This is a genomic window from Tamlana sp. I1, assembly GCF_015355625.1.
Classification (GTDB): Bacteria; Bacteroidota; Bacteroidia; order Flavobacteriales; family Flavobacteriaceae; genus Pseudotamlana.
In genome coordinates, this window is the sequence record NZ_JACLAF010000011.1 from 1 (window position 1) to 57,671 (window position 57,671).

General features: G+C 35.3%; 48 protein-coding genes (1 of these 48 running past the window's edge). 29 read left to right on the top strand and 19 right to left on the bottom strand.

Annotated features, from left to right (window positions below):
- Positions 1-258: 258 nt before the first annotated feature.
- The 4 genes from H6X70_RS11130 to H6X70_RS11145 all read right to left on the bottom strand — a co-directional run bounded on the left by H6X70_RS11130 (position 259) and on the right by H6X70_RS11145 (position 3,296).
- Complete coding sequence (locus tag H6X70_RS11130) at positions 259-1,365, bottom strand: alkene reductase (RefSeq protein WP_194767772.1); 1,107 nt, start codon at positions 1,363-1,365, stop codon at positions 259-261.
- 1 nt (position 1,366) lies between these two features.
- On the bottom strand, positions 1,367-1,558 hold the full coding sequence (locus tag H6X70_RS11135; RefSeq protein WP_194767773.1) for a hypothetical protein: 192 nt from the start codon (positions 1,556-1,558) through the stop codon (positions 1,367-1,369).
- Between the two features lie 94 nt (positions 1,559-1,652).
- Positions 1,653-2,630, bottom strand: a complete 978-nt coding sequence (locus H6X70_RS11140) for a polysaccharide deacetylase family protein (RefSeq protein WP_194767774.1) — start codon at positions 2,628-2,630, stop codon at positions 1,653-1,655.
- A gap of 6 nt (positions 2,631-2,636) precedes the next feature.
- The gene (locus tag H6X70_RS11145; RefSeq protein WP_194767775.1) at positions 2,637-3,296 is read right to left on the bottom strand and encodes an NAD(P)H-dependent oxidoreductase; all 660 of its coding nucleotides are present in this window, start codon (positions 3,294-3,296) and stop codon (positions 2,637-2,639) included.
- 95 nt (positions 3,297-3,391) lie between these two features.
- Between H6X70_RS11145 and H6X70_RS11150 the strand changes: the two genes are divergently transcribed.
- Positions 3,392-4,237 carry an AraC family transcriptional regulator gene (locus H6X70_RS11150; RefSeq protein ID WP_194767776.1) on the top strand — a complete coding sequence of 282 codons (846 nt, stop codon included), beginning with the start codon at positions 3,392-3,394 and terminating at the stop codon, positions 4,235-4,237.
- A gap of 3 nt (positions 4,238-4,240) precedes the next feature.
- On the opposite strand, the gene H6X70_RS11155 is transcribed toward H6X70_RS11150, so the two are convergent.
- On the bottom strand, positions 4,241-5,266 hold the full coding sequence (locus H6X70_RS11155; protein ID WP_194767777.1) for a LacI family DNA-binding transcriptional regulator: 1,026 nt from the start codon (positions 5,264-5,266) through the stop codon (positions 4,241-4,243).
- Between the two features lie 224 nt (positions 5,267-5,490).
- Entirely contained in the window at positions 5,491-6,624 is a 1,134-nt protein-coding gene (locus H6X70_RS11160; RefSeq protein WP_228530341.1) for a Fic family protein, read from the bottom strand.
- A 106-nt stretch (positions 6,625-6,730) separates the two neighbouring features.
- On the opposite strand from H6X70_RS11160, the gene H6X70_RS11165 reads away from it, so the two are divergent.
- From H6X70_RS11165 to H6X70_RS11215, 11 genes are all read left to right on the top strand, one after another.
- Positions 6,731-6,844, top strand: coding sequence for a transposase (locus H6X70_RS11165; protein WP_194767920.1), 114 nt, complete (start codon positions 6,731-6,733; stop codon positions 6,842-6,844).
- 278 nt (positions 6,845-7,122) lie between these two features.
- Complete coding sequence (locus H6X70_RS11170; protein ID WP_194767778.1) at positions 7,123-9,417, top strand: FdhF/YdeP family oxidoreductase; 2,295 nt, start codon at positions 7,123-7,125, stop codon at positions 9,415-9,417.
- Between the two features lie 246 nt (positions 9,418-9,663).
- On the top strand, positions 9,664-12,183 hold the full coding sequence (gene nirB, locus H6X70_RS11175) for a nitrite reductase large subunit NirB (protein ID WP_194767779.1): 2,520 nt from the start codon (positions 9,664-9,666) through the stop codon (positions 12,181-12,183).
- 355 nt (positions 12,184-12,538) lie between these two features.
- Positions 12,539-12,922, top strand: coding sequence for a nitrite reductase small subunit NirD (gene nirD / locus H6X70_RS11180; protein WP_194767780.1), 384 nt, complete (start codon positions 12,539-12,541; stop codon positions 12,920-12,922).
- A 21-nt stretch (positions 12,923-12,943) separates the two neighbouring features.
- The gene (locus H6X70_RS11185; RefSeq protein WP_194767781.1) at positions 12,944-13,528 is read left to right on the top strand and encodes a DUF4202 domain-containing protein; all 585 of its coding nucleotides are present in this window, start codon (positions 12,944-12,946) and stop codon (positions 13,526-13,528) included.
- A 10-nt stretch (positions 13,529-13,538) separates the two neighbouring features.
- Positions 13,539-15,359 (top strand): ATP-binding protein, encoded by a 1,821-nt coding sequence (locus H6X70_RS11190; RefSeq protein ID WP_194767782.1) that lies wholly within the window; start codon positions 13,539-13,541, stop codon positions 15,357-15,359.
- 37 nt (positions 15,360-15,396) lie between these two features.
- A complete protein-coding gene (locus tag H6X70_RS11195; protein ID WP_194767783.1) occupies positions 15,397-15,777 on the top strand; it encodes a RidA family protein in 381 nt (126 codons plus the stop codon).
- A 51-nt stretch (positions 15,778-15,828) separates the two neighbouring features.
- The gene (locus H6X70_RS11200; RefSeq protein ID WP_194767784.1) at positions 15,829-16,494 is read left to right on the top strand and encodes a response regulator transcription factor; all 666 of its coding nucleotides are present in this window, start codon (positions 15,829-15,831) and stop codon (positions 16,492-16,494) included.
- A gap of 448 nt (positions 16,495-16,942) precedes the next feature.
- The gene (locus H6X70_RS11205) at positions 16,943-18,427 is read left to right on the top strand and encodes an MFS transporter (protein WP_194767785.1); all 1,485 of its coding nucleotides are present in this window, start codon (positions 16,943-16,945) and stop codon (positions 18,425-18,427) included.
- A gap of 599 nt (positions 18,428-19,026) precedes the next feature.
- Entirely contained in the window at positions 19,027-22,548 is a 3,522-nt protein-coding gene (locus H6X70_RS11210) for a nitrate reductase (protein ID WP_194767786.1), read from the top strand.
- On the top strand, positions 22,548-23,981 hold the full coding sequence (locus tag H6X70_RS11215) for a rubredoxin (RefSeq protein WP_194767787.1): 1,434 nt from the start codon (positions 22,548-22,550) through the stop codon (positions 23,979-23,981). The genes H6X70_RS11210 and H6X70_RS11215 overlap by 1 nt, the downstream gene beginning before the upstream one ends.
- Before the next feature lie 132 nt (positions 23,982-24,113).
- Here H6X70_RS11215 and H6X70_RS11220 read toward each other — a convergent pair whose 3' ends face one another.
- From H6X70_RS11220 to glp, 12 genes are all read right to left on the bottom strand, one after another.
- On the bottom strand, positions 24,114-24,698 hold the full coding sequence (locus tag H6X70_RS11220; protein ID WP_194767788.1) for a DUF4878 domain-containing protein: 585 nt from the start codon (positions 24,696-24,698) through the stop codon (positions 24,114-24,116).
- Between the two features lie 83 nt (positions 24,699-24,781).
- Positions 24,782-25,789 (bottom strand): GTP 3',8-cyclase MoaA, encoded by a 1,008-nt coding sequence (gene moaA, locus H6X70_RS11225; RefSeq protein WP_194767789.1) that lies wholly within the window; start codon positions 25,787-25,789, stop codon positions 24,782-24,784.
- Positions 25,790-25,876: 87 nt separating this feature from the next.
- A complete protein-coding gene (moaCB, locus tag H6X70_RS11230; RefSeq protein ID WP_067150728.1) occupies positions 25,877-26,788 on the bottom strand; it encodes a bifunctional molybdenum cofactor biosynthesis protein MoaC/MoaB in 912 nt (303 codons plus the stop codon).
- A 356-nt stretch (positions 26,789-27,144) separates the two neighbouring features.
- Complete coding sequence (locus H6X70_RS11235) at positions 27,145-27,498, bottom strand: four helix bundle protein (RefSeq protein ID WP_194767790.1); 354 nt, start codon at positions 27,496-27,498, stop codon at positions 27,145-27,147.
- A 106-nt stretch (positions 27,499-27,604) separates the two neighbouring features.
- Positions 27,605-28,048, bottom strand: a complete 444-nt coding sequence (locus H6X70_RS11240; RefSeq protein WP_194767791.1) for a molybdenum cofactor biosynthesis protein MoaE — start codon at positions 28,046-28,048, stop codon at positions 27,605-27,607.
- Positions 28,049-28,109: 61 nt separating this feature from the next.
- Positions 28,110-29,204 carry a HesA/MoeB/ThiF family protein gene (gene moeB / locus H6X70_RS11245; RefSeq protein ID WP_194767792.1) on the bottom strand — a complete coding sequence of 365 codons (1,095 nt, stop codon included), beginning with the start codon at positions 29,202-29,204 and terminating at the stop codon, positions 28,110-28,112.
- A gap of 114 nt (positions 29,205-29,318) precedes the next feature.
- Positions 29,319-29,552, bottom strand: a complete 234-nt coding sequence (locus tag H6X70_RS11250; protein WP_194767793.1) for a MoaD/ThiS family protein — start codon at positions 29,550-29,552, stop codon at positions 29,319-29,321.
- Positions 29,536-30,123 (bottom strand): molybdenum cofactor guanylyltransferase, encoded by a 588-nt coding sequence (locus H6X70_RS11255; RefSeq protein ID WP_194767794.1) that lies wholly within the window; start codon positions 30,121-30,123, stop codon positions 29,536-29,538. The genes H6X70_RS11250 and H6X70_RS11255 overlap by 17 nt, the downstream gene beginning before the upstream one ends.
- 1 nt (position 30,124) lies before the next feature.
- Positions 30,125-30,865, bottom strand: coding sequence for a sulfite exporter TauE/SafE family protein (locus H6X70_RS11260; protein WP_194767795.1), 741 nt, complete (start codon positions 30,863-30,865; stop codon positions 30,125-30,127).
- A 93-nt stretch (positions 30,866-30,958) separates the two neighbouring features.
- Complete coding sequence (locus tag H6X70_RS11265) at positions 30,959-31,312, bottom strand: four helix bundle protein (protein WP_194767796.1); 354 nt, start codon at positions 31,310-31,312, stop codon at positions 30,959-30,961.
- A gap of 248 nt (positions 31,313-31,560) precedes the next feature.
- Positions 31,561-31,899, bottom strand: coding sequence for a winged helix-turn-helix domain-containing protein (locus H6X70_RS11270; RefSeq protein ID WP_194767797.1), 339 nt, complete (start codon positions 31,897-31,899; stop codon positions 31,561-31,563).
- Positions 31,900-31,914: 15 nt separating this feature from the next.
- Positions 31,915-33,093: a gephyrin-like molybdotransferase Glp gene (glp, locus tag H6X70_RS11275; RefSeq protein ID WP_194767798.1), complete on the bottom strand. Its 1,179-nt coding sequence runs from the start codon at positions 33,091-33,093 to the stop codon at positions 31,915-31,917.
- A 137-nt stretch (positions 33,094-33,230) separates the two neighbouring features.
- On the opposite strand from glp, the gene H6X70_RS11280 reads away from it, so the two are divergent.
- The 17 genes from H6X70_RS11280 to H6X70_RS11360 all read left to right on the top strand — a co-directional run bounded on the left by H6X70_RS11280 (position 33,231) and on the right by H6X70_RS11360 (position 57,267).
- On the top strand, positions 33,231-33,470 hold the full coding sequence (locus tag H6X70_RS11280; protein ID WP_194767799.1) for a hypothetical protein: 240 nt from the start codon (positions 33,231-33,233) through the stop codon (positions 33,468-33,470).
- Between the two features lies 1 nt (position 33,471).
- Entirely contained in the window at positions 33,472-35,814 is a 2,343-nt protein-coding gene (locus tag H6X70_RS11285; RefSeq protein WP_194767800.1) for a molybdopterin-dependent oxidoreductase, read from the top strand.
- Between the two features lie 2 nt (positions 35,815-35,816).
- Entirely contained in the window at positions 35,817-36,509 is a 693-nt protein-coding gene (locus H6X70_RS11290; protein WP_194767801.1) for a nitrate reductase cytochrome c-type subunit, read from the top strand.
- Position 36,510: 1 nt separating this feature from the next.
- A complete protein-coding gene (locus tag H6X70_RS11295) occupies positions 36,511-37,131 on the top strand; it encodes a cytochrome c3 family protein (protein ID WP_194767802.1) in 621 nt (206 codons plus the stop codon).
- Between the two features lie 36 nt (positions 37,132-37,167).
- Positions 37,168-38,316 carry a 4Fe-4S dicluster domain-containing protein gene (locus tag H6X70_RS11300; RefSeq protein ID WP_194767803.1) on the top strand — a complete coding sequence of 383 codons (1,149 nt, stop codon included), beginning with the start codon at positions 37,168-37,170 and terminating at the stop codon, positions 38,314-38,316.
- A gap of 553 nt (positions 38,317-38,869) precedes the next feature.
- A complete protein-coding gene (gene dsrP, locus H6X70_RS11305) occupies positions 38,870-40,093 on the top strand; it encodes a sulfate reduction electron transfer complex DsrMKJOP subunit DsrP (RefSeq protein ID WP_194767804.1) in 1,224 nt (407 codons plus the stop codon).
- 143 nt (positions 40,094-40,236) lie between these two features.
- Positions 40,237-40,986: a Crp/Fnr family transcriptional regulator gene (locus H6X70_RS11310; RefSeq protein WP_194767805.1), complete on the top strand. Its 750-nt coding sequence runs from the start codon at positions 40,237-40,239 to the stop codon at positions 40,984-40,986.
- Positions 40,987-41,076: 90 nt separating this feature from the next.
- Positions 41,077-41,469, top strand: coding sequence for a hypothetical protein (locus H6X70_RS11315; protein WP_194767806.1), 393 nt, complete (start codon positions 41,077-41,079; stop codon positions 41,467-41,469).
- A 623-nt stretch (positions 41,470-42,092) separates the two neighbouring features.
- The gene (locus tag H6X70_RS11320) at positions 42,093-43,487 is read left to right on the top strand and encodes a CmpA/NrtA family ABC transporter substrate-binding protein (RefSeq protein WP_194767807.1); all 1,395 of its coding nucleotides are present in this window, start codon (positions 42,093-42,095) and stop codon (positions 43,485-43,487) included.
- A 158-nt stretch (positions 43,488-43,645) separates the two neighbouring features.
- Positions 43,646-44,752 (top strand): ABC transporter permease, encoded by a 1,107-nt coding sequence (locus tag H6X70_RS11325; protein WP_194767808.1) that lies wholly within the window; start codon positions 43,646-43,648, stop codon positions 44,750-44,752.
- A gap of 216 nt (positions 44,753-44,968) precedes the next feature.
- Positions 44,969-45,817, top strand: a complete 849-nt coding sequence (locus tag H6X70_RS11330; RefSeq protein WP_194767809.1) for an ABC transporter ATP-binding protein — start codon at positions 44,969-44,971, stop codon at positions 45,815-45,817.
- Between the two features lie 9 nt (positions 45,818-45,826).
- Positions 45,827-46,660 carry an ABC transporter ATP-binding protein gene (locus H6X70_RS11335; RefSeq protein WP_194767810.1) on the top strand — a complete coding sequence of 278 codons (834 nt, stop codon included), beginning with the start codon at positions 45,827-45,829 and terminating at the stop codon, positions 46,658-46,660.
- 143 nt (positions 46,661-46,803) lie between these two features.
- Positions 46,804-48,081: an alginate export family protein gene (locus tag H6X70_RS11340; RefSeq protein ID WP_194767811.1), complete on the top strand. Its 1,278-nt coding sequence runs from the start codon at positions 46,804-46,806 to the stop codon at positions 48,079-48,081.
- 320 nt (positions 48,082-48,401) lie between these two features.
- Positions 48,402-52,424, top strand: coding sequence for a gliding motility-associated C-terminal domain-containing protein (locus H6X70_RS11345; protein ID WP_194767812.1), 4,023 nt, complete (start codon positions 48,402-48,404; stop codon positions 52,422-52,424).
- Between the two features lie 35 nt (positions 52,425-52,459).
- Positions 52,460-53,398 (top strand): type IX secretion system membrane protein PorP/SprF, encoded by a 939-nt coding sequence (locus H6X70_RS11350; RefSeq protein WP_194767813.1) that lies wholly within the window; start codon positions 52,460-52,462, stop codon positions 53,396-53,398.
- Between the two features lie 10 nt (positions 53,399-53,408).
- Positions 53,409-55,544 (top strand): OmpA family protein, encoded by a 2,136-nt coding sequence (locus H6X70_RS11355; RefSeq protein ID WP_194767814.1) that lies wholly within the window; start codon positions 53,409-53,411, stop codon positions 55,542-55,544.
- 187 nt (positions 55,545-55,731) lie between these two features.
- Complete coding sequence (locus H6X70_RS11360; protein ID WP_194767815.1) at positions 55,732-57,267, top strand: YifB family Mg chelatase-like AAA ATPase; 1,536 nt, start codon at positions 55,732-55,734, stop codon at positions 57,265-57,267.
- A gap of 111 nt (positions 57,268-57,378) precedes the next feature.
- On the opposite strand, the gene H6X70_RS11365 is transcribed toward H6X70_RS11360, so the two are convergent.
- Positions 57,379-57,671, bottom strand: partial view of a DUF5004 domain-containing protein gene (locus tag H6X70_RS11365; protein ID WP_194767816.1) — the 3' portion only. Its footprint extends 226 nt past the window's final position; only the last 293 of its 519 coding nucleotides appear in the window; the start codon falls outside the window, past its right edge — the gene reads right to left on this strand; its stop codon occupies positions 57,379-57,381.

The window sequence follows — 57,671 nt, forward strand, 5'->3', positions numbered from 1 at the left end:
TCATAAACGTAAGAATAAGAAAACCCCGTTTTTGGCTCTGATCAGCCTTTTTCGGGGTTTTTATGTACTTAAATTTACGTAAAAATACTTGTATTTACAAGGGATAACGCGTTTTCTGAATGTGCCTTTTATGTTTCAGTTAGAAACATAAAGAGGTTGTCTAGAAACATAAAGAGGTTGTCTAAAAGTTCAATATGACAAATCAAATTCAACTTACTTTTTAGACAGCCTCTTCGTTTTTTAGAAAATCACTAAATTTTATAAAAAAGGATAATCGGTGTAGCCTCTTGCAGTTCCTCCTCCAAAAAGGGTGTGGGTATCGCTTATATCATTCATTTCAGCATGTAGTTTTACACGTTTTGGATAATCAGGATTGGTTAAAAACTTTCTTCCAAAACCAACTAAATCTACTAAGTTTTCAGCTAACAAGGCATTGGCTTGCTCTGGTGTTTTGTTTCCTGTTGCAATAATCGTGTTCGAGAAATCTTTACGTAAAGACACTCTAAAATCATTTGGGATTTCAGGGGCATCATCCCAATCGGCTTCACATAAATGAATATAGGTTACACCAATTTTTTCTAAGGCTTTAGAAGCAACTTTAATGGTATCCAATATTTCAGGATCATTCATGTCTTTAAAACTGATAAAAGGCGATAGGCGAACCCCTGTCTTTTCAGGGCCTACAGCATCGGCTACAGCCTGTGTTATTTCGGTCAAAATACGTACACGGTTTTCTTTACTTCCGCCATATTCGTCGGTTCTTTCATTGGAATTACTCCTTAAAAACTGATCGATTAAATAACCATTTGCGCCGTGAATTTCTACACCATCAAAACCAGCTTCAATCGCATTTTTTGCGCCTGTTTTAAATGCTTCAATCACTTGATTTATGTCTTCTTTGGTCATGGCTCTAGGTGCTTCAACCGGAACAAAAGTAGCATCGCCATTGGGTGCGCCATCAAAAATATACACATTGGTTTCTTTGGCTATTTTAGCTGAAGGCGCAATGGGTTGTAAACCATTAACTTTCGAACTAGAAACCCGACCCACATGCCATAATTGTAAAAATATTTTACTGCCTTTTTTATGGACTTCATCAGTCACTAATTTCCAACCTTCAATTTGAGCTTTGGTGTAAACTCCAGGAGTATTGGCGTAACCTTTTCCTTGTAAAGAAACTTGAGTGGCTTCCGTTATAATAATGCCAGCTTCAGCCCTTTGTCCGTAATATTCAGCCATTAATGCGTTAGGAATATCGCCAGGTTGCGAAGCTCTAGAACGCGTCATGGGTGCCATTAAAAAGCGATTTTTTAAATCTAAATCTTTCGATTGGTATGCTGAAAATAAATTGATTGTATGAGACATGTTATTTTTTAAAAATTTTATAGAGTAGAAATAGGGTTACGAAAAAAAGTACGGGCCATAAAATGAATAAATCAACTCTAATAATAGCGCCAACTTCTTTTGGAGCCCAGACGAAATATAAATAGGCTTCATAAGCTAAATAAATTACCCAAATAATAGTTAAAGCGATTTTGTATCTTTTTTTATGATTCATGGTTTTAAGCGTTTTAATTTTCTAATTTAGAAATTGTTATTTATGTTCTAAATTAATCATTTAGCTTATAAAATGAACGTTTGTAACTCTTTTATTACTGATTAAAGTTTAATTCAGAATTATCAATAGGCGTATTTGGGTCGTCTTTTATCATGTTTGCAATCGCATCTTTTCGCATAAAAACAACACCAGGATGGGATTTTGCATATTTAATAAAAGCATCAACCACATGAACTACAGCTGGTGCACCTCCAATTCGGTCGTGTAAACTCACGCTCATCATGCGTCTTCTTGTACTGCCTTCTTCGTATAATTGGTCGAATTCAGCCTTTAGTTGTGCTAAAAATTGATCGGGACTCCATTGTTTGCCTTCAATATTTACAATGTCGTTATTTCTTAAGGTGTAGGGCATCACCACAAAGTTTTTACCACGTACTTTAGTGATGAATGGTTCGTCACGACTTAAATCATCAATGTGATATAGAAAGCCTAATTCTTGTAAAACTTTAAGGGTGTTTGGTCCTCTTCTTAGCCAATTGGCGTTGTATCCAATGCCGCGTTGTCCTGTAATGGCTTCAACGGTATCGATGCCTTTTTTTATAAATTCCAATTCGTCTTCATAGCTCATATCCCATTGGTCGCTCCACGAGATTCCGTGGGCTGCTATTTCATGACCACCATTGGTAATAGCTTTGGCAACTTCAGGATATTTTATAGCCGCTTCGCCAACCACATGTGAAGTCACTTTTATATCGTGTTTTTTCCAAAGATTTAACATGCGGTAAATGCCTTCTTTAGCACCGTACCTAAACCAGCTTTCGGCTGGCATGTCGGGGTTGCCTTTTGGTAAAGGGTTTCCAGAAAACGGACTTTCGGCACCCTCGGGTTGGCCGCCGGTTTCAAATTGCATGGAGAATGATATGACTAATTGGGCATCGTTTGGCCAATAGGTTTTGGTATTTGTTGTTGTATTTTTCATTGCTGTTTCTTTAGATGTGTTGTTATTGCAAGAAGTCAACCCAAATAGAAAAATAAGGGTCGTAGCTAATGTAATTTGTGTTAGTTTTTTCATGATTTATTATTTAAAAGTGACTACCTTTTCTAGTGTTCTTCTGGTTTTAGGGCGCGGTTCATTTACACGGTAGCCAAATGCAACCATATATGATAATCCGTATAAATTAGTATCTATACCTAAATCGTCTTTCAGTATTTTTTCGCTTTTCGATTGATTAAAGCCTTCAATTGGGCAGGAGTCTATACCAATCATAGCAGCGCTTGTCATCATATTCGCTAGTGGAATGTAGCATTGTTTTGAAGCCCAATCGAAAAGTTTTCGGTCGTCAGATAAATCAAAATCACTTTTTTGAAATGTTTCATACATACTGCCTTTTTGTTCAATAACATTCTCGGGTAACTCCTGGATGTCTCTCATAAAATCTTCAATGTATTGGCTATCGTATTTCATTAAAGGCTCCCTCATGGTTAATCCTAAAACAAAGTGACTAGCGGTGTCTAGTTTGGCGGTGGCTCCCCAAGCGCTATCTTTTAACTTGCTTCGCAGCTCTGGATTTTGAACCACAACAAAATGCCAAGGTTCGAATCCAAAAGAACTTGGTGATAATATGCCAGTTTCAAGTATAAAATTCATGTCGCTATCGCTCACTTTTTTATTGGTATCGAATAGTTTACAAGCATGTCTGTATTTGTAAGCGTCTAATATTTCTGTTTTATTAATCATGGTTCTAAGTTTTAAATGATAAGACAAAGGTACAGATCCATGGAAGTGTTTTAGTTGTATAAATACATTGTATATTTGTATAAATAAATGTTTTTATGGCTCAACGGTTTTATATTACAAAAGATTTAGATGTACTTGAATTTGAAGCGGTTAACGAATGGGGTTACCCTAGGCATAAGCATAATTTTTTCGAACTTACTTTTGTTTTATATGGTAAGGGGCAACATGTTTTAAACGAGAGTATTATAAATTATAAAACAGGCGATATCTTTTTTTTAACTCCTAAAGACGAGCATGAATTTATAATCGCAGAGCCAACCCGTTTTGGGATTATAAAATTCACAGAACAATTATTTTTAGAGAAATCGACCTTCTCTGTCCAGGTTTACGGTCAGAAAAATATAGATGCAGTTATTTTTCATGCCAATATTATCGCAGAATCTATTGTACATTTTGAACATGACAAAGCCCAATTAACAGGCTTATATCATTTGATTAAAAATGAAATAAATAACAAGTTGGTTTTTAATAGGCATGTTTTAACAGAATTATTTGCAGCGCTTTTATTGGTGCTTTCAAGAAATTTAAAGGCAAGTATAAAAAATAAAACAAGCGAAGGGATTTCAGATCAAGAAAAAATTGAAAATATCTTGGCTTACATCAGGCAGAACGTACTTGATAAAGAGCTAATAAAAATTAAAAGAATTGCCGAGGAGTTTTATATGTCGCCCAATTATGTGAGTGTTTTTATAAAAAAGCATGCTGGAATTTCGATTCAGCAATATGTTATTCAAACCAAAATAAAAATGGCCGAAAGGCTTTTAAAACAATCCAATTTAGGAATTAATGAAATAGCCGATAAATTAGGTTTTGTAGATGCGAGCCACTTTAATAAAATTTTTAAAAAATACACGGGTAAAAACCCTAGTGCCTATGAATAAGTGTTAATATAGTTTTTTTGTGCTTTCGCGTTCAATTAAACTGGTTTTAATTACTTTGGTTACAAAGGGTTTGGCTTCGTTTTCATTTTCAATGCGTTCGATAAGCATTTTTGCAGCGGTTTCTCCAATATGCCTGCCGTGTTGGCTAATGGCCGAAATAGAAGGCGTAAGGTGTTGCAATAATTTACCATTTGTAAAACAGGCAATCGACATGTCTTCTGGGATGTTATATTGCATTTGTTTTACAAGACGCAGCGCATTTACGGCGGCGCTTTCTTCCAGGCATAATAAGCCATCAATGCTTTTATCGGCTAAAATAATTTTCATAACCGTATCAAAATCTTCATGGTTTCCTATACGTACAATAAGGCGTTCTTCAATTGGGATATTAAAATGATTCAAGGCCTTTTTATAGCCTTCAACGCGTAGTTTTCCAACGCTTAAATTATCAATTACCGAAATTAATGCAACTCGTTTACAGCCCGATTTTATAAGGTGACTAGTTGCATGAAAAGCACCTTCAAGATCACTTACTACTACTTTGTCGCATTCTAATTCTTCCGAAATGCGATCGAACATAACAATAGGAATCCCTTCGTTTAGTGTGTTTTTTAAATGTGTGAAATTCTGTTTTACTTGGGTTTCTTCAGCTAAAGAAATAATAACCCCATCCAACGAACCATGTTTTAGTAAATCGATGGTTTTTACTTCTTTTTCATAAGATTCATTTGAAATACAAGACACCAAATGATAGCCTTTTTGAGACGCAATATGCTCAATCCCCATAAACACTTTAGCAAAAAAAGTATTCATGATATTCGGGATTACCACCCCAATAGTATTAGTTCGTTTGTTTAATAGATTTAATGCCGTAACATTAGGTTTGTAATGGTGTAATTTGGCGTATTCTTGAATTTTTTCTTTGGTTTGAATACTAATTTCATGACTGTCTTTTAACGCTTTAGAAACCGTAGCGATAGACACATTAAAGTTGTTTGCAATGTCTTTTAAGGTGATTCGTTTTTTCATTTTCTTATGAAGGCAAAATAGGAGTACAATTTATGCTTTTTATTGGTCTTAAAAATACTTAAAACGATGTTGTTTAGTGTATTTCGCTTTAGCTTCTAAAAACCTTGCATTTTATTTGTGGCGTGATTTAGTTCCGAAATTTAGTAAATTGAAACCGAATAGAAAATCTGCAAGGATTTTGTAAGCAAGTGGGACCTAACTATTAATTATACACGCTGTTGTGCTTAGTGCTTTTTTAATATTTCAATCAATTTTGTATTCACATAAACACTTTCTCTTCCAATCTTTTGAGAGGTTAGTATTCCAATTTCTTCCATTTTTTTTAAATATCGTGAAGCCGCTTTTCTTTCTACGTTTAATTTTTCTACAACAAATTCTATTTTAGAATAAGGTTGTTCAAAGAGTAACTCAATTAATTCTTTTCTGTAAATTTTAGGCTCCTTTTCTTGTGCATATATTATAGTTTTATCTAATAATTCTTTAATTGAATTTATTTTATCAATAGTCCTATTTGATGTTACTTCAACAGCTTTTAGCATATAAATTATATATTCAGACCATTCGTCTTTATTGTTAACTGTGTTTAGTAAACGGTAATAATCTGCTTTATTTTCATTGATATATGAACTTAAATATAAAATAGGAATATCTAAAAGGTCGTTTATAATTAGGTATAAAATGTTAAGTATTCTTCCTGCTCTTCCATTTCCGTCATAAAATGGATGAATACTCTCAAACTGATAGTGTAAAATAGCCAAATTAATTAGCGGATTTAAATCGTTTTGTTTAACATTAAAATGTTCTAAGAAATTGCCAAGTAAATCTAAAATTTCGTCTTTTTCTTGTGGTGGTGTATAGATAATTTCTCCAGTTTTATCATTTTTTAGCACAGTTCCAGACATTGAGCGAATTCCAGCATTATTTTCGATAATGGTTTTTTGAATAGTTTCGATATCTTTTAGCTTTAAAAATCCTTGTTTCTGAATTAATTCAAAACCAGAAAAAATAGCACTTCTATAATTTATAACTTCTTTAACTTGAGTTGGTTGTTTTGTGTTTGTCGCTAAAGCTTTATATAGTTCATCTTGTGTTGTAATGATATTTTCTATTTCCGAACTATCTTTAGCTTCTTGTAAAACAACAGCATTTACCAACATTTCCTGATTAGGAATAGTTTTAGCAATTCCTTTTAATTCTCCTAATGAATTTGAGGATTTACTCAATTGACGAAGAATTTCAATAGTTTCTACCTTTTCTCTTTTTGGTGGAAGTTTTGCAAGTTTATTGATTTGGGACATTTTATCTCTTCTGATTTGCATATGTACCAAAAATACAAAAAATAGTGCATTTAAAAGCAATATGCGACTTTTTGTCTCGTATTAAGTACAACATGTTTTAAAAAGTGATGTTCAGATGTGTTGCCGTTCCATGATGATCCAAACAAGTGATGTCTAAGATGTCCAAATATTAAAAGGAATAATATCTAAAGACCAAGTTCACATACCTTTAGAATGTCGTCCATCACTACGAATAAGTGATTTGGTAAAGAAATTAAAAGGCCGAAGTTCAAGAAAATGACAACAGGAGTATCCAGAATTAAAACAGAAAAATTGGGGCAGACACTTTTTGGGAATTGGATATGGATGCTGGAGTACAGAAAATATAACTGATGAGATAGTTAATGAGCATCATCGCAGAGCAGACGATGGAAATGGAACAAATTTTATTATTAAAAAATGACCTTTGCGGTGACTTTAATCCATAATGGTTTCGTTATGATAGGAGCTCGCTGTTTTTTCAATTTGATTAGCATTTTAATTAAAATATACGATATTTGATTTACCAAACTAACTACTATGAGTTCTACTACCGAAGAAAAAGCCTTAACACCAGAAACTATAGAAAACCTAAAAATCTCAAAACCAGCTATAAATAGTGTGGGGTTTGGTGGAATTGCCGCGGCTGTTAGTCAAGTTTCAAAATATATGAATGTGGCCGATGCTTTTAAATTAGGCGCTAAAATGAATCAAAAGGGCGGTTTTGATTGTCCGGGTTGTGCTTGGCCAGATCCTGATGATGAGCGTTCTTCTTTAGGTGAGTTTTGCGAAAATGGTATTAAGGCCATTGCTGAAGAAGCTCAAAATAAAACCATAGGCACCGAATTTTTCAATAAACATTCCGTTGATGAATTAGCCAGTTGGAGCGATTTCGAGATTGGAAAATCAGGACGTTTAGCCGAGCCTATGTTTCTTACTGAAGGAGCAACTCATTATCAACCCATTTCCTGGGAAGATGCTTTTAATAAGGTTGGTACGCATTTAAATGCTTTAGATTCTCCTGATGAAGCTGTGTTTTATACGTCGGGGCGAACCACAAATGAAGCCGCTTTTTTATACCAATTGTTCGTTCGAGAGTATGGAACTTCTAATCTGCCCGATTGCTCTAATATGTGTCATGAAGCGAGTGGAAGTGCATTGTCTGAAACTCTAGGAATTGGTAAAGGTTCGGTGACTTTAGACGATTTATATAAAGCCGAATTGGTGCTAGTCGTTGGGCAAAACCCAGGGACAAACCACCCTAGAATGTTAACCGCTTTAGAAAAATGTAAAAATAATGGTGGAAAAGTGGTGGCTATCAATCCGCTACCAGAAGCCGGATTGGTTAGATTTACCAATCCGCAAAACCCTATAAAATTATTAACCGGCGGAACACAAATTGCCGATGTGTTTGTGCCAATTACCATTAATGGTGATGTGGCTTTTTTTAAAGCCATACTTTTAAAATTATTAGCTGAAGAAGAGCAAAAAGGCGGTGTTTTTGATAAAGCCTTTATTGAAGAATTCACCCAAGGTTACGATGCCTTTATAGCCGATTTAAAAACCTATAATTTCGATGAATGCTTAAAAGCTTCAGGAGTTTCTGAAACTGTATTTAATCAAGTTTTCGATTTAATTCTGAATAATGAAAAAATCATTATTTGCTGGGCCATGGGCTTAACACAGCATGAAAATGCGGTTGATAATATTCGCGAAGTTGTTAATTTGCTGCTTTTAAAAGGTAGTATAGGAAAAGAAGGAGCAGGTACATGTCCTGTTCGTGGGCATTCTAACGTTCAAGGCGATAGAACGGTGGGGATTTTTGAAGCAGCACCTCAAGCTTTTTTAGACAAAATTGAAGAAAAATACGGCTTTAAACCTAGTGCTAAACACGGATATTCGGTGATTGATGCGATTAAAGCCATGCATGAGAAAAAGGCAAAAGTATTTTTTGGTTTGGGAGGCAATTTTATTTCGGCGGTTCCAGATACTACGTATTCTGCACAAGCCTTAGGGAATTGCAATTTAACCGTGCATGTTAGTACAAAATTAAACCGTTCGCATTTAGTAACTGGAAAGGAAGCATTAATTTTTCCATGCTTGGGAAGAACCGAAAAAGACTATCAAAAATCGGGGTTACAGTTGCAAAGTGTCGAAAATTCTATGGGGGTGGTGTCGTCCACAAAAGGTGTTTTAGAACCCTGCTCATCGGCATTACTTAGTGAAGTTGCTGTGGTTTGTGGGGTAGCACATGCGACTTTAAAAGACCGCTCGAAAATTAATTGGTTGCAGTATAAAGATGATTACAATTTGGTGCGTGAAGATATCGCGGAAGTCGTTGATGGTTTTAAAGATTATAATACCAAATTAAAGCAACCTTCAGGGTTTTATTTACCAAATGGTGCGCGTATTAGAAAGTTTAAAACCACAACAGGAAAGGCTAATTTTTCAATAAATAAGTTGCCAAATTGGAAGTTAAAAGCAGATGAGTTAATTATGATGACCATACGAAGTCACGACCAATTTAATACCACAATTTATGGTTTAGACGACCGCTATCGTGGGGTTTATAACGGAAGACGTGTTATTTTTATGAACCGAGAAGACATGCAGGAACGCGGTTTACAAGAGCAACAGCTTGTTAATTTGCAATCGGAATTTAATGGCGTGATTAGAAAAGCACCTAATTTTAAGGTTGTTGGTTACGATATTCCTAAAAATTGCTGTGCTACTTATTTTCCCGAAACCAATGTTTTAGTGCCTTTAGATAGTTTTGCGCATACGGCTAAAACGCCCGCATCTAAGAGCGTTAGTATAACGGTAAAGGCGGTTTAAGATTTCACTAAAACTCATCCTATAATTTTTCTAAAACGCAATAATTCTTAAATCTATTTGAGAAATCGACAATAATTGATATTCTTCAAAAATTTCTTCAAATAAGACACTTAGAAATACGTATAAATACTTAGTTTTGTTTTCAAATACGTAATTATGAAAGGCGTATATGTTAAAATCTAAGTTTTAAAAGGATTTAACATTGCGAATTACATCTGACCGATTTAACAAATTAAAACTATACAGATGAAACACGTTATTGTTGTTGGAAACGGAATGGTTGGTTATAAGTTTTGTGAAAAATTTGTAGAGCAATCTAAAAATAAAGAATTTAAAATCACTGTTTTTGGTGAAGAGCCAAGACCTGCTTATGACCGCGTTCATTTAAGTGAGTTTTTTGAAAACCAAGACGCTAAGGCTTTAGAAATGGCGCCTAGAGAGTGGTATGAGGAACACGGAATTGAGCTAATTACTAGCGAGCGTATTACCGATATACATCGTTCTTCAAAGAAGATTACAACAACAAAAGATTTACACTATAAATACGATTATCTGGTTTTAGCAACCGGTTCTGCGCCATTCGTACCAAACATTAGTGGTATAGAAAAGAAAGGTGTTTTTGTTTATAGAACGATTGAAGATCTGGAAGACATGCTAGGTTATGCTAAAGAAGTTATTGGCGACCGAAAAGAAACTGTTAAAGCAGCGGTTCTTGGTGGTGGTTTATTAGGTCTTGAAGCTGCGAAAGCGGTTAAGGATATGGGTTTCGAACCACATGTTGTGGAGTTTGCGCCTAAATTAATGCCAAGACAATTAGATACGCGTGGAAGTAAAGTGCTTCAAGAAAAAATTGAATCGTTAGGGATAAATGTGCATTTATCTAAAGCTACTAATAAAATTTTAGGCGACGATGTAATTACAGGTATGGAGTTTGGCGAGTACGATAAGATTGATGTTGAAATGCTTGTGGTTTCGGCGGGAATTAGACCTCGTGATGAGCTAGGAAAAACCTGTGATTTAAAAATGGGCGTACGTGGTGGTATTGTTGTAAATAACAGAATGCAAACCTCCGATCCAGAAATATTTGCCATTGGTGAAGTAGCGCTTTATAACAATATGATTTACGGTTTAGTAGCGCCAGGTTACGATATGGCTGAGGTTGCAGTAAATCAAATTATAGGAAATACGGATGTTTTAATGGCTGAAGAAATTGATATGTCTACCAAATTAAAATTAATTGGTGTTGATGTAGCAAGTTTTGGTGAGCCGTTTATGCCAGTTGAAAAAGGCTATTCGATTATTTTCGAGAATAAAACAAAAAACTTATACAAACGTGTTAATATTAGTCATGATGGTAATTTGTTACTAGGAGGAATCTTAATTGGCGATGCTTCAGACTACAACATGTTTCATCAAATATATTTAAACGGATTACCAATTCCTGAGGATGCTGAAGAGTTAATTATTGGTGCAAGAGGCGAAGGAGGTTCTTCTTTCGGAAGCGTTTTAGATATACCAGATGCAGCACAAGTTTGTTCTTGTGAGAGTGTTACCAAAGGTGATATTTGCTGCTCAATTACCGAAGGTGGTTGCGAGAATTTAGGTGATGTTATTGCAAAAACTAAAGCAACAACAGGTTGTGGTGGTTGTAAACCAATGGTTGTCGATTTAGTAAACGAAACTTTAAAATCGCAAGGTAAAGAGGTTAAAGAGGTATTGTGTGAGCACTTTAGTTTTAACCGTCAGGAGCTTTACGATCTTGTAAAAGTGAATAAAGTTGCCGATTACGACGAAGCTTTAAACCTTTTTGGTGAAGGCCATGGTTGCGAAATTTGTAAGCCTGCATTGGCATCTATTTTTGCGACAATTACTATGGAAACGCCAAACCGTCAAGTAGCAATTCAAGATACAAACGATAAGTATTTAGCTAATATTCAGCGTAATGGTACCTACTCTGTAGTGCCACGAGTTGCTGGTGGAGAAATTACACCAGACCAGTTAATTATAATTGGTGAAGTTGCTAAAAAATACGATTTATATACAAAAATAACTGGTGGCCAACGTATTGATTTATTCGGAGCACAAATTCATGAATTACCATTAATTTGGAAAGAATTAGTTGATGCCGGATTTGAAAGTGGTCATGCTTACGGTAAATCGCTTAGAACAGTGAAAAGTTGTGTAGGTTCTACTTGGTGTCGTTACGGTATGCACGAAAGTGTTACTTTTGCTATCGATATTGAAAACCGATATAGAGGCTTGCGTTCACCACACAAATTAAAAGGAGGCGTTTCGGGATGTATTAGAGAATGTGCCGAAGCTAGAGGAAAAGATTTCGGATTGATTGCTGTTGAAGGTGGATGGAATTTATATGTATGTGGAAATGGTGGAGCAACACCAAAACACGCCATATTATTTGCAGAGCAGTTAGATGATGAAACTGCAATTAAGTACTTAGATAGATTCTTAATGTTCTACATTAGAACGGCAGGACCTTTAGTAAGAACTGCGCCTTGGTTAGAAAAATTAGACGGTGGTATTGAATACTTAAAGAAAGTTATTATTGAAGATTCTTTAGGAATTGCTGAAGAATTAGAAACTGAAATGCAAGGTTTGGTTAACAAATACGAATGTGAGTGGAAACAAGCTATCGAAGATCCAGAAATGATGAAACGTTTCAAGCATTTTGTGAATTCTGATGATACTGATGATAACTTAGCGTTTGTTCCAATGCGTGATCAAAAAATGCCTAAGGCTTGGAATTAAGGAAAAGTTAAAAGTGGAAAGTTAAAAGTTAAAAGTTTGTTTGCGGATGAAATTTAACTAATGACAAACACTGAAAATGGCAGACAGTTCGCGTTAGGGATTGAAGCGGCATCCTTTTTTGAGGTACGATAAAAAAGATATAGCGGAAAGCCCGACCCTTGTGGTAACGCCAATAAAATAATACAGTTGATTCGTTAAATCGATTATTTGTGTAATCGTGACATCGGTTAAACGTATTAACGATTAAACGCATAAACAGAATAAAAAAGTAGATTTGTTTATTTGAAACGTCGGTTAAACAATTAAACAGTTAAACGAATCAACATAATAAAAGGAATTAACAAAAAATAGAGATATGCAAGAGCAAGATATACTTAATCAATACCAATCTGTTTCAGAAGATAATGTTAAGGAGTGGTTTAAAGTAGGGGTGGTTGAAGATTTTCCTGAAAATAGCGGGGCCTGCATCAAGTATAAAACCAAACAAATTGCGGTTTATAACTTTGTAAGAACTGGAAAATGGTATGCGACTCAGAATTTATGTCCGCATAAAATGGAAATGGTTTTGTCTTTAGGGATGATTGGCGACAAAGATGGCGTTCCAAAAGTGGCTTGCCCGATGCATAAAAAGAATTTTTCTTTGGAAGATGGTTCGAATTTAGGAGGCGAAGATTTAAAAATTGCGACCTATCCTGTTAAAATTAAAAAGGGAAATGTGTATATTGGCTTTTCAGATTAACGAAAAGTAAATATACATAAGATGAAGCCTACAAGATTTGAAACCGCAATAGCCTTAATTGATAAAAAAAACGCAGAAGACACAAATACTTACCAGGTTTCTGGTTTGGATTATCCTAAAGAATTGTTGTACTCGCAACGTATGTCTAGGAAGTTATTGCAGTTTAATCCAGATGCTTCAAAAGCCCTTCAAATTGCAGCACGCGCCCAACATATTTGTCGTTGGAAAATAGCTAGAGACGAATATCCTATGGATCGTGTTGGGTATTTAAAGTGGCGTGAGACTCTTAAAAAAATGCACGCCGAAATAACGGCCGAAATTTTAACTCAAGTTGGTTATGATGCGCAGTTTGTAGACCGCGTTTCTTTGTTGATTAATAAGAAACTTATTAAGAAAAATGAGGAAACTCAAATTCTTGAAGATACCGTTTGTTTGGTGTTTTTAGATTATTACTTCGAGGAATTTGCGGCCAAACACGATGATGAAAAAATCATTGATATTCTTAAAAAAACCTGGGTTAAAATGTCTGATAAAGGCCATGAAGCAGCCTTAAAATTACCTTATTCAGATAAGAGTTTAGCCTTGGTAAAACAAGCAATTTCATAAAGTGCAACGTATGGCAAAGCGAGGTAATTCATTAGACCAAAGAACGTTTGATAAATTACGTCGCCTTTATATTATTGCATTAAGCACCATTGCCGTTTCGGTAATTGTTAGCCAGCTACTTATACGTAATCACCTTAACGATCAGGCCACCGATTCTTCGGTTATTAACGTGGCGGGAAGGCAGCGTATGCTTAGCCAGAAACTCACAAAAGATGTGGTTTCCTTATCTTCGGAAACTGCTTTAGATAAAAGAATTTGGCTTAAAAATAAAATAAAAGAAACTCTAAATCTTTGGGAGCTTTCGCATTATGCACTTCAAAATGGAAATGATAGTTTAGGGCTTCCTGAAAAAAACACATCGGAAATCCATGCGCGTTTTGCCATATTAAATCCTGTATTCGACAGGATTAACTTCGCTTCAAAAGCCATTATTACTAAAATTGAAAACAATCCATCTTTAAGCTTTTCTAATTTTGCTTCGGAAGTAGAAGTTGTCAAAAATAATGAAGGCGACTTTTTGTTGATGATGGACGATATTGTGAATCAATACGATCTTGAGGCCGACAGAAAAGTAACGCGACTTAGACAGTTAGAAATGTGGTTAACTGGATTAACCTTATTAATTCTATTGGCTGAGTTTTTATTTATTTTTTGGCCCGCAGCAAAATCGGTTAAAGGGGTACTTACAGAATTATTATATGCCGAAAAACACGCCAAAAAAATGGCTTTTGATGCCGATGAATTAAGTATCGCTAAAGAAAAATCGATAAAAGAATTACGAGCACTTAGCCGTGCCATGGACGACACGCTGCTGTTTGCTAGAATTTTACCAAACGGACAAATTGTGCACATGGGCAATAAGTTTTCGCGTTTGTATAATTACTCGAAATTAAACGATAAAGGCCTGTTTTGGACGACACTTTCGCCGGTAGAAAATGAACAGTTGGCCATTGAGGATCTTATTGCAAAGCATAAAAAAACGGGTTGGCAAGGTGAAGTAAAATCTACAACCAAAAATCATGTTGATGTGTGGTTAGAAATGGCCATAATACCCTATAGTCCTACTGAAGATAAATCGGAAATACTTATTATCGCTTCCGAAATTACCGAAAGGAAAGTGGCGCAATTAGAAATTGCCAGACTTACTGCGGCAAGTTTTGAGGAAAAGATGAACCAGCAAAAAATTATTTCGAGTAAGATTATTGAAAACCAAGAAAAGGAACAAAATAGAATTGCTAAAGACGTACATGATGGCATTGGGCAAATGCTAACTGGGTTGAAATATAATTTAGAAAGTATCGATACCCAAGACATTGAAAAAGCAACTTCGAAAATTGAACATTTAAAAACCCTTACTACCGAAATTATAAAAGGGATTAGAACGGCGACCTTTAATTTAACGCCACCAGAATTAACCGATCATGGTGTGGTTCCTGCCATTGCGAAGCTTATTCAAGAATTATCGAAACTTACTGGGAAGCAAATCATGCTTTTTAATAAAACCGATTTTAATCAGCGTTTAGATTCACTTACCGAAATAAATATTTACAGAATTACTCAAGAAGCCATTAATAACGCTATTAAATATGCCGAATCTTCGCATATTCTAGTGTCTTTATCGCATAGTAAAAACATTTTAAGTATTGTAATTGACGATAATGGCAAAGGTTTCGATCCTAAAAAGGTTAAGCATATTAAAACTGGCGATGGTGGTATGGGAATGACCTTTATGCGCGAACGAATTAAATACATTGATGGCCGATTTTTTATTAGTTCTGAAAAAGGAAAAGGCACCCGAATTACTTTGAATATTCCTTTAAAAGAAGTGTAGTAAGACATACCTTTTAATAATACGTATTTTTTAATTGATGAAACGAAAATTAATAAGTTCTGGTTCATCCTTTGAAGCAGAAATTGGTTATTCCAGAGCTGTGGTTCAAGGCGATTGGATATTTGTATCGGGAACAACAGGTTACAATTATAAAACCATGCAGATAAGTGATGATATTGTTGAACAAACCGAACAATGTCTGCTCAATATAAAAGACACACTAGAACAAGCCCATGCTAGTTTAGCAGATGTAGTACGCGTAACCTATATTTTGCCAGATGCTAATTTGTTTGAAGCCTGTTGGCCAGTTTTAAAAAAGTATTTTGGAGCAGCGAAACCGGCTGCAACCATGTTTTCGGCGGGATTAGCCAATGATAAAATGAAAATAGAAATTCAAGTAACAGCACTTAAAATATAAATACGTAGTTTTTACTTAATTTTATTATTTTTGTACTTATATTTAGAATCTATGGACATAATTAATGTTGTGCTTGCAGACGACCATGTTTTGGTGAGAGATGGCATAAAAGCACTTTTAGAAGATCAATCTGGAATTAAAGTTATTGCTGAAGCTTCAAACGGAAAAGAAGCCTTAGAGATTATAGCTTCTACGAAACCACATGTGTTGATCGTGGATATTAGAATGCCAGAAATGAACGGTATAGAGGTGGTTAAAGCTATTAATGATACGTACACCGACGTGCGTACTTTGGTGTTGTCTATGCACGATTCAGAAGAATATGTTGTAAAGGCTATTCAAGCTGGTGCCGATGGTTATTTATTAAAAGGAGCAAGTAAAGAAGAGTTTTTAAAAGCGTTGACCAATATTGCTTCTGGAGGTAAGTATTTTACAGGCGATGTTTCGGCAATCATCATGAATAATTTTGTAAACGGAAACACAAATACCGAAGTTGTTACAGAAAAGAAGGTGAAAATTGATCCGTTTAATTTAACCAAACGCGAAAAGCAAATACTTAATTTAGTACTGCAATTAAAAAACAACAAGGATATCGCTGAAGAACTTAATATTAGTAAGCGAACTGCTGAAGTCCATCGTTTTAATTTGATGAAAAAACTAGAAGTTAAAAACTTAATGGAACTTAGTAATAAAGCCAAAGAGTTTGATTTGGGCTAGTCCTTACTTTTTAACTTTATCTGCCCGTTTTTGATCATAAATTTAAACGACCTGTTCCCTATTGTAATATTTTATCTTATACTTTGCGAACTCCTGTTTACTAGAAGTCACAGGGGGTAGAGCAAGACTTAGCTATATTGGTTATTATGGCTAAGTCTAATTGAGTTTGATGATTTTCAAAATGTACCATGCTTATTATAAACTGCAATAGTATGGATTCTCAAAAATGTTTTAAGCAGTTTTTTTCCATAGAATGTATTTTAATATTTCAAATTTTTTTAATAAAATCGAGTCCTTTTAATAATTATTCAAAAAGTCCTTTCATAAATTATTAAACTCACATTTTTATATAATTACGTATTTTTTGGATGATAATTACGTATTTATACTTAGTTTTGTATTGAAGAATATATGGTTTCTGTACTATAAATTTAAAAATACTATAACTATGAGCACAACACAAGGCGCAAATAAAATACTATTTATAAACACTTTAGCTTTTACATTCTGTTTTGCAGCGTGGTTGCTAAATGGAATTTTAGTTACTTTTTTAGTAGACAATCAAGTGTTTGATTGGAGTGGAGTACAAATTGGGTGGTTAATAGGTATTCCTGTGTTAACGGGTGCTATTTTTAGGTTACCAGCTGGTATTTTAACCGATAAGTTGGGCGGGAAGCCTGTTTTTGTTGCCTTATTATTATTGTGTGCGGTTCCTATGTATTTGTTGTCTTATGCCAACGACTTTTGGGCTTTTGCCTTATGTAGTTTAGGATTTGGTCTAGCAGGTGCTAGTTTTGCAGTTGGAATTGCTTTTACTTCGGTTTGGTTTCCAAAAGAAAAGCAGGGGCTTGCTCTGGGAATATTTGGGGCAGGTAATGCTGGTGCCGCAGTAACAACATTGGTAGGGCCTAAACTTTTAAATTTCCTAACCGATAATAAAACAAATTTAGAGGGGTGGAGAGACATGCCAAAAATGTATGCTGCAGGTTTAGTTATCATGGCAGTGGTGTTTTTTTTAACCACTAAAAATAAAAAACCGGCATCAAGCTCTAAAAATTTAAAAGCGATGATGACACCACTTAAAAGTATTAGAGTATGGCGATTTGGTTTGTATTACTTTTTAGTATTTGGTTGCTTCGTGGCTTTTGCAGGTTGGTTGGTGCCATATTATACTAATGTTTACAGTTTAGATTTGGTAACCGCAGGAATATTAGCTTCATGTTTTAGTTTGCCTTCAGGGATTATTAGAGCCTTTGGTGGCTGGTTGTCCGATAAAGTAGGAGCAAGAAAAGTAATGTATTGGGTGCTTGGGTCTACCTTGGTTTTTAGCGCCATTTTAATTGTACCAAAAATGGATATTTATTCTGCAGGTAAGGGGGTTATGGCGAAAGCTTCAGGAGTCGTTACAGATGTTACCGATACCTATATTGAACTCGAAGGTGTTAAGTATCCTATAAATGCTAAAACCGATAAACTAGCTCAAGCCGATGAAGAGTTTCATATTTTTCCAATTAAAGAATCTTGGCAAGAAGTGCTTGTTAAAGAAGGTGATACTGTTCAAAAGAAACAATTAATAGCTAAAGGTAATACACATATATATTTTCAAGCCAACCTTTGGATATTTGCTATTGTAGCTATCATAATAGGATCGATATGGGGTATTGGTAAAGCAGCCGTTTATAAGCATATTCCAGATTATTTTCCTGAAGAAGTTGGTGTTGTTGGTGGTATGGTTGGTGTGCTTGGAGGTCTAGGTGGTTTCATTTGTCCGATTCTTTTTGGATATCTTTTAGAAGGCACCGGTCTTTGGTCTAGCTGTTGGATATTAATGTTATTCTTGTCTGCAATCTGTTTAATATGGATGCATAAAGTGGTTCAAAGAATGGCCGATAAAGCAACGCCAGGATTAGTAAATAAATTTGAAAGAAAATAAAACGATCTAATTTTAACTTCTAATGAACCTGTTCTATTTTGAAACTGATTCTTAGTAAATTATTAAAAGGGGTGTTCTTTAATTATCAAAAGTGTAATTATTTTGAGTTACTTAATTGCGGTGTTGTTAAATTAAGTATTAATACTTAATTTCGTGATAAAGATGTAGTATTCTGTTAGTGGTATAACATCTTATTAACTCTAAAATTAGAGTCTAAACAGGGGAATACAGCTAATAAAAAGTTCTTATAAAGTGATGTTTAATCACGAATTAATAAAAGTGAAAGAATGAAGTTGCAAGACATGTAACTTTTGCTACCGTAGTGTCTTATGGTTATTTCATAATTGGAATCATAGTGGTTGTGACTACGGTAGTTTTTTTTAAATCGACGTTTCAGCGAAAGCTGAAAATCAAGTAGAATTAGGTTGTAGCATTGCTCGAGATATCTAATTCTAATGAGGTGGAAAAACTCAAAATAGATTGCTGAATTTTATCATAATAAAATTTAAAAGCACCTTTTTTGATGTATTCAGAATAATGAAGTTGCTATTTGTTTTCTGATGTTAAAATGTATTATTTAGTATAAAATGCTTGTCTGAATGATTAAAAATGAAGTAAAAACTACGTGTTCGTATTGTGGTGTAGGCTGCGGTATTATTGTAAAGAAAGACAGTAATAATAAGGTTTTTGTTGAAGGTGATAAAGATCATCCTGTAAACAAGGGCATGCTTTGCTCTAAAGGGATGAACCTGCATTATGTTGCCAACGATATTTCCGATAGAATTTTATATCCAGAAATGCGATGGAGTCGTTCGCATCCGCGCGAACGTGTAAGTTGGGATACGGCTATGGATCGCGCTGCAAGTGTTTTTAAATCCATAATAAAAAAGCATGGCCCAGATAGCGTTGCTTTTTATGTGTCTGGACAAAGTTTAACCGAAGAATATTACATTGCTAACAAGCTTACTAAAGGCTTTTTAGGAACTAATAATATAGATACCAACTCCCGACTTTGTATGAGTTCGGCTGTGGTGGGATATAAGAAAACATTTGGTGAGGATTCTGTACCAATTTCCTATGCCGATATTGAGTTGGCAGATAGCTTTTTAATTTCGGGAGCAAACCCAGCTTGGTGTCATCCTATTCTTTTTAGACGGATTGAAAAACGCAAAGAAGAAAATCCAGATGTAAAAGTTATTGTTGTAGATCCTAGAAAAACAGATTCAGCAAATTTCGCCGATTTACACTTACAATTACTTCCGGGAACCGATGTTATTTTATACAATGCCATTGCAAGATGCTTGTATAAAATTGGGTTGATTGATGAAAAATTTATCGAAAAATATACTGAAGGTTTTGAAGCTTATAAAGAATTAATCTTTTCAACATCGTTAAAACAAGCATCAAAATTATGTGGTGTTCCTGAAGACGATATTAAAAAAGCAGCCAAAATTATTGGACTTTCAAAAGGATTTATCAGCATGTGGGCCATGGGGCTTAATCAAAGTGTTGTTGGAACCGATAAAAATGTATCGCTTTTAAATTTATCGCTTATCACAGGACAGGTTGGAAAACCAGGTTCTGGTCCTTTTTCGCTTACCGGGCAGCCTAACGCTATGGGCGGACGCGAAGTAGGAGGGATGGCAAATTTATTAGCCGTTCATAAAGATTTAATGAATGAAGAACACCGCCGTGAAGTAGCTCAGTTTTGGGGTGTCGATAAAATTAATCCGAAGCCAGGGTTAACAGCAACCGAAATGTTCGACGCGCTTGAAAGCGGAAAACTTAAAGCTGTTTGGATAGCTTGTACCAATCCGTTGGTGAGTTTACCAAATTCGCACCGTATTGAAAGTGCCATGAAAAACGCCAAGTTTGTGGTCGTTCAAGATATTTCACATAAATCGGATACGGTAGATTTTGCAGATTTAGTACTGCCTGCTGCTGGATGGTTGGAGAAAGAAGGTACGATGACGAATTCTGAAAGACGTATTTCTTATCTTCCTAAAGAATTAGATCCGCCAGGAGAAGCCAGACCAGATGTCGAAATTTTCTGCGATTTCGCACAGCGTATGGGCTTTAGAGGGTTCAATTTTAGCAATGCGAGCGAAGTGTATGATGAATATGCTTCCATGACTAAAGGCACCAATATCGATGTGTCTTTCCTAAATTACGACCGTTTAAAAAACGAAGGCACTTTTCAGTGGCCAGTTCCAGAATACAGACATCCAGGGACACCTCGATTGTTTGAAGATAAAAAGTTTTATACGCCATCGCAAAAGGCACAATTTAATATACCAAGTACCATTGAAAACACCTCGGTACAGCCTAATGAAGATTATCCGTTAATCTTAACCACAGGCCGTATTCGCGACCAGTGGCACACCATGACTAAAACAGGTAAAGTGTCTCGATTAAAAACGCACTACCCAACGCCTGTTTTAGAAATTAATCCCGTTGATGCTTTTTTAAATAAAATTAAAGACGGTGCCATTACTGAAGTTAAAGGAGAAAACGGTGTGGTAAGAGTGCGTGCAAAAGTTACCGATACCATTAAAAAAGGCGTGGTGTTTTTACCAATGCACTGGGGAAAACAGTTGCAAAGCGATTTAAACCGAGCGAATAATTTAACCAATACACACGTAGACCCTACATCAAAAGAACCCGATTTTAAGTTTACTCGAGTAGCGGTTTCAAAATATAAAAAACCCGTTGAAAAAATTGTTATTGTTGGAGCAGGAGCTGCAGCATTCCGTTTTGTTCAAAATTATAGAGAATATAACGAGGTTGACGAAATTCACGTATTTTCAAAAGAACCTCATTTGTTTTACAACAGGGTTTTATTGCCAGAATATGTGACCGAAGAATTATCATGGGAACAACTTCTTAAAATCAAAGAAAAGGAATTAAGTAAGTTGAATATAAAATTACATCCTGAAAAGGAAATTTCACTCATTGATAAAGAAAACAAAATAATAACCGATAGTGATAATGAAACGCACAGTTTCGATAAATTAATATTGGCAACAGGGAGTCGTGCATTTATTCCTAAAGATGTTCAAATTGATTTACCTGGGCGTTTTACCATGCGTAATAAAGGCGATGCCGATGCATTTAAAGCCTATTTAGATGCCACAAATTTACCGCCAGAAGAGCAGCATGTGGTTATTGTTGGTGGTGGTTTACTAGGTTTAGAGTTGGCTGCAGCCATGAAACATAAAAATGCTAAAATTACCATTGTACAACGTGCATCGCGTTTAATGGAGCGTCAATTAGATAAAGTTTCTAGTAAACTATTGGCTTTAGATGTTCAAGAGCGTGGTATTCAAATTTATTTTGATAATGAAGTAAGTACAGTGTTTGATGATGAAGATACTGGCGAATTAAACATCACACTAAAAAGTGGTAAACTTATTAATGCTAACGCTATTGTTTACGCCATTGGTACCATTCCTAACATTGATATCGCTAGAGAAAACGGTATTGCTTGTAGTAGAGGTGTGAAAGTGAATCAGCATTTAGAGTCTTCGCATAAAGATATTTTTGCCATTGGTGAAATTGCAGAATATAACAATCAGTTATTCGGAATTACTTCTGCAGCAGAAGAACAAGCTACTATTTTAGCAAACTTTATTGCTGGCGATATTAGCTGTGCTTATAATGGCTCGGTACTTATGAATATATTGAAATTCAATGATTTAAATCTGTGTAGTATTGGCGATATTATTGTTCCTGAAAACGATGATAGTTATGAAGAAATTATTTTCACCGACCTAAAGAAGCGTTATTACAAAAAATGTATTGTAAAAGACGACTTGCTAGTAGGGGCTGTATTAATGGGTGATAAAAATGAATTCGCCGAATTTAAAACCATGATTGAAAGTAAAATTGAAATGGCCGACAAGCGAAACACCTTGCTTCGTGGCGCTTCAAACGATACACCTGTTTTAGGGAAATTAGTATGTTCTTGTAGTCAAGTTGGCGCAGGAAATATTGAAGACGCTATCGCAAAAGGCTGTACCGATTTTACAGAATTATGTAATAAAACAGGAGCAGGATTAGGCTGCGGAAGCTGTAAAACCGAAGTTCGAGAAATTCTTCACAATTCAAAAGTATTAGCATAATGGAAGAGCCATATAGACTGAAAATAAACGGTGGTGTATTATCGCCAGGTGAGTTAAAAGATATTTGTGAAGCAGCAGAAGCTTTGGGTTTAGATGCCATTTCATTTGGGTCGCGTCAAGATATTATTTTACCCGAAGAAATAGATGAAAGCAAGTTAACTAACTTTGATAAAATTCAATTTATAAAACCAAAACGCGATGGTATTGAAAACATCGTATCTTCATACGTTTCGGCAGAAATTTTACCAAGTACAGCATGGCTTACCAGCGACCGTTATTTATATATTTTAGAGCAGTTTAAGCATAAACTTAAATTACGAGTTAACATTACAGATCCCAAACAACGTTTGGTGCCTTTATTTACAGGTAATGTGAATTTTATTGCTTCAGAGCATGAAGATTATTGGTACTTATATGTACGTCTACCAGGTTGGAAAAAAACCTTAATGTATCCAGCACTTATTTATAGTTGGGATATGGATAAGATTGAATTTGCTATTGAAGGCATTTTACAAGAGGAACCAGAAACTATTGAAACCGTTTTCGAATTGGTTAGCGATGCTATTGATACAAATAATAGAACCGTTGATCATCCTTTGGAAGTACCATTTTATCCTTTTCCTTATTATGAAGGGATGAATCGTATTGGAACCGATCGCTATTGGTTAGGATTATATTGGAGAAATAACCGCTACGATGTGGCTTTCTTAAAAGCGATGTGCGACTTATGTTCGGATAACAAAATTGGTAAAATTTCTATAACGCCTTGGAAATCTTTTATTGTAAAAGGAATTCCTTTAAAGTCTAAGTTGCAGTGGGAGAAGTTTTTAGGTAAGTTTGGTATTAATGTGCGTCATTCGATGTTAGAGATGAACTGGCACTTACCGGTTAACGACAGAGAAGCTTTAAATCTTAAAAAATATTTGGTAACTAATTTCGATCAAAATGATATTAGTACCTACGGATTAACCTTTGGGATTACCAGTTACGAGAGCGATACTTATAACTTTACATCCATTGTTATTGAAAAAAATAAACAGCCAGAAGCTATAGGCGATTTTAAAATTAGAGATACTTATAACCTTCTATACGCTAAAAATTTCGACCCGAACACGCAGAAATACATCATGCATGTTCAAGATGTAGATAAGGTTGAATTGCCTGGTTTGTTAATGGAATTAAGTCAGTTGTATTTTGAACAATTAGGTACCGAGCGTGAAGCTGAAGAAGAAGTTCAAGCCACTAAAGCGGAAACAACCGAAGAAGAGGTTTACCAATGTTCGGATTGTGGAACCGTTTATAACGAAGTTTATGGTGATATTACTCAAAATATCGCGCCAAACACCCCTTTTGAAAGTTTAGATGCAACTTATGAATGTTCACTTTGTGAAGCTCCTAAAAGTAGTTTTCAAAAGAAAGTTTTAGTGAAATAATCTTCATAAAATATAAAAAACACACTTTACTCGAGTGCGATGTCTCCCATGCGTTCGATATTTAAAATGCGCTTGGATTTGTATTTTAAAGCATATCGACGCCGGAGATGTCACTTTTTAAACAGTTTTGTTTTAGTGTTCAGTTTTTCTATTGTTTTCAAAAAGTTCAATAGCTTTAAGGTAGTTACTTGCTCCTTTAGGAGTTAAATCAGTTGAAAATCCAGAAAGGTTACTATAATTTTCATCTATCCAAGTTGTAAGCGTATCGCGTCTAGACTGCCATTTTTTGAAATCTAGAAAGATATAATCAGTAGTATGAATTTTTTGAATACGTTTATCTTTTAAAACAAATGTAGCCTTGTAAACCATAGCGGAATCTTGAAGAAACTTGATTCGTTTGCATGTTTTGGAGATTGTAACACCAATCGAATCCTTATAATTTTTAATTTCAACAATCTTATATTTAGGGGTAAATACAGAGTCCCATCTAAATTGGGTGTAAAGTTCTTTTTTGGTTCTTGTCAATAAAAAATCCTTTTCTGTAGTTTGAATACTGTCCGTTATATACTTAGAAATCAATTTAAAATCACCATGATTTAAAGCTGAATAGTAATTTTTAACGATGTCTTCAGAAGAAATATCTCGATTATTATTACATGAAATTGTTAAAATAATCAACCCAAAAGTTGAAAATAGGATTTTAAAAAACCGCTTCATTTTAATAAATAAATTTTACAATTAACAATTAACAATTAACAATTAACAATTAACAATGTTCAATTTGTAATGAATACATTTTTTTACCCCCCAATAGCCGTCATACTCCTATTATTAGTATGCAATTCCGGTTCTTGAAGTTTTTTTAAGGTATCCATACCACCGCGGACTTTCAATTTCGCCCACACCGCTTTTTGAATCACAGATTCAATAGATTTTCCAGCACGAAGCGTAGTTAATAAATCGGATTCGGTTGAAGAAAATAAACAGTTTTTAAGCTGGCCGTTTGCAGTTAAACGCAGTCTGTTACAAGAATCGCAAAACGGATTGGTTACCGAGCTTATAATCGCAAAAGAACCTTGATAGCCCTTGATTCTATAGTTTTTAGAAGTATCATTAGGCGCATCTTGTAAGCGTTCTACTTCGTCTTCCGCGAAAGCGTCGTGAACATAACGCATCACTTCAGCATAAGAAACCATTTTGCTCATATCCCATTTGTTACCATCAAAAGGCATGAATTCTATAAAGCGCACCGAAATAGGTAAATCTTTGGTGAAGTTGATAAAATCGATGATTTCATTTTCATTAAAACCTTTCATTAAAACGGCATTAACCTTTACGGTAAAACCTTCTTTAACTAAAAGTAAAATGTTGTTGTACACCTTTTTAAACTCATGTCGTCGTGTAATGTGTTTAAATTTACTTTCATCTAAAGAATCTAAACTCACATTGATTTTATTAACACCGTACTTTTTTAATACATCAATGTATTTATCAATAATCACCGCATTGGAAGTGATAGAAAGTTCTACCGGTAAAGTGGCGAGTTTTTCCAAAATAATAGGAATGTCTTTTCTAATTAAAGGTTCGCCACCTGTTAATCTAATTTTGGTAACGCCATTATCTACAAAAGTTTTGGCGATTTCGTATATCTCCTCGTAGGTCATTAAATCACTTTTAGGAGAGAGGGTAACACCTTCTTCTGGCATGCAATAGGTACACCTTAAATTACAGCGTTCGATAAGTGATATACGCAAGTAAGCGTGATCTCTACCGTGTGAATCTTGTAATATGTTTTTATTCTCGCTCATTACTTTGATTTGTTTATTTGTTTAGCTGTGTATTTGTTTAATCGGTTAATCGACTCAACGATTAAACAATTCAACGCATCAACATTTTTAATCATGCCTAGCCCCCTTCAATATTCTAAAACTATGCAAAACCCCAGGGAAAATAGCGTCCATAGATTCTTTAGCACCATTAGTCGATCCTGGTAACGCCAAAACTAGCGTGTCTGAAATCGTGCCAGCAACACTTCTTGACAGCATGGAAAACGGCGTACGTTCTTGTCCGTAACCACGAATGGCCTCTTCAATTCCTGGAATACGTCTGTCTAAAATTGGAAGTAAAGCTTCAGGCGTGACATCTCTACCCGAAAGACCTGTGCCTCCGGTGTAAATCACCATATCGATACCTTGTTCTTGATAGTTTTTAGCTTTTTGCTGAATGATGTCTTTTTCATCTGGAATAATCACGTATTCTGATATTTTAACCCCAGATTCCTCGAGCTTTTTAATAATAGCTTTCCCTGCTTTATCCTCTTTATGTCCCGCCGAAATAGTATCACTACAAACCACAACAGCTGCGGTTAAATCTTTACGGAAGCGGTCTTTAAAGTCAGATTTCCCACCTTTTTTATTAAGGAGTTTGATGGCGTGAATTTCAATGCCTTTATCAATAGGTTTCAGCATGTCGTACATGTTAAGCGCTACAACACTCGCACCATGCATAGCTTCTACTTCAACGCCTGTTTTATAGATGGTTTTCACGGTAAAAATCACCGAAATTTCTAAACCATTGATTTCATATTCAACGCCTGTAAATTCGATAGGTAAGGGGTGGCAATCAGGCAAAATATCTGGCGTACGTTTTACGCCCAAAAGCCCTGCTGCCTTACTCATAGCAAATACATGCCCCTTAGGAACTGTATCATTTTTAATAGCTTCTATAGTTTCTGGTTTACTAACTTTTACCACAGCTTGTGCTACCGCTGTACGTAATGTTGTGTTTTTATGTGTGATGTCGACCATTTCGGGATTGATTAATTATTATTTTTTATTGATTATTTGTGTTTGCTGGTATTCTAGAGACCTTAAAGTTTGTTTTTAATTTTCGTGATTTTATCAAGATTTGTTCTCTGTTTTATTTTGAATTAAGTTTTGATTTAAAGCGAATTCTATTTAAAGAGTCAACGAGATGATATTTTTTTAATTTATTTTTTATTGATTATTTGTGTTTGCCGTTTTTCTAGAGACCTAAAAGTTTGTTTTTAATTTTTGAGATTTTATCAAGTTTAGTTCACTGTTTTATTTTTGAATTAACTATTGACTTAAAGCGAATTCTATTTAAAAATTATACATGTTGACCCTTTTTAGATTTATTTTTTTTATTGCCTATTTATGCTTGCTGTTTTCCTAGAAGCCATAAAAATTGCTGTTAATTCTCGTGATTCTTTCAAGATGCATTCTACGCTTTCTTTCTGAATTAAATTTTCATCTAAAGCAAATTCGATCCAAAAATTCGATTCATCAACTTCTTCAATTACGATACTTATTTTGGATATAAAACTAGCTTTTGATTGTGCAATACAAGTCGCTCTATAATTTGCTGCAACAGAAGTAGAACATCTAATTAATTGCCCTTTTATATGATTTGCTAAATAATTGTTAGGGAATTGCCCTGTGATTTTAATGCAATTATGTGCAAAAATTTTAGTTCTATTTTTTAAGGCTTCCTTCATAAATAATCATTTTTTTCAGGGTTTCAGTGGAATAATCAATATTCAATAATAAATAATCAATTCCTTCAGGGTTTCATAGGAATAATCATTAGTCATTAAAAAATAATCAATTATTAACCTTCCATTGATGCGAGTCATCTTCGAAAATCTCTTTTCCAAAAACCGGAACATCGGCTTTAATGGCTTCAACGATGTATTCTAGAGCTTCGAATACTACTTTTCGTCTTGGTGAGGACACGAATACAAATAAGCAAATTTCGCCTGCTTTTACAGTACCTAAACTGTGATAAATATGCATGCAGGTTAAGTCGAATTTCTCGAAAGCAGACTCACGAATGTCGTAGAATTTCTGATTAGCCATATCCTCGTAAGCCGTGTATTCTATGGCAGAAACGGTTTTTCCGTCAATCTCATCGGCTCTAACTTGTCCGAGGAAAATGTTATGCGCGCCAATGCTTGTTTTTGTTTGGTGTTTGTAAATTGAATTCCCAATAAAATCGGAAGTTATTGCGCCTTCTTGAAATACGTTTTTAGTTTTTTTTGTTTCCATTGTATATGTTTTTCAGAGCCTTCAGGTTTCAAAAACCTAAAGGCTCTTGTTATTATAAATTTTATGATTTTACTGATTTAGTTTCCAATTGCTCATTTAAATAATCATTAATTTCCGCAGCGCCTTCAATCAGACTAAAACAATTAGTAATGCCCAATTCTTGAAGTCGTTCTACAGCATGTTCACTACGTATTCCTGCTTGACAAAAAACATAAGCCTTTTTGGAAGTGTCTATGTTGATGTATCCTTCTTCTAATTCAGATAGCGGTACATATGTGATAGGAATAGCTTCAACTTTTGGTTGTTCGTGGTCTTCTCGTACATCGATAAATTGCATGTTATCTTCTAATGAAACATCGTAAATTGAAATGTTCTCTGTTGGAACTTCACAGCCTATATTAATGTGTTGCTTTTGAAAATTATCCTTGTCTTTTAAAACCAATTCAATAGCGCTTTCAGAACGGTTGATTTTTAAAATCGTGTTTTGAAGCGTTAATGCATTGTAGCATAAAAGTTGTCCTGAAAGCACGTTGCCAATCCCTAAAATAATTTTTAAGACTTCGTTAGCCTGCATGGTGCCTATAATGCCAGGGAGGACACCTAAAACACCAATTTCAGAGCAGTTAGGAACAGCACCTTTTTCTGGTGGATTCGGGAAAAGACAGCGGTATGAAGGGCCGTTTTGATAATTAAATACCGAAACCTGACCTTCAAACTTAAATATAGAACCAAAAACGAGTGGTTTGTTGGTGATTACGCAGGCATCGTTTACCAAATAGCGCGTTTCAAAATTATCGGAACCATCTATAATAATATCATACTGTTCGAAAAGCTCTAATGCATTTTGATGTGTTAAGCGTTCGGGGTAGGTGTTTATGGTAATATCTGCGTTTAAATCGGATAAACGTTCTTTAGCCGCAAGTGCCTTATTTTTGCCTATTGAAGCGCTACCAAATAAAATTTGACGTTGTAAGTTTGATAAGTCAACCGTATCAAAATCGATGATGCCAATGGTGCCAACACCAGCTGCTGCGAGGTATTGCAAGATTGGGCAACCTAAACCACCAGCGCCAATAGCTAATACTTTGGCTTTTGAAATTTTATCTTGCCCTTCCTGACCAATTTCTGATAGTATGATGTGTCTGTTGTATCTCATTTTAATTCCTGCGAAGGCAGGAATCTCTTCCTACCTAATTTGTGATTTATATTTTTACTTTTCCAGACCTTTCAGGTTTTAGAAACCTGAAAGGTCTTAAATAACCGTTATAAATTACCCGCCAGCAAACGGAGGTAACAATGCAATTTCTTGTCCGTTTACTATAGCATCTGTAGCAACCAATTCTTGATTCTGGGCCACTTGAAAATCTTTGGTTTTCAAAGCTTCATATTTAGTATACAAAAGTGTTAAAAGCTCAGAAATATGTTTGCCTGAAAACTCTAAAGTTTCCTCGCTTTTCTGCGTGACTTCAGCAATAAGTCCGAAATATTTAATGGTTAAAAGCATCTTTCAATTGTTTTAGTTCTTCTTGTGTGTTTACATTCATAGTACTTAGCTGTTCTTCTTCCGTATTTAAAACCACATTTTTAACCTTACAGGTGTTCACAGCAACCCGTAAGCGTCTTTCATCATTTATAACCAAATTTTTAAAAATAGGCGCACAGCGTTTGTGGTACAAAGCAATGAGTGGCATGGATTTATTGTTGCTTTCAATTTGAATGATATCGAAATCGGTATCCATATTCTGTATAAGCTTTTCTAAAATTGATGTTTTAATCAATGGAATATCGCAACTTAAAACCAAGTTGTAAACGGTTTTTGAAGCTTCTAATCCAGCGGCAATGCCTGCTACGGGTCCCGCATTTTTAATATTATCACTAACCCTTTTATAATTTAAAGCATCATGAGCTGTGTGGTCTGAAACGATGATAATTTCAGAAACCAAAGGCTTTAAAGCATCAATACTGTATTGCATGAAGGGTTTTCCGTTAAGGCTTAAAAAACCTTTATCGGTACCCATCCGGCTACTTTTTCCGCCAGATAAAATAAGGCCTGTTATGTGTTTTTTGTCAATCATTTTATGTGAAAAATAATTTAGCACAAGCTATAATGAGTACAAAGGCTAAAATGTATCGTAATTTGGTGTTGTTAATTTTTTTACTGCCGTAATAACCGCCTAAAACACCTCCAATTAAGGCGATGGCGACTAATAAAAACGATTCTTTTTCAATAGTTACGCCGCTACTTATTTGTCCGATTAGTCCCGCTGCAGAATTCACCCAAATAAAAAGGGCAGAAACGGCTGCGGCTTCCTTCATTTTACCCCAATGCAAGAGTAAAATAACAGGCGTTAATATAATGCCACCACCTATACCTATCAGTCCTGAAAAGAATCCGATAATACCACCAACAACTAAACCTTGCCAAAGCTTAACATCTTTAATTTTGTCGTTTTCTTTTCCGAATACATTCAGCATTTTTAGAATGGCAAAGACTAACAAAACGGCTAGAATTTTTTTATAAATAGATGCATCAACTTCAATAGTGCCTCCTAAAAAAGCCAAAGGAATGGAAGCGATGGCGAAGCTTATAAATAGTTTTTTATTAAAGAACCCAGCTTTAAAATAATAATAGAATGAAATCCCTGCAACAAATAAATTAAGCAATAAAGCGGTAGGCTTCATGGTTTCTGGTGCAAATGAAAACAAAGCCATAAGCGCCAAATAGCCACTTGCGCCACCGTGCCCCACACTTGAGTACAGGAAAGACACAATGGGTAAGATTGCTAGGAATATGTATATGTTTTCGGTTTGGAGCATGTTTTTTGAGTTAAAAGTGCCTAGAGTGCCTAAAGTATTTAAAGTTAAAAGTTAAAAGTGTCTGAAGTATTTAAAGTTACTATTGTTTGAAGTTTAAAGTTTGTTTGCTATTGCAGTAAACAGAGCTAGGAGTTCTTTTGTTTCTTTTATTACGGGGTTTAACTTTTCATTTTCTATCCAATTCAAATCTTTTATTATTTCTAACCAGTATTCGGTTTCGCTGGCTTCACTTTCTGAAATTTTAATTTTGTTTTTAAAGTCTCGCTGACTCCGAGATCGATTTGCTTCACGATAATTAGCACCAATACTAGTACCTGATTTTGTTATCTGATTTTTAATGACTTTTGCTTCTACAGTTTGTGGTAATAAAGAGGATATTTTAATTATGGATATTCCAAATTGTCGTGTTCTAAACTCTAGTTTTTTAGCAAATTCTTTATTATCCATTATTTTTAATTTATCACTTTTATATCTCTGTTCCTGTAATTTTAGTAAACTTCAATCTCTTTTTTAACACGTCCCACTAACTTTAAATACTTCCAACTTTAGCACACTTTAGGCACTTTTTAAACACGTACCCCTAACTTTAAGTACTTCCAACTTTAGAGCACTTTAAACACTTTTTTAACACGTGCCCTTAACTTTAAATACTTTCAACTTTAGCACACTTTAGGCACTAATTATAACAGGCACTTCTACAATAACTCCAATTTCCCCAACTGCTCATCCAAAAAATCCCAGCAATTCTGATTGATTTCATCGAAGGTTTCAATTAATGATTGTCCGTATTGGGTGAGTTCTACACCGCCACCGCCTTTGCCGCCAACGCTATTAATGGTGACTGGTTTTTTAGCCGATTTATTTACCGAGTCTAAAAGTTGCCAGGCTTTTTTATAGGATATGTTTAAAGAACGTGCGCCTTTGGAAAGCGAACCCGTTTCATGAATCGCTTTTAATAAATGCACGCGGCCTTCACCCAGAAGCACATTGTTATCCGATTCGATCCAAATTCTACTTTTAATTTTATAACCCATAATAATTAAGTTTGTTTAAAGAGGTAAAAGAATAACTTCTACGGTATCGTTTTCAGAAATCGTCATCACATCGCCTGGCACATAAATCAAAGCGTTTGAAAGCGCAAAAGTTTGTAACATTGATGAGTTTTGACCTTCTAAAATTTCAACAGTACCATCAGTATATATGGCTTTTAAAAATTGCGGACGATCGCCACGTTTTTCAAAATTAGATTTCGATTTAGCCTGTATGCGAGGTAATTCAACTTCATCACGATTCATCATTTGTTGTAAAGCGATATACACATACACATAAAAACAGGTTAATGCTGCAGCAGGATTTCCTGGCAATGCAAAAATTTGAGTGGCTTCTTTTTTTCCGTAGAATAAAGGTTTTCCAGGTTTTTGGGCCACTTTATAAAATAGCTCCTTCACGTTTAAATCTTCTAGAGCCTTGCCAACAAAATCGTAATCGCCCACTGAAATTCCACCTGTAATAAGCACCAAGTCGTTAGTGTTTATAGCGGTTTTTAGTGTGGATTTAGTTTGTTCGAAATCGTCTTCAACTTTATATAAATTGACATCGTAAAATTTTAAATTGTAGAGCGCACTTAAAAGCATTTTGGAATTGCTTTCGTAAATTTTTCCGTGAGAAAGAGGTTGTCCAGCTTCAATTAGTTCGTTTCCAGTGGTTACGATAGCAATACTTGGTTTTTTATAAACTGGAACTTCTGTAATTCCTAAAGAAATAAGATAACCAATAGCCGCAGGCGTAAGCTTTGTTCCTTTTTTTAAAGCGATATCTCCGGTTTTAACTTGCTCACCTAACGGACGAATATTAAGTTCTAAATCAATTTGATGCGCTATTTCAATGGTTTTTCCGTGGTTTTCAACTTTTTCTTGCATCATTACTGCGTTTGCAGAATCTGGAACTGCAGCACCTGTAAAAATTCGTACTGCTTCGCCAGGCTGTAAAACGGGTTGAAAAGCATCGCCAGCTTTTATTTCTCCAACTAAGTTATAGACTAGTTTGTCGTGCCTGTTTAAGGCATAACCATCCATTGCCGATTGCCTAAAAGGGGGCATGTTTATAGGGGAATTTATATCTTCAAACAATAGGTATCCTCCTGCTTTTTCAATAGGCTTGACGCATTTTTTTATAAGGGGTGTTCCGTTGTTTTTAACTGTTGTTATTGCTTCTGCAATTGAAACCATAAAAGTTGCTTTTCGTTGTGTCCATGCAAATATAGCGAAATCATTTTTTTTCTAAACATGATATAAGTCAGTTTTAGACATTTTTATTTAACATAATTTTACCTTAAATTTAGAAAACCAATACAGAAATTGATAATATGCCAATTAAGAGCTATTTAGCGCACCCCTACGATGGTAAAAAAGATGATCTTGTAATCGCTTTATCACAAATTTCAAAATGTGATGTTATTCCTGCAGAAAACAACGATGTACTTATTATAGTTACAGAAACCGATACTTTAAAAGAAGATGAACAATTAAAAGAAACCATTGAAGCCATAGATAGTTTAAAACTGTTGGCTATGGTTTCTGGATTTGATACACCTAAAAACAATTAATATGCAAAACACTCTATCTAACAGTGTGCTTTCTAGTAGACGAGATTTTTTAAAAAAGATGGCAGCTGCTGCTGCAATGACTGCTGCTGCAACTATGTTTCCAGGCATAATCTTTGCCGCAGAGCAAGAGAAAAACATACCTAATGCGGCTAATTTAGATTGGAAAAAAGGGCCTTGTCGTTTTTGTGGTGTAGGTTGTGGTATTTTAGTTGGTGTAGAAAATGGTAAAGCCGTTGCAGTAAAAGGCGACCCTAATAGTTCTGTTAATAAAGGATTGCTTTGTGTTAAAGGATATCATCAAACCATGTGTATTCAGGCGAAAGACCGATTAACGCATGCATTGGTTAAGAAAAACGGTACATACGTAAAGACACCTATTAATGAAGCTTTAGATCTTGTTGCAAGCAAGATGAAGGAAACCATTGAAAGTCATGGTAAAGATGCTGTGGCTATGTATACTTCGGGGCAGTCTACAATCCCTGAAGGTTATATCGCTTCAAAATTAATGAAAGGAGCTATTGGAACGAATAATTTAGATTGTAATGCACGTTTATGTATGGCGAGTGCGGTAACAGGATTTTTAACCACTTTTGGTGCCGATGAGCCTATGGGATGTTATGAAGATATCGATCATGCCGATTATTTTATCACTTGGGGAAATAATATGGCAGAAATGCATCCTGTATTATTTTCAAGAATGTTGGAGCAAAAAAGTAGGAGAGGTGCTAAAATAATTGATTTCGCTACAAGAACAACGCGTTCTAGTACGGCTTCCGATCGTTCTATTTTATTTGAGCCTCAAACCGATTTGGCTGTGGCAAATGCTATTTGTTATGAAATAGTGAATAATGGTTGGGTAGATAAATATTTTGTTGAAAACCATTGTAATTTCAGTAAAGGATTAACCAATATAGGTTATGGTTTAGAAGATAATTTTAGTTTCACCGACAAACCAGAAAAAATAGATTTTGCGGCGTATAAAGAATTTTTAGAAGATTATACTCCAGAAAAAGTAGCAAAATATTCTAGAGTTTCGGTAAAAGATATTAAGTATTTGGCAGCTATTTACGGCGATCCAAACAAAAAAGTAGTGTCTTATTGGTGTATGGGAATGAATCAGCATACACGCGGAACTTGGATTAATAATTTAGTGTACAACATTCATTTACTTACAGGGAAAATCTCGAAACCAGGAAATGGACCATTTTCTTTAACGGGACAACCTTCTGCTTGTGGTACAGCACGTGAGGTTGGTACTTTTACCCATAAACTACCTAAAGGTGTTGTTACAAATGAAGAAAATAGAAAGTTAGCAGCAAAGATTTGGAAAGTTCCTGTAGAACGTATTCCGTCGAAGCCTACCTATCACGCTACCGAAATGTTTAGAGCTGTAGATCGTGGCGACATTAAATTTATATGGACCCAAGCAACCAATCCATTAGTATCCTTGCCAAAAACAAGTCGTTATCGTCCGGCGATGCAAAAAGACTCTTGTTTTGTTGTGGTTTCTGATGTGTTTCCTACGCCAACTTCCGATGTGGCTGATGTTATTTTACCAGCATCATGGCATATTGAAAAAAGTGGTTTATATGGAAATTCAGAACGTAGAACCCAATACTGGGATAAAATGGTTGAAGGTCCAGGAGAAACCACTCCCGATGCTTGGATGTTTATTGAGGTGGCAAGACGTATGGGTTATGGTGATTTATTCCCTTATAGTAAAGAAAATCACGTTGAAGAAATATTTAATGAATACCGCCAGTTTCATGAAGGAGCAAAACATGGTATGGCACCTTTAGAGGTTCTGAAAAAAGAATCTGGCGCCATTTGGCCTTATGTTGATGGTAAATCAACACAGTGGCGTTTTAACGAGGAGTTTGATCCTGCTTGTAAAAAAGGTTCTGGCTTCGATTTTTACGGAAAACCAGATGGCAGAGCTGTTATTTGGCAGCGTCCTTATGAACCAGCTCCAGAAGTTCCAGATAAAGAATATCCATTTTGGTTAGATACAGGAAGAGTGATAGAGCATTGGCATACGGGGTCTATGACACGTAGAATTCCTGTGTTAAATCAAGCCATGCCACATGCTTATGTCGAGTTTCATCCAGACGATGCTAAAGCTTTAGAGATTAGAAACGGCGAACTTATAAAAGTAACCTCACGACGTGGTTCATGTGTGTTGCCGGCTTCAATAAATGAAAGAGGATTACCAACTAAAGGTCAGGTTTTCGTTCCGTTTTTTGATGAAAACATGATGATTAACGATGTAACTTTAGATGCTTTTTGTCCGATTTCTAAAGAGCCAGATTTTAAAAAATGCGCTGTTAAAGTAGAAAAAGCATAGGCATGAAAAAGAGACTAGGTATCATATCATTATTTGTAATTCTATTTATAGCTTTTATTGCTGTTTGGAGTTATAGTTATCAAATCGGACTTGAAGAAGCGTATATTCCCCTTGAAGATGATAATAGCGGAATTAAAGTAATTCCATCAGAATCTGGGGTTTTTGAACGTTCTCAATTTGCATTAGATTATGCTGAAATGCCAATTGATGAAGCGCATCAACGCAGTTTGAAAACCTATTATAATAATAGAGCCTACCACGGTGCGCCACCAAGTATACCACATCCTGTAGCAAACGAGCGTAGTTTGGGCGGGAATACCTGTTTACAATGCCATCAAAATGGTGGTTTTGTAGAAAAATTCGATGCATACGCGCCTGTAACACCACATCCCGAAATGGTTAATTGCCGCCAATGTCATGTCGCTCAAAAAAGCAATACGCTTTTTAAACCAGCTAATTTGGTTAAAGTAAATGCGCCAGAAGTTGGCGATAATAATGCTTTAATGGGAAGTCCGCCAATGATTCCGCACCAAATTCAAATGCGAGAAAACTGTTTGTCTTGTCACGCAGGACCTGCCGCTCCTAAGGAAATTAGAGTAACACACCCAGAGCGTGTGAATTGCAGACAATGTCATGTGCCTACAGATAAACCGGTTTCAGAAATAAAGGCTTTTACACGAACTAATAGTAATTAAAATGATTAGAAAGAACTACATATATATTCTGGCTTGTACATGTGTTTTAGTGCTTTTTTCATGTAAACATGGCGAAGGCGAATACCATGGTGTGATAGAAAAAATTAACGCCGAAGGTAAAAACTATCATGGTACTTCTATTTCATCAGAACAATATATAGAAGGTATTAAAACTATTGAAATTACAGAAGACGGACACACCTTTTTAATACCGGAAAGAAAAGGGCAAATACGATCGTATGCTTGTACCGAATGTCATTCGAAACCTTTGGAAGACATGCAAAGTAAAGGCATAAAGGAAGCGCATTGGGATATTAAAATTGTACATGCCAATGAAAACGCTATGAATTGCGTAACCTGCCACAACCCCAATAACATGGATCAATTAAAAAGTTTGACAGGAAAAGATATCGATTTTAATAAGAGTTATAATTTGTGTAATCAGTGTCACTCTAAACAATTTGAAGATTGGAAAGGTGGTGCACATGGTAAACGAATTGGCGGTTGGGCGCCACCAAGAGCATCCATGACCTGTGTGAATTGTCATAACCCACATAAACCACACTTTGAGTCTAGGTGGCCTTCACGTTTTAATACGCAAACAGAGTTAGAAAGAAAATAATTAAAAACTGTATAAAAGTTTTATAATATTTAAGATATGAGCAGCAATAACAAAAAATGGTTTTCTTTAAATTTAGGAGGTAGGAACAAAGAATCTTCTGGTTCTTGTGGCTGCGGAAAAACTTCAGGAGGCTGTGGTTCTGGTTCTAAACCGAATACCATAGATTCCGATGGTTATCAAATGACAGATGATGAATTTGCTGAAGCCGCCATCAATGCATCAATAGGCGAGGAACGTAAAAAAGACGGTTTCGAACAAGTTTTTGATGTTAAAATGGACCGACGAACCGCTTTTAAAAAACTAACAGCAAGTTTGTTAATTGGGGCAGGAGCGGTAAGCACGTCTTGTAGTGTAATTGGTAGTGATGAAGGTAAAGAAAAAGCACAAATAGACTGGGAAGAGCAATTTAAGGGCAACTATAAAATGATGTCTGATGAAGAAAAGAAAGCTACCGTTGAAAGGCTAACACGTTCATACGAATTAAGAACGGGGAAAAATATAACGATGTCTTCAAAAAATGCTGAAGAAGATGTGTTGTTTGGCTACGCTTTTAATATTTCGAAATGTCAAGGTTATATGGATTGCGTAAATGCCTGTGTTGAAGAGAATAACCAGGATCGTGATTCGGAAATGCAATACATAAGAATTCATGAAATGAAAGATGGTCAAGGCTTTAATTTTAATGAAGCCGACGATAATTATTATCATGAAGTTCCTGCCGAAGGACATTTTTATATGGGAACACAGTGTTTTCATTGCGATAATCCGCCATGTGTTGAGGTTTGTCCTGTACAAGCGACATGGAGAGAAGATGATGGTTTGGTGGTTGTAGATTACGATTGGTGTGTAGGTTGCCGTTACTGTATGGCTGCTTGTCCTTACGATGGTAGACGCTTCAACTGGAGCAAACCTGAAGTTCCAGAAAAGGAAGTAAACCACAATCAGCATTATTTAGGAAACCGCATGCGTAAAAAGGGTGTTATGGAAAAATGTACCTTCTGCGTGCAACGTTCTAGATCGGGTAAAAACCCAGCTTGTGTTGAAGCCTGTCCTACAGGAGCACGTATTTTCGGAAACTTATTAGATCCTAAAAGCACCATTAGATGGGTGCTAGAGAATAAAAAAGTATTTAGATTAAAAGAAGATTTAGGAACAGAACCTAAGTTCTGGTATTTCATGGATTAGAGTGTTGTGGAATCGTTTAATCGTGTCATTGATATCACGTTTACACGCATCAACAAATTAGCACAGAAAGGACGGGAGACAGTTGACGGGAGACAGGAGTTAGCTAGTTTTAAAAAAAATAGGTTGAATTGTTTAACTGTTTAATCGTGTCATTGATATCACGATTACACGCATCAACAAATTAGCACAGAAAGGACGGGAGACAGTTGACGGGAGACAGGAGTGAGTTAGTTTTAAAAAAATAGGTTGAATTGTTTAACTGTTTAATCGTGTCATTGATATCATGTTTACACGCATCAACAAATTAGCACAGAAAGGACGGGAGACAGTTGACGGGAGATAGGAGTGAGTTAGTTTTAAAAAAATAGGTTGAATTGTTTAACTGTTTAATCGTGTCATTGAAAACACGTTTACATGCATCAACAAATCAACGCATAAACAGAGTAAAAGTAACGCTAAGTAAAAAATGTTGAATTGTTTAACTGTGTCATTGAAAACACGGTTACACGCATCAACAAATCAACAATTACACATAATTAGAATAATTAAAAACATGAGTGTATTTAAGGTTTTTAGAAGTTTAGTTAAGGATAGTTTAGATACCATAACCCATGGGTCGTTAAAATACCACATTTGGATGGGGGTATTAACTTTTATCATGTTGGTTGGTATGTATTGCTATTCCATCCAATTGGAGGAGGGTTTAAGTGTAACAGGTATGACCGATCGTGTAAGCTGGGGACTGTATATTTCGAATTTTACGTTTTTAGTTGGGGTTGCTGCTGCAGCCGTCATGCTGGTTATGCCTACCTATGTCTTGCATGATGTCGATTTTAAGCAAGCTGTTTTAATAGGTGAAGGACTCGCTGTTGCGGCTTTAATTATGTGTTTGGCTTTTGTAATTGCGGATATGGGAGGTCCGTCGGTTTTATGGCATATGATTCCGGGGATAGGTGTGTTTAATTTTCCGAATTCCATGTTAACCTGGGATGTTATCGTACTTAATGGCTACTTGTTTTTAAATATTACCATTCCATTATATATTTTATTTAGACACTATCAAGGTAAAGAAGCAAAGTCAAAAATCTATGTACCAGGAGCTATTCTATCAGTGTTTTGGGCTGTTGGTATTCACTTAGTTACGGCATTTTTATATCAAGGACTACAGGCGCGTCCGTTTTGGAATAATGCGCTATTAGGGCCTCGTTTTTTAGCCTCGGCTTTTGCCGCAGGACCTGCACTAATTATCTTGGTTTTAGCAATTATTAGAAATTTTACCGAATTTAAAATACAAGATAAAACTCTTAGAAAAATAGCTATGGTTGTTACCGTAGCCGCTCAAATAAACTTAATTATGTTGGTTTCGGAGTTGTTTAAAGAGTTTTATGCTCCTACGCACCATAGTGAAAGTGCTTATTATTTGTTTTTCGGGCTGCATGGAAAAGATGCTTTATTACCATGGATTTGGACTGCTATCCCTTTAAACGTCTTGGCAACTGTGTTATTAACCTTTCATAAGTTTCGTAATAATTTCAAAATCCTATTCTTTTGTTGTTTTATCTTATTCATAGCCATTTGGATTGAAAAAGGATTTGGCTTAATCGTTCCTGGGTTTATTCCAGGACCTTACGGTAAAATTGTAGAATACACACCAACTGGAATAGAAATAGGAGTGACGCTTGGTATTTGGGCCATGGGCGCATTCATATTCACCATTCTAGCAAAAACAGCGATTGGTATTGAATTAGGGAATTTAAGATATAAAGAAAAGCAGTAATCGCATTATAATTTCATATTTAAAGGCTTTAAAAACATCAATTGAATAATTTCGGTTGGTGTTTTTTGTTAGACTCTCAAAAATTATCGATTATCATAAAAACTAAGTATTATTACGTATTTTCGTTTTAAATACTTCTTTTTATGTCACTAAATACTTCACATTCTAAATTAAGAAAAAAGGCACTTACCGATGTGTCTTGTGAAGCTTGTACCAATGAAAATTGTTTAATAAATAGAAGTTTACAATCCATCTCTAATACTGAATTCGCCAAAAACAAAAGCACCTTAAAATGTAAAAAAGGACAGCAATTTATAATGGAAGGCGCTCCAGTAAATGGCTTGTTTTTTATTTTAAAAGGTACGGTAAAAGTTTTTAGAACAGGCATAAACGGCCGCGAACAAATTGTGCGTTTTGCCAAAGAGGGAGAAATTATTGGTCATCGTGGTTTTGGTACCGAAGAGTATTATTCTATTGGAGCAATTGCACTGCAGGAGTCTGTTTTGTGTTATTTTTCTAAAGATGATCTTCAGGATGCTTTACTTGAAAATCCTAAGTTTGCTTACGATTTAATGTTGTTTTACGCAAACGAATTAAACCGTAGTGAAAACAAAGTCAAATCCATTTCGCAAATGACGGTTCGCGAACGCGTTATCGATACTTTATTATATCTACATCGTAAATTTGGTGATATAAACGGATTTTTAAGTTTGCCATTAAGTAGAAAAGAATATGCCGATTACGCCGGAACTACCGAAGAGCAGGTTATTCGAATTTTTTCAGCATTGAAAAAAGAAAAGCTTATTTCGGCTAAAGGAAAAAAAATTGCAGTATCTAATATTCAACTTTTAAAGAGTGAAATTAGTGAGCATAATTATTTCTTAGATGCCTAATTGGAATTAAGCAATTCCTTATTAATACGCTTCTAATTTATTAACCTTACTTTTGAAGCATCATAATATATTATCATCAACCTTTAGTTTATGTCATATCAAGATGAATTTGTTCTTTTCTGGGAACAGGTAAAAGAAAGTTTCGAAGCCGGGCGTTTTGCTAAATTAACTATGGCAAAGACTATTGGTAAGCCAAACTTAAAAAACATATTTGTTAGACCCTTGTCTTCTAAAGATGATTTACAAGTTCTAGTGAAATTACGCTACCAATCTAAAGAGACCGAAGATGAAGAAAAAGAACTTACTTTAGACGAAGCTTTTGTGTTTTTAAAACCATACCTGAAAACTTCTTTTTTATCTGTGATTTTATTTACCACTACAAAAGATGTGACTTTCAAAATCAATAAAAAAGGGGCTGGGCGTATTTCTGAGACAGCACCAACTTTCCGTGATGTTATACCGCCAAAGCGAGATTTGGAGTAGGTTAAGGGGGAACACAGGACAAGAACGTCTGTTTTGTTTTAGCGAAATTCAGCTTTTTTCTGCCTAACACAAAAGCGAGTTAGTATGTTGTTTTCATGAATCCAATTCAAATAAACTTCTCGTCTGCTCTCGAAGACCCTTTCAAAAGGAATGAATGCCTTGTTATCATGAATCCACAATTAGTGTCTACGTCAAGAAATATTGAATCCTTATTTTATTAAACACAACTTTAGATAATGATTTGTAAACACTGTCTCTTAAATTCAATTTAAAATTTTAGTGCTAGTGAGAATCAATAAATATTCTAACAAAACCAATCGAAGTTTATCGTACGATAATAAAGTAAGTTTCTCATTTATCTCCTAAATCATCTAAAACTAAGTAAAATTATTACAGTTAAAATGTTTTTCACGTAAAATTACGTAGATGATTACTAGTTGTTTTTAATGGTGTTAAGTATTGATATTTAGCTGTTTGTGAATTAAACCTGTTTTATAGCAGGTTTTTTTGTGTTCTAAAAAGAGGTTTGTACATGGTGTTCATCATGAAATAGAACTAAGACTACTTATATATTTGTCACAGATAAGTATTAATACTTAGTTTTAATTTAAAAATCAAACAAAATGAATGCACTAATCAAAAAATCAACTTGGATCCTACCAGTAGCCCTTTTAATGTTTTCTTGTGGGAATAAAGAAAAAAAGCAAACGCTTGCTGAAAATGTAGTTGCAGAAACTTCAAAAACAAAAACATTAGATATAGAAAAGCCACAATTAACTTTTGGTTTTATTAAACTAACCGATATGGCGCCTTTAGCTATTGCAAAAGAAAAAGGATTCTTTGAAGATGAAGGTCTATTTGTTTCTGTTGAAGCTCAATCTAACTGGAAAAACATATTAGATCGTGTCATTGATGGTCAATTAGATGGATCTCACATGTTGGCAGGTCAACCTATTGCAGCAGGTGCTGGTTTTGGAAGACAAGCCGAACTTGTTACTGCTTATTCAATGGATTTAAACGGAAATGCCATCACAGTCTCAAACGATGTTTGGTCTAAAATGAAGCCAAATGTTCCTATGGATTCGGATGGTAAGCCAATTCACCCAATAAAAGCAGATGCTTTAAAACCTGTAATTTCAGAGTATAAAAACTCTGGAAAACCTTTTAAAATGGGTATGGTATTCCCTGTATCGACACACAACTACGAAATTAGATATTGGTTAGCTGCTGCAGGAATTAACCCTGGTATGTACACGGCCGATAATGTACAAGGGCAAATTGATGCCGAAGTATTACTGTCTGTTACCCCTCCGCCACAAATGCCAGCAACACTTGAAGCTGGAACTATTCACGGTTACTGTGTAGGTGAGCCATGGAACCAACAGGCTGTTTTTAAGGGTATTGGAGTGCCTGTGGTAACTAATTACGACATCTGGAAAAACAACCCAGAAAAAGTATTTGTTATGACTAAAAAGTTTGTTGAAGAAAACCCAAATACTGCTATAGCTGTTACAAAAGCATTAATTAGAGCAGGAAAATGGTTGGATGAGCCAGGAAATAGAGCAGAAGCTGTTAAAATTTTATCGATGTCTCAATACGTAGGTGCAGATGAAGCTGTGATAGCAAATTCGATGACAGGAACATTTGAATTTGAAAAAGGCGATAAACGTGATATGCCAGATTTTAATGTCTTTTATAAGTACAACGCAACGTATCCTTTTTACTCTGATGGTGTTTGGTTTTTAACGCAAATGCGTAGATGGGGACAAATTCCAGAAGCGAAATCAGCCAATTGGTATGCCGAAACTATTAAAGAGATTTACAGACCAGATATCTGGAAGAAAGCGGCCCAACTTTTAGTTGAAGAAGGAAATATTCCTTCAACCGATATTCCTTCAACCGATGGTTATAAACCAGCAACAACCGATTTTATTGATGGAATTACTTATGATGGTAAAGATCCTATTTCATACATCAATAGTTTTTCAATAGGAAACAAAGATAAAGCTGTACAGTAAATTAAGTTCAGTTTAAGAATGATGAGCTGTCAGTTCGAGTGATTTTTATTTTCAAAAATCGTATCGATAACCAATAACCAGGAGCAGAATCTCGATGTAAATATCACTCGAATTGACCATTTATTTCAAAATATAGAACCACAAAAAAATAAGAGAAAATGAAGCAAAGTATCACATTAGAAAAAGTAACCAAATTTATGGGTTTCGGTTTTTTAACCACCTTAAAAGACCTATTCACGGGGAAGTTAGAAAAAGAAGATTTTAAAAACTTTTTACGCAAAGTTATCGTACCTCTTGCTTCCATTTTATTATTTATTGGTTTGTGGCAATTGGGCTCACAATCTTTATACAATAGAGAGGCCAATTTTAAAATTCAAACCGCATTAACCGATCAAGGACCAGAAGCTGCCGAAGCCATGCGTAAATGTATTGCCTCTGGCGATGTAAGTTGCCAGCCAAATACGCTGCCTTCTCCAGGTCAGGTGTGGGATTCATACAAGTCTTTATTAAGAGATCATAATATTATTAGAGCCGATAAAGCAGCGTTTATAGAAAAAACAGCAGCTTTAAATGCCAAACGTATTGCCGCAGGAAAAGCAGCGATAACCTATACAGGAAGACCTTCATTTATAGATCAAATAATCATGAGTTTAAAAACTGTGTTTGCTGGTTTCCTTTTAGCCCTTGTTATTGCTATTCCAATTGGTATTTTAATCGGATTAAGTCCGACGTTAAAAAGTGCTTTCAACTGGTTCATTCAAATTTTTAAACCTGTTTCGCCAGTGGTTTGGTACTTGTTAGTGTTTATGATTGTAAAAACGATTTTAATCGATTCGACTGATGATAGTTCCTTCATCATATCCTTTATAAGTGTTGGGCTTTGTTCCATGTGGGCCACTTTAGTTAACACAGCAATGGGAGTGGCGTCGGTAGATAAAGATTATATAAATGTTGCCAAAGTATTAAAATTAGGCCCAATACAAAAAGTGTTTAAAGTGATTTTACCTTCGTCGTTGCCACTAATCTTCACAGGGTTGAAAATTACCTTATCAGTAGCTTGGATGGTTTTAATTGCCATTGAATTATTAGCACAAAGTCCAGGTTTAGGATTGTTTGTTTGGGAAGAATTTCAAAATGGAGCAAACGATTCAAATTCAAAAATTATCGTAGCCATGTTTGTTATTGGAATCATTGGGTTTTTATTAGATCGATTGATGCTGACCATACAGAACTGGGTAAGTTTCGATAAGAGTAATGGGATATAAAAGGACAGGAGACGGATGACGGGAGACAGAAGTTTAGCTGGATTGTTTTAATAAAATGATGAGGAATCGTTGAATTGTTTAATCGTGTAATCGCATCCACAAATCAACACAAAACGAATCAACTATAAAGTTTAATCTTGGCTCTTGGCTCTTGATTCTTAGCTCTTGACTCTAAAATCTGAAAATCAACAAATCACAAATAAACGCATAAAGAAAATGGCATACTTAGAATTAAATAATATATATAAATCTTACGGACAAGGCGACCATGCTACCGAAGTGCTTTCAAACATAAATTTAACGATTGAAGAAGGTGAATTTGTTGCGATCGTAGGGTTTACAGGAAGCGGAAAAACAACTTTGGTAAATTTAATAAATGGCTTAATCGAACCAACAAGCGGCGAGGTTTTATTTAAAGGACAACCTGTTGTAGGCACCAGTCATGAGCGCGGTGTTATTTTTCAAAACTATTCGCTTTTACCTTGGTTAACCGTTGGACAGAATATTTTTATGGCTGTAAAAGAAGCTTTTCCGAAGAAAAGTAAAGTAGAGCTTAACGAAATAGTTAAAGACTATGTGGAAATGGTGAGCTTATCACATGCTATAAATAAGCGTCCTAATGAATTATCAGGAGGTATGCGCCAACGTGTTGCTGTGGCAAGAGCTTTAGCCATGAAACCCGAAATGATTATTATGGACGAGCCTTTGGGAGCTTTAGATGCTTTGACCCGTGGAAATCTTCAAGATGAAATTTTAAATATCTGGGGAAAAGACAAGCGTACTGCACTGTTAATTACAAACGATGTAGATGAAGGTATTTATATGGCAGATCGTATTATTCCTTTAAAACCAGGGCCAAAAGCCACTTTAGGACCTGAATTTAAAATTGATATCGAGCGTCCGCGTGATAAAACAGAAATGAATGACAACCAAAATTTTAAAGATACAAGAAACGCCATTATCGAATACTTAATGGAGATTGGAAACTCTAGAAAATCGGAATCGCAAGGCGTTTACGAATTGCCAGAATTAGAGCCTAAAAGTTTTGTTGGACGTTTTAAATAAATTGAAATTATGACTACACATACCATAGAAAATACAAGTAATACCGCTATAAATAAAAATCTAACTTTTCCATCTTCTGAAGTGATGCTGGATTTAAAAAACCTTAAAAAAGTATATCCTACACCAAAAGGGGATTATGTGGTATTGGAAGATTTAAACCTTCAAATAAAGAAAGAAGAATTTGTTACCATTATTGGGCATTCAGGTTGCGGAAAAACAACCATGTTATCTATGATTGCTGGACTTAACGAGATTTCAGGAGGACATATTTCGGTTTTAGGAAAACACATTCAAGGTCCTGGACCAGATCGTGGCGTTATCTTCCAATCACCAAGTTTAATGCCATGGATGACTTCACTTCAAAACGTATTATTAGGTGTCGATCAAGTTTTTCCTGATGCTACCAAAGCACAGCGTCATGATATTGCTAAATACTATTTGCAAAAAGTAGGTTTAGAAGATGCATTTCATAAAAAAGCTTCCGATTTATCACAAGGGATGCAACAACGTGTTGGAATTGCTCGAGCTTTCGCCATTAAACCTAAAGTATTATTGTTAGATGAACCTTTTGGAATGCTTGATTCATTAACCAGAGGAGAACTTCAAGACATTCTAATTGAAATTTGGAACAAAGAAAAAATTACAGCGGTTATGATTACCCACGATGTGGATGAAGCCATATTTCTAGCCGATCGTGTAGTTATGATGACAAGCGGACCAAAAGCTAAAATTGGCGATGTGTTAAATATTGATTTCGAGAGACCAAGAACTCGAAAATCTGTTTTAGAACATGATGATTATTATTCATACAGAAAGCATTTAATAGATTTTTTAGAACATTAATAAATATATTCTTTGAAACACAGCGTAATATAAATTTTATAAAACATGAGTATTGTCATGATTTATGTGTTTTCGTACTTTTATATTCGTTGAGTTTATTTAATAACCTATAAATAAAAAAATAACATACTAAAAACAACAACATGAAAAAACAACATTTAATTTTTGGACTATTACTACTGGCTTGTATTCCATTTGCACAGGCGCAATTTACATTAGATGGTCAAATACGACCAAGAACGGAATATCGTCATGGTTATGGTACTTTAATTCCTTCAGGTGTAGAGCCTGGGTATGGTATTTCAACAAGAGCGCGTCTAAATGCTGGATTTGAAACAGGTTCCTATAAAGCTTACATCAGTTTACAAGATGTTCTGGTTTGGGGAGAAAACAGACAAATTAAACCTGAAGATGCCAATAATACTTTTAATGTTTTTGAAGCTTGGGCTGAAATTAAATTGGGTGAAGGCTGGACCACGAAATTAGGACGTCAAGTTTTGTCTTATGATGACCAACGAATTCTAGGTGGTTTAGATTGGGCACAACAAGGACGTAACCACGATGCAGGATTGATTAAGTACAAGAAAAATAATTTTGCTTTAGATGTAGCTTTGGCCTTTAATCAAGATTATTCAGATCCATCAGGTTTCGTTTCTCAAGGAAATGAATATAATACTACAGGATTCTTTACATATAAGACCATGTATATGGCTCACTTGCATCAAGATTGGGGGGATTTTTCAGGAAGTTTATTAATTATGAATAACGGATTTCAAAATGATGCTGCTGGCTTAAATGATATTGCTAATTTACAAACCGTAGGTGTGCATTTAAACTATGGAAAAGGGGCATTCTCTTTAGCAGGTAATTTATACTTACAAAATGGAGAAGCCATTTACGGAACGAATTATAAAAACGTAAAAGCGGCTTTTTTATCTAGTTTAGATTTTGGATTTAAAGTTTCTAAAGCCGTAGGTTTAGGCTTAGGTGCTGAAATAATTAGCGGTAATGATGAGGCTAGTTTAGATGATACCGGCGCATTTTTTCCATTATATGGAACAAATCATAAATTTAATGGTTTCATGGATTATTTCTACGTAGGAAATCATGCAAATTCAGTAGGTTTAGTAGATGTTCATGTAAGTGCTAATTTTAATTTTAGCAAAACCTCTAGCTTATTGGTTAAAGCATTAAACTTTAGTGGTGAGCAAGAATTACCAAGCGGAGAAAAGTCTTTAGGAACAGAAATCGATTTAGTATATACTAAAAAATTCGATGGTTTTGCTTTAAATGTTGGGTATTCTCAAATGTTTGCTAGCGATGGAATGTATGAATTAAAAGGCGTGTCAGAAGACGTTGCTTCTGGTGTACAAAACTGGGCTTGGGCCATGTTGGTTTTCAAACCTAAATTTATAAATTAAAATAATTTACCAATTAATACATCAAAATCCCGCTCTTGCGGGATTTTTTGCTTTTAAAAATAGATAGTTCTCTAGTTGGTATAGACTTAATCTTGTAAACATCGTTTAAAAAAATTCTATTTATCCTCTAAAACTAAAAACACTAATATAACTGGATTAAGAATATTTATTGTATTAGGGTATTTAGTGGTAATTATTTAATGAATGTTGATTTTATTTCATTATTTATTTATAAAAGGAGGTGAATCTCACGTTTTTTTATTTGGTGTGAGATTTTTTATATCTTCCCGCCTTTTTAAACCCAAATCCATACAATAAAAATGAATGCTTGCCTACGCAATATATTCCGCACACTATTAATTGGTGTTGCTTTTTTTAATGGTTCTTTAGGATTTTCCCAATGTGCAGGTACAGGGGCAGAAGTCACGATTTGTAATAAAGAAACAGACTCTAGTTTACAAAACTTTAATCTTTTTGATGTTTTAGTAGGGGAGACCGCAGGAGGTACTTGGACAGCAGAAAGTAACTTTAACTCTAATGCTTTAGATAAAACGACGGGAGAGGTAAATCTTTGGAAGATTAATAGGTTTGGGGCTCATGCCTTTACTTATAGAAACTTAGCCTGCGATACAAGTTCAGCTACAGTAATTATAAACTTAGGTGGTTATCCTGGAGAGAGCAACCAAAACCCAGGAACTAATAACGTATGTCAAATCCTAAAGGACGATGATGATGATGCCATCAATATCATAGATTTATTTATATTTATTGATACGGTTAACGATCTTGTTGGACCAGATACAGGTGGTGTTTGGACCGAAGATTCATCAAACTTAGCCTTAGGCGTATTAAACAATGAGTTTTTTGATTTTGAAAATGTGCCTATTGGTACCTATACCTTCACTTATACCGTGCCTTCCGTTAGTAATTGTCCGGAACGTACTGCAATTATAGATGTTGAGGTTCGTCGTTCTCCAAATCCAGGAACGCCTTTAAATTTGAATTTATGTGAAACAGATGATATGTCTGGACTAACAAACTTAAACCTCTTTTCAAGGTTAATTGATGCCGATACTAACGGTGAATGGACAGATTCTACTATAGTTTCTACAGGTGAAATTACTAATGGTACCGATTACGAAATAAATGTACAAAACATCTATAATAATTTCGGAGCAGGAAGGTATTCCTTTACTTATACGGTATTACCAGAGCATCCAATTTGCGATGAAAGAGCTGCCACTGTTGTTATTTGTATCGAGAAACAACTTAATTTAGAAGCGACTGTAACGGTAGATTGTAATGGGATAGTGGTTTTAAATTATAACAGCGTGCTTCTAAGTAACGGCGCTTATGATTTGTCATATACGATTTCAGGAAATAGTTTAGGGACTCAGTCCAGAACCATAACAGACCTTGCTTTTCAAAATGGAACGGCACAGTTTGATTTGTTACCAGGACTTCATTTGGCTACTAGCGAAACTTTAAGCATTCAAATTGATGATATCGTAGCCGAACCAACATGTGGTCCAACGGTTTTATGCACATCGATAGTGTCTGTGCCTTCGGAAGATTTTGATTTGTATATTGAACCTTCAATTACAGTAGCTTCAACTTCAGGCTGCGAGCTTGATGATATTTTAATCACTTATGCCAATGCTACTGATGCTGCTTTTGTTCCATTAAATGGCGAAATTTCAGTTGAATACTCTATAAATACGGTGCGTTTTACAGATGAAGTAAACTTCTTAGATGGCAACGCAACGGCTTCTGTATCTGTAAATCGGTTTGTTCAAGGTACTAATTCATTGATCTTTTTTGAAACCAATAATTTTATACACTGTGGCGATATTACTAAAATAGCCAATCTTAATTTTATTCCAGCACCACCAAATCCTATTTTTAATATTGCAGCAGATAGTAGGTGTGATGCTTCTAGTTTACAGTTTGGTTTCGATAGCCCTTCCGGGGAATTCATCTCGTACAGTACGGTGACTTTCGATATTTATCAATTTGGTAGCGAACCACAGCAATTTGCGCCTAGAGATGCTAGTGTATCACTAACCAATAACACGCAAGGTGATGGGATTGATATCAATATTGTAAATAGTAATGATGTTAGCGCGCTTCCCAATGGCGACTATGTTTTTGTAATTAGAAGTGTGCAAAATGATGATGCTGCTTGCAGAGGATTAAGTCAGCTAGATATTGATAATTATACAGCTCAAGGCATGGAGGTTGGATTAACTAAAGAAGGCACAAATCATATATTTGATGCACGTTTAACCTTTAGAATTGGCGATCCAGAACCTGCAGCATTAGTTAAAAATACGTTCGAAGTTTGCTTAGTGAACGGCGCCGTAACTTTAAGCGATTTAAACATATCAGCAGGAGTAGATGTTGATATAACGGTAACCGATTTAAACGGAATGTCATTACCAAACACCTACGAAATCACTCAAGATGAAGCCTTTGTTGCGGTTCTTAAAAGCGCCATCACAGGTTGTGATATTGGTACAGAACCTATAACGGTAACCGTAGTTTCAGAAGCTTCTATTCCAGTCTTAAATTCTAATGTTTTCTGTAGTGCATCCACGTATACCGTTTCTGATTTAGATGTTTCTAGTCAAAATATTATTTGGTATGACGCCGAAACCAACGGAACGGCTTATAGTTCAACAGATGACCTAGATATGAGTAAAGCCTATTGGGCTGAAATCACCATTTCTGGAGGTTGTGTAAGCCCTAATAGAACACAAGCCAACATTACTTTTGTAGATAAGGCTGAAAAACCAACACCAATAGACAATATGTTTTGTACGGCTGCAAATGCCACCATAAGTGATTTAAAGGTGGATAGCGATGCTTCAGCAACATTAAAATGGTACACCTCTGAAACAGGTCCTGCATATACAAGCATATCTTTAGCTTTAGATACTGCTAATGAATATTGGGTATCGCAAACTATTGCTCAAGGCTGTGAGAGTGACCGCGTTCAGGTGGTTTATTCCATTACCGATGTGGTTGCAAATCCAGAACCTTTAGATAATAATTTTTGTACCGCAAATGGCGCCGTTTTTACTTTAGCAGATTTAGCTTTTAATGATGCTACCCTGTCACGACAAGGTGTTATTTCTTATTTTTCAGACCCAGCAGGAACGCTTGCTTTGGCTTCAACCGATTTATTAGAAAACACCACATCGCCTGTTTATGTGCAACAAGTTATTGCTGGATCATGTACAAGTGATCTTGTAGAGGTGGCTTTTAAATTAGAAGATATCGCTTCAAAACCGGTATTGCAAACAGCTGTTTTTTGTTTGGAAAGTAATCCAACAGTACAGGATTTATTAGATGTACTTCAAAGTGAAACTTCAAACGAAATTAAACTTTACGAAGATGAAACCACTAGCACACCTTTAAATGTCAATATAGAACTGGCATCATGGTCGGCTAATATTTATGCCTCACAAACAGTTTTAGCGGGCTGTGAAAGTATAGAGCGATCTTTAGTGAATTTTACATTAGAAAATCCAACCATAACGCCTAATGATTTTGTAACACTACATTGTGGAGCAGGCAACCCTGCTTTAAATGATGTGTATTTAGGAACTGAAAACATCCTATGGTTTGATGAAAATAACAATCCGTTATCAAGTTCAGAAATACTACAAAACGGTGTGTCTTATTTTGCCCAATTACAAGTGGGGAGCTGTTTAAGTGCGCCTTTAGAAGTCCCTATTACTTTAGTTGAAGTTTCAGATCCTGTAGCGAGCTCTGCAACGGCGGAATTTTGTGGTATAAATGAAAAAATAATAGCAGATATCCTGGAAGATGAAGATGGAAATATGCGCTTTGACATCCCGTTAAACCACACTTTAGTTTGGTATGATTCTGATGATATGGCTACTAGAAATTTGCTTGATGATTCGACGGTTTTAGAACAAGGTACTTATTACGCCGTTTACGAAGTTGATACAAGCGTTTCAGGAGAGCGTGTTATTTGCGAAAGTAATAGTTTGGCTATTTCCGTAGATCTTACGGCTTGTTCTCCTAACGAACTCGTTATTCCCGATGGTTTTTCACCTAACGGCGATGGTATTAATGACACCTTCGAATTACAAAACATTCAGTTTGTTTATCCAGATTACAACATTGATATTTATAATAGATACGGTAGACTTGTTTTTAAAGGAAACACCACCATTGGTTTTTGGGATGGAAAAAGCAATCAATCAGGATTGTTTAGTAATGATGTCTTACCAACAGGCGTATACTTTTATGTAATTAATTTTAACCGATTTGATACAAAACCATATCAAGGACAAGTTCATTTAAGAAGATAATGACCAGCAATACCAAACCAAATCAACCACAAAAAATGCCTAAGTTTTTCATAGTCATTTTATTTTTAGTTGTGTTATACCACAAAGTATCGGCGCAGCAAGATCCGCAATTCACCCAGTACACTTATAATATGAGTGTTGTTAACCCTGCTTATGCAACAAGCGATTTGGGTATTCTAAATCTTGGGGGGACTTACCGTAGACAATGGACTAACACTTTAGGAAGTCCAAGAACATTATCGTTTTTTGCCCATACGCCATTTAATGATAAAATTGAAATGGGCATGACTTTTACAACTGATAGAATAGGTGAAGAAGTTATTGACATCAACGAAAAAAATATTAATGCCGATTTCGCTTATCTTTTAAATATAAACGATAATGCTAAATTATCATTCGGAATAAAAGCAGGTTTTACCATATACGATTCTACATTTACAGGAAATCTTATCAATCCAAACGACCCTACATTTACCGAAAATGTGAACGAAGTCTATCCAACCATTGGAGCAGGTGCTTATTATTTCACAGATAACTATTACATCGGATTATCGGCGCCCAATTTTATTCGCGCCAATCACTTGGATGATGCGGTGGTGTTAAACACCATGGGTAAAGAAGAAATTCATTTTTATATGATTGGTGGTTATGTGTTTTCTGTAAATGATAATTTCAAATTAAAACCGTCCTTCATGGCAAGAGCTGTAAAAGGCGCACCTTTTAATGTTGATATATCTTTAAATTCATTAATATACGATCGTTTAGAAGCAGGTATTTCTTATCGATATGATGATGCCATTAGCGGCATTGTTGGGTTTCGAGTTACGCCAGCGCTTAAAGTGGCTTATGCTTATGATGCTACGGTTTCAGACTTTTCAAATCATAACACAGGCTCCCACGAAATTGTTTTATTATTCGATATTTCTTTATTCGGATTAAAAGAGGGTTATAAAAAATCTCCAAGATTTTTCTAAAAAAATAGCGATGAAAAAATTACTACCTATACTAGCTTTTATGATGCTGTTTTCGGCTTTTTCGCAAGAGAAAGATAAATCAGATCCTAAAATTTTCAATAACGATTTAAGGAAAGCAAACACGTATTTTGAGCGTGCTTTTTATGCGAAAGCAATTCCGCTTTATGAAAAGGTTATACGAAAGCACAGAACCAATGCCGTGGTTGAAAATTTAGCCACCTGTTACTATAGTATTGGGGATTTGGAAGCTTCAGCGCGCCTTTATGGTTATCTGGTTAACCGCACAAAAAGTAATAAAACAGAAAGTAATATTTTTAGATATGTTCAAGCTTTAAAGGCTTCTGGTAACTATGATGATGCCAACAGTGTGATGCGTGAATTCCTTGTTGAAAAGCAAGACTCGTTAGCTTTAATAGCTTTTGATGACGCTGTTAAAACTCAAGAAAATATCATCGCTATTGGAAACCGTTATCATTTAGAAAATTTGGCCATTAATAGTGCGTATTCTGAATTTGGAATGCTGCCTTACAACGATTTATTAGTATATGCTTCCGCTGAAAAAGAAAGTGGTAAAAACAATATTTTAAAAGGTTATTACGGTTGGAATGAACAACCTTTTTTAGATATCTATACCATCTATAAGGATAGTTTAGCACTTGGTGGTGCAGCTTCAAAATCAATCTCAGAAAAGGTTAATACCAAACTTCACGAAGGGACGGTTGCATTTAGTAATGACCATAAAACCCTGTATTTTACTAGGAATAATTATTACAAAGGGAAAGAAGTAAATGATGATAAGTTAATCACGCATTTAAAAATTTATAAGGCAGAATTGATTGATGGTGTTTGGAAAAACATAGAGTCACTTCCCTTTAATGGCGATGATTTTTCGGTGGAACACCCCGCTTTGAGCCCCGATGGCAAACGTTTGTATTTCGCATCGGATATGCCTGGAACTTTAGGAAACTTCGATTTGTTTTACGTCGATATAAACTCCGATGGTACGTATGGTGCTCCGGTAAATTTGGGTTCTAAAATTAATACCAAACACCGAGAGCAGTTTCCTTTTATCGGTGCCAATGGTGATTTGTATTTTTCTTCAAACGGGCATTTTGGTTTTGGTGGGTTAGATGTGTTTTGGGCTAAGTTTGATGGAAGTCATTTTCAAAATCCAGATAATTTAGGTTTACCGCTTAATTCAGGTTTCGATGATTTTGCTTTCTTTTTAGATGATTCTCAAAAATCGGGTTACGTATCATCCAATAGAATGAATGGTAAAGGAAGCGACGATGTTTATAGTTTCAAGGAATTAAAACCTTTAATTATCGAAGATTGTAAGCAGTTTATAGCAGGTATTATTACCGATAAAGCCACCAATGAAGCACTTGAAAATTCAAAAGTAACCATTCGTGTTGTTTCAGAAGAAGATCCTGTGCTTTTGGGAACTTTTGCTACCAAAGAAGATGGTGCGTTTAACACGGTTTCAGGTTGCGAAATCACCTTGATGGTTAAAGCTACAGCTGAAGGTTATCAGGATGCCGAACGTAAAATCGTAATAGGTGCTAAACGAAATATAACAAATGATGCGTCATTAGCCTTGGTGTCTTTGGCTTCTATCAAGCAAAAGGAACTTGAGCAAAAACAAATCGAATTAAAAAATCAGCAAATCGCTGCCCAAGTAGCTCTAGAAAAGGAACGTGAAAAACTTGAAACTGAAGCAGAAAACAAAAAAATAGAAATTAATCATATAATAGCAGCAGAGCCTTCTATTAAAAAGTTAAAGGATAAAATTGTTATAGAAACAGACGATATTAATTTTGATTATAAGTTGTGGTACATACGTAGAGATGTAAAAAAAGTGTTGCAGCCTGTTGTCGATTTGATGAAAAAATATCCTGAAATGCAAATAGAAATCGGCTCCCATACCGACATTAGAGGTAACAAGGCTTATAATCGAGATTTGTCTCAAAAACGAGCCACATCTACCAAAGAGTTCTTAGTCTCTAAAGGTATTGATGCTTATCGTATTACGGCAATTGGTTATGGAGAATCTCAACCCATTCAACCCTGTAAAACTGAAGATGATTGCAGTGAAGAAGAGCATGAAACAAATAGACGATCAGAATTTGTAATAACACAATTATAGATTAAGTTTTTCTATTCTCCCGTCTCCCGTCTCCCGTCTCCTGTCTCCCGTATACGTCCTCAACACCACCCATCAAGCATGCTAAATGCTTCTTAGGTCAAAAAAGCAGACATTTTCAGTAGGAAAAATATTTATTATATTATGATTGCAAAATACTTTTCTTACATTTAAAGCATAAAAATTCACTATGCTGAAAAAAGTTTTTGCCAGCGCCGTATTTGGTGTAGAAGCTTCAACCATTACGGTTGAGGTTAATGTCGATTCGGGGGTTGGTTATCATTTGGTAGGATTGCCCGATAATGCCATTAAAGAAAGTAATTATAGAATTGCAGCAGCACTTCAAAATAACGGTTATAAAATCCCAGGAAAGAAAATAACCATTAATATGGCGCCTGCCGATTTACGTAAGGAAGGCTCTGCTTACGATTTAACCCTAGCCATTGGTATTCTAGCCGCATCCAAACAAATTCAAGCCAACGATTTAGATAAATATTTAATAATGGGCGAATTGTCTTTAGACGGCAGTTTACAACCCATAAGAGGCGCTTTACCTATTGCAGTTAAGGCAAGACAAGAAGGATTTAAAGGTTTTATTCTTCCGTTGCAAAATGCTAAAGAAGCCGCGATTGTAGATAATCTTGAGGTTTATGGTGTAGATAATATAAAACAGGTTATTCAGTTTTTTGATAAAGGAGAACCCTTAGAGCAAACCATTATTGATACTCGGGAAGAATTTAATAAAAGCTTAGATTTTCCGGAGTTTGATTTTAGCGATGTAAAAGGTCAAGAAAGTATAAAACGCTGTATGGAAATTGCAGCAGCTGGCGGTCATAATATTATTTTAATTGGTCCTCCTGGCGCTGGAAAAACCATGTTAGCAAAACGATTGCCTAGTATTTTACCACCTATGACACTTCATGAAGCTTTGGAAACCACAAAAATTCATTCTGTAGTGGGGCGTGTAAAAGATTCCGGATTAATGGCGCAACGCCCGTTTAGGAGTCCGCATCACACGATATCGAATGTTGCCTTAGTTGGTGGCGGAAGCTATCCGCAACCCGGAGAAATTTCATTATCGCATAATGGGGTTTTATTTTTAGATGAATTGCCAGAATTTAAACGCGAGGTTTTAGAAGTGATGCGTCAACCTTTGGAAGATCGCGAGGTTACCATTTCTAGAGCGAAATTTACGGTTACGTATCCTTCGTCGTTTATGCTAGTTGCTAGTATGAACCCGAGTCCAGGGGGTTATTTTAACGACCCTAATGCGCCTGTAACTTCCAGTCCTGCTGAAATGCAGCGCTATTTAAGTAAAATTTCGGGGCCTTTGTTGGATCGTATTGATATTCATATTGAAGTAACGCCGGTGCCTTTTGATAAACTTTCAGAAGAAAGAAAAAGTGAAACCTCTGTCGAAATTAGAAAACGTGTAACCATAGCAAGAAAAGTACAAACCGATCGTTTTTCCGATTCTGAAACGGTGCACTATAATGCTCAAATGAACACAAAGCAAATTCGTAAGTATTGTGTTTTAGATGAGTCTTCAAAAACATTACTAAAAACAGCGATGGAACGTTTAAATCTTTCCGCAAGAGCGTACGATCGCATTTTAAAAGTATCTAGGACCATTGCCGATTTAGAAGATTCAGAAAGTATTAATGGCAACCATATTAGTGAAGCCATTCAATATAGAAGTCTGGACCGTGAAGGTTGGTTAGGGTAAATCGTGTTTCATTGAAATTTCAAAATAAAAAAGAGGCTTTCTAAAAAGTAAATTAAATTTGATTTACTTTTTAGAAAGCCTTTTGTTGTTAAGTCAACTGTGCAATTATTTTTATTTCTTTTCGAAAGTTGTGGTAAGGGTAGAGGGGATTTCTTTACCTTTTATATCAATTAATATTACCGACCTTTCATAAGAAAACTCGGTTCCTTCATTGTTAATTACAATGGCTAATGATACTCTTGAACAATAAGACACGGTTGTTAAGGTGTTTCCGTTACTAAGTTGCCAAGTGCCATCGGATTCTATGGTGTTATCGCAATCGCTAAGGGTGCTTCCTTGTAAAAAAGTGTAATCTCTATCGCTTTTAAAATTGTAAATATTGTCTTTAAGGCAAGCTGGGTATT

Coding starts and splice junctions, on each gene's coding strand:
- H6X70_RS11285 (WP_194767800.1), top strand. CDS start 33,472: ATGCAAAACACTCTATCTAACAGTGTGCTTTCTAGTAGACGAGATTTT.
- moaCB (WP_067150728.1), bottom strand. CDS start 26,788: ATGGTCGACATCACACATAAAAACACAACATTACGTACAGCGGTAGCA.
- H6X70_RS11340 (WP_194767811.1), top strand. CDS start 46,804: ATGAAAAAACAACATTTAATTTTTGGACTATTACTACTGGCTTGTATT.
- H6X70_RS11360 (WP_194767815.1), top strand. CDS start 55,732: ATGCTGAAAAAAGTTTTTGCCAGCGCCGTATTTGGTGTAGAAGCTTCA.
- H6X70_RS11215 (WP_194767787.1), top strand. CDS start 22,548: ATGGAAGAGCCATATAGACTGAAAATAAACGGTGGTGTATTATCGCCA.
- H6X70_RS11310 (WP_194767805.1), top strand. CDS start 40,237: ATGTCACTAAATACTTCACATTCTAAATTAAGAAAAAAGGCACTTACC.
- H6X70_RS11235 (WP_194767790.1), bottom strand. CDS start 27,498: ATGAAGGAAGCCTTAAAAAATAGAACTAAAATTTTTGCACATAATTGC.
- H6X70_RS11350 (WP_194767813.1), top strand. CDS start 52,460: ATGCCTAAGTTTTTCATAGTCATTTTATTTTTAGTTGTGTTATACCAC.
- H6X70_RS11195 (WP_194767783.1), top strand. CDS start 15,397: ATGAAACGAAAATTAATAAGTTCTGGTTCATCCTTTGAAGCAGAAATT.
- H6X70_RS11255 (WP_194767794.1), bottom strand. CDS start 30,123: ATGATTGACAAAAAACACATAACAGGCCTTATTTTATCTGGCGGAAAA.
- nirB (WP_194767779.1), top strand. CDS start 9,664: ATGAAACACGTTATTGTTGTTGGAAACGGAATGGTTGGTTATAAGTTT.
- H6X70_RS11345 (WP_194767812.1), top strand. CDS start 48,402: ATGAATGCTTGCCTACGCAATATATTCCGCACACTATTAATTGGTGTT.
- H6X70_RS11250 (WP_194767793.1), bottom strand. CDS start 29,552: ATGCTTTTAACCATTAAATATTTCGGACTTATTGCTGAAGTCACGCAG.
- H6X70_RS11265 (WP_194767796.1), bottom strand. CDS start 31,312: ATGGATAATAAAGAATTTGCTAAAAAACTAGAGTTTAGAACACGACAA.
- H6X70_RS11240 (WP_194767791.1), bottom strand. CDS start 28,048: ATGGAAACAAAAAAAACTAAAAACGTATTTCAAGAAGGCGCAATAACT.
- H6X70_RS11315 (WP_194767806.1), top strand. CDS start 41,077: ATGTCATATCAAGATGAATTTGTTCTTTTCTGGGAACAGGTAAAAGAA.
- H6X70_RS11290 (WP_194767801.1), top strand. CDS start 35,817: ATGAAAAAGAGACTAGGTATCATATCATTATTTGTAATTCTATTTATA.
- H6X70_RS11335 (WP_194767810.1), top strand. CDS start 45,827: ATGACTACACATACCATAGAAAATACAAGTAATACCGCTATAAATAAA.
- moaA (WP_194767789.1), bottom strand. CDS start 25,789: ATGAGCGAGAATAAAAACATATTACAAGATTCACACGGTAGAGATCAC.
- H6X70_RS11200 (WP_194767784.1), top strand. CDS start 15,829: ATGGACATAATTAATGTTGTGCTTGCAGACGACCATGTTTTGGTGAGA.
- H6X70_RS11295 (WP_194767802.1), top strand. CDS start 36,511: ATGATTAGAAAGAACTACATATATATTCTGGCTTGTACATGTGTTTTA.
- H6X70_RS11280 (WP_194767799.1), top strand. CDS start 33,231: ATGCCAATTAAGAGCTATTTAGCGCACCCCTACGATGGTAAAAAAGAT.
- H6X70_RS11140 (WP_194767774.1), bottom strand. CDS start 2,630: ATGAAAAAACTAACACAAATTACATTAGCTACGACCCTTATTTTTCTA.
- H6X70_RS11220 (WP_194767788.1), bottom strand. CDS start 24,698: ATGAAGCGGTTTTTTAAAATCCTATTTTCAACTTTTGGGTTGATTATT.
- moeB (WP_194767792.1), bottom strand. CDS start 29,204: ATGAGATACAACAGACACATCATACTATCAGAAATTGGTCAGGAAGGG.
- dsrP (WP_194767804.1), top strand. CDS start 38,870: ATGAGTGTATTTAAGGTTTTTAGAAGTTTAGTTAAGGATAGTTTAGAT.
- H6X70_RS11270 (WP_194767797.1), bottom strand. CDS start 31,899: ATGGGTTATAAAATTAAAAGTAGAATTTGGATCGAATCGGATAACAAT.
- H6X70_RS11190 (WP_194767782.1), top strand. CDS start 13,539: ATGGCAAAGCGAGGTAATTCATTAGACCAAAGAACGTTTGATAAATTA.
- H6X70_RS11135 (WP_194767773.1), bottom strand. CDS start 1,558: ATGAATCATAAAAAAAGATACAAAATCGCTTTAACTATTATTTGGGTA.
- H6X70_RS11355 (WP_194767814.1), top strand. CDS start 53,409: ATGAAAAAATTACTACCTATACTAGCTTTTATGATGCTGTTTTCGGCT.
- H6X70_RS11145 (WP_194767775.1), bottom strand. CDS start 3,296: ATGATTAATAAAACAGAAATATTAGACGCTTACAAATACAGACATGCT.
- H6X70_RS11130 (WP_194767772.1), bottom strand. CDS start 1,365: ATGTCTCATACAATCAATTTATTTTCAGCATACCAATCGAAAGATTTA.
- H6X70_RS11170 (WP_194767778.1), top strand. CDS start 7,123: ATGAGTTCTACTACCGAAGAAAAAGCCTTAACACCAGAAACTATAGAA.
- H6X70_RS11320 (WP_194767807.1), top strand. CDS start 42,093: ATGAATGCACTAATCAAAAAATCAACTTGGATCCTACCAGTAGCCCTT.
- H6X70_RS11155 (WP_194767777.1), bottom strand. CDS start 5,266: ATGAAAAAACGAATCACCTTAAAAGACATTGCAAACAACTTTAATGTG.
- H6X70_RS11205 (WP_194767785.1), top strand. CDS start 16,943: ATGAGCACAACACAAGGCGCAAATAAAATACTATTTATAAACACTTTA.
- H6X70_RS11300 (WP_194767803.1), top strand. CDS start 37,168: ATGAGCAGCAATAACAAAAAATGGTTTTCTTTAAATTTAGGAGGTAGG.
- nirD (WP_194767780.1), top strand. CDS start 12,539: ATGCAAGAGCAAGATATACTTAATCAATACCAATCTGTTTCAGAAGAT.
- H6X70_RS11260 (WP_194767795.1), bottom strand. CDS start 30,865: ATGCTCCAAACCGAAAACATATACATATTCCTAGCAATCTTACCCATT.
- H6X70_RS11325 (WP_194767808.1), top strand. CDS start 43,646: ATGAAGCAAAGTATCACATTAGAAAAAGTAACCAAATTTATGGGTTTC.
- H6X70_RS11185 (WP_194767781.1), top strand. CDS start 12,944: ATGAAGCCTACAAGATTTGAAACCGCAATAGCCTTAATTGATAAAAAA.
- glp (WP_194767798.1), bottom strand. CDS start 33,093: ATGGTTTCAATTGCAGAAGCAATAACAACAGTTAAAAACAACGGAACA.
- H6X70_RS11330 (WP_194767809.1), top strand. CDS start 44,969: ATGGCATACTTAGAATTAAATAATATATATAAATCTTACGGACAAGGC.
- H6X70_RS11210 (WP_194767786.1), top strand. CDS start 19,027: ATGATTAAAAATGAAGTAAAAACTACGTGTTCGTATTGTGGTGTAGGC.
- H6X70_RS11150 (WP_194767776.1), top strand. CDS start 3,392: ATGGCTCAACGGTTTTATATTACAAAAGATTTAGATGTACTTGAATTT.